General features: G+C 71.6%; 35 protein-coding genes and 1 tRNA gene. 12 read left to right on the top strand and 24 right to left on the bottom strand.

Translation table 11 applies throughout. The features are described from left to right. Nucleotides 1-297: 297 nt before the first annotated feature. A complete protein-coding gene (locus DEI98_RS17390; RefSeq protein ID WP_110864480.1) occupies nt 298-1248 on the bottom strand; it encodes a hypothetical protein in 951 nt (316 codons plus the stop codon). A 125-nt stretch (nt 1249-1373) separates the two neighbouring features. Between DEI98_RS17390 and DEI98_RS17385 the strand changes: the two genes are divergently transcribed. Both DEI98_RS17385 and DEI98_RS17380 read left to right on the top strand, forming a co-directional pair. Continuing rightward, the gene (locus tag DEI98_RS17385) at nt 1374-1796 is read left to right on the top strand and encodes a DUF3054 domain-containing protein (protein WP_258367055.1); all 423 of its coding nucleotides are present in this window, start codon (nt 1374-1376) and stop codon (nt 1794-1796) included. Further along, nucleotides 1793-2806, top strand: coding sequence for a LacI family DNA-binding transcriptional regulator (locus DEI98_RS17380; protein WP_111101458.1), 1014 nt, complete (start codon nt 1793-1795; stop codon nt 2804-2806). Before DEI98_RS17385 ends, DEI98_RS17380 begins: the two co-directional genes overlap by 4 nt. A gap of 326 nt (nt 2807-3132) precedes the next feature. Here DEI98_RS17380 and DEI98_RS17375 read toward each other — a convergent pair whose 3' ends face one another. Next, nucleotides 3133-3786 (bottom strand): hypothetical protein, encoded by a 654-nt coding sequence (locus DEI98_RS17375; protein WP_017886998.1) that lies wholly within the window; start codon nt 3784-3786, stop codon nt 3133-3135. A 70-nt stretch (nt 3787-3856) separates the two neighbouring features. Next, nucleotides 3857-4825 (bottom strand): DUF3097 domain-containing protein, encoded by a 969-nt coding sequence (locus tag DEI98_RS17370; protein ID WP_111101457.1) that lies wholly within the window; start codon nt 4823-4825, stop codon nt 3857-3859. Between the two features lie 80 nt (nt 4826-4905). Between DEI98_RS17370 and DEI98_RS17365 the strand changes: the two genes are divergently transcribed. Beyond that, entirely contained in the window at nt 4906-5955 is a 1050-nt protein-coding gene (locus DEI98_RS17365) for a zinc-dependent alcohol dehydrogenase family protein (protein ID WP_111101456.1), read from the top strand. Between the two features lie 108 nt (nt 5956-6063). Here DEI98_RS17365 and DEI98_RS17360 read toward each other — a convergent pair whose 3' ends face one another. The 9 genes from DEI98_RS17360 to mnmA all read right to left on the bottom strand — a co-directional run bounded on the left by DEI98_RS17360 (nt 6064) and on the right by mnmA (nt 19281). Then, nucleotides 6064-6786, bottom strand: coding sequence for a methyltransferase domain-containing protein (locus tag DEI98_RS17360; protein ID WP_111101455.1), 723 nt, complete (start codon nt 6784-6786; stop codon nt 6064-6066). After that, complete coding sequence (locus tag DEI98_RS17355; protein WP_111101454.1) at nt 6783-7970, bottom strand: type III polyketide synthase; 1188 nt, start codon at nt 7968-7970, stop codon at nt 6783-6785. Before DEI98_RS17355 ends, DEI98_RS17360 begins: the two co-directional genes overlap by 4 nt. 109 nt (nt 7971-8079) lie before the next feature. After that, nucleotides 8080-9585 (bottom strand): Asp-tRNA(Asn)/Glu-tRNA(Gln) amidotransferase subunit GatB, encoded by a 1506-nt coding sequence (gene gatB / locus DEI98_RS17350; RefSeq protein ID WP_035807593.1) that lies wholly within the window; start codon nt 9583-9585, stop codon nt 8080-8082. Continuing rightward, nucleotides 9585-11132, bottom strand: coding sequence for an Asp-tRNA(Asn)/Glu-tRNA(Gln) amidotransferase subunit GatA (gene gatA, locus DEI98_RS17345; protein WP_111022649.1), 1548 nt, complete (start codon nt 11130-11132; stop codon nt 9585-9587). The genes gatB and gatA overlap by 1 nt, the downstream gene beginning before the upstream one ends. 11 nt (nt 11133-11143) lie before the next feature. Then, on the bottom strand, nt 11144-11443 hold the full coding sequence (gene gatC, locus DEI98_RS17340) for an Asp-tRNA(Asn)/Glu-tRNA(Gln) amidotransferase subunit GatC (protein WP_017887005.1): 300 nt from the start codon (nt 11441-11443) through the stop codon (nt 11144-11146). Nucleotides 11444-11581: 138 nt separating this feature from the next. Continuing rightward, complete coding sequence (locus DEI98_RS17335; protein ID WP_111101453.1) at nt 11582-13906, bottom strand: transglycosylase domain-containing protein; 2325 nt, start codon at nt 13904-13906, stop codon at nt 11582-11584. A gap of 260 nt (nt 13907-14166) precedes the next feature. Then, the gene (locus tag DEI98_RS17330) at nt 14167-15591 is read right to left on the bottom strand and encodes an alpha/beta hydrolase (RefSeq protein WP_111101452.1); all 1425 of its coding nucleotides are present in this window, start codon (nt 15589-15591) and stop codon (nt 14167-14169) included. Between the two features lie 186 nt (nt 15592-15777). Then, a complete protein-coding gene (gene ligA / locus DEI98_RS17325) occupies nt 15778-18108 on the bottom strand; it encodes an NAD-dependent DNA ligase LigA (RefSeq protein WP_111101451.1) in 2331 nt (776 codons plus the stop codon). A 66-nt stretch (nt 18109-18174) separates the two neighbouring features. Further along, on the bottom strand, nt 18175-19281 hold the full coding sequence (gene mnmA, locus DEI98_RS17320) for a tRNA 2-thiouridine(34) synthase MnmA (protein ID WP_031259645.1): 1107 nt from the start codon (nt 19279-19281) through the stop codon (nt 18175-18177). Nucleotides 19282-19337: 56 nt separating this feature from the next. Between mnmA and DEI98_RS17315 the strand changes: the two genes are divergently transcribed. The 3 genes from DEI98_RS17315 (at nt 19338) to DEI98_RS17305 (ending at nt 21770) form a co-directional block, all read left to right on the top strand. Beyond that, the gene (locus tag DEI98_RS17315) at nt 19338-20645 is read left to right on the top strand and encodes an MFS transporter (RefSeq protein ID WP_071405133.1); all 1308 of its coding nucleotides are present in this window, start codon (nt 19338-19340) and stop codon (nt 20643-20645) included. A gap of 192 nt (nt 20646-20837) precedes the next feature. Then, nucleotides 20838-20918: transfer RNA gene (locus DEI98_RS17310), tRNA-Leu, on the top strand. Between the two features lie 144 nt (nt 20919-21062). After that, the gene (locus DEI98_RS17305; protein ID WP_027464603.1) at nt 21063-21770 is read left to right on the top strand and encodes a DedA family protein; all 708 of its coding nucleotides are present in this window, start codon (nt 21063-21065) and stop codon (nt 21768-21770) included. An 88-nt stretch (nt 21771-21858) separates the two neighbouring features. Here DEI98_RS17305 and rdgB read toward each other — a convergent pair whose 3' ends face one another. From rdgB to murI, 3 genes are read right to left on the bottom strand one after another with little or no spacing between them, the layout of a single operon-like run. Beyond that, complete coding sequence (gene rdgB / locus DEI98_RS17300) at nt 21859-22452, bottom strand: RdgB/HAM1 family non-canonical purine NTP pyrophosphatase (RefSeq protein ID WP_027464602.1); 594 nt, start codon at nt 22450-22452, stop codon at nt 21859-21861. Continuing rightward, nucleotides 22449-23186: a ribonuclease PH gene (gene rph, locus DEI98_RS17295; protein ID WP_027464601.1), complete on the bottom strand. Its 738-nt coding sequence runs from the start codon at nt 23184-23186 to the stop codon at nt 22449-22451. Before rph ends, rdgB begins: the two co-directional genes overlap by 4 nt. After that, nucleotides 23183-24028: a glutamate racemase gene (murI, locus tag DEI98_RS17290; RefSeq protein WP_027464600.1), complete on the bottom strand. Its 846-nt coding sequence runs from the start codon at nt 24026-24028 to the stop codon at nt 23183-23185. The genes rph and murI overlap by 4 nt, the downstream gene beginning before the upstream one ends. A 115-nt stretch (nt 24029-24143) precedes the next feature. Between murI and DEI98_RS17285 the strand changes: the two genes are divergently transcribed. Continuing rightward, a complete protein-coding gene (locus DEI98_RS17285; protein ID WP_111101450.1) occupies nt 24144-25433 on the top strand; it encodes a nicotinate phosphoribosyltransferase in 1290 nt (429 codons plus the stop codon). Between the two features lie 169 nt (nt 25434-25602). On the opposite strand, the gene DEI98_RS17280 is transcribed toward DEI98_RS17285, so the two are convergent. From DEI98_RS17280 to DEI98_RS17270, 3 genes are all read right to left on the bottom strand, one after another. Next, complete coding sequence (locus tag DEI98_RS17280; protein ID WP_099051947.1) at nt 25603-25863, bottom strand: DUF3039 domain-containing protein; 261 nt, start codon at nt 25861-25863, stop codon at nt 25603-25605. A gap of 112 nt (nt 25864-25975) precedes the next feature. Continuing rightward, on the bottom strand, nt 25976-27547 hold the full coding sequence (locus tag DEI98_RS17275) for an ABC transporter permease (protein ID WP_111101449.1): 1572 nt from the start codon (nt 27545-27547) through the stop codon (nt 25976-25978). Beyond that, on the bottom strand, nt 27523-28812 hold the full coding sequence (locus DEI98_RS17270; RefSeq protein ID WP_258370931.1) for an ABC transporter ATP-binding protein: 1290 nt from the start codon (nt 28810-28812) through the stop codon (nt 27523-27525). Before DEI98_RS17270 ends, DEI98_RS17275 begins: the two co-directional genes overlap by 25 nt. A 297-nt stretch (nt 28813-29109) precedes the next feature. Between DEI98_RS17270 and DEI98_RS17265 the strand changes: the two genes are divergently transcribed. The 4 genes from DEI98_RS17265 (at nt 29110) to DEI98_RS17250 (ending at nt 31863) form a co-directional block, all read left to right on the top strand. Then, nucleotides 29110-29805, top strand: a complete 696-nt coding sequence (locus DEI98_RS17265) for an NTP transferase domain-containing protein (RefSeq protein WP_110862735.1) — start codon at nt 29110-29112, stop codon at nt 29803-29805. Nucleotides 29806-29849: 44 nt separating this feature from the next. Further along, a complete protein-coding gene (locus tag DEI98_RS17260) occupies nt 29850-30674 on the top strand; it encodes an ABC transporter permease (RefSeq protein ID WP_084741093.1) in 825 nt (274 codons plus the stop codon). Beyond that, a complete protein-coding gene (locus DEI98_RS17255; protein ID WP_071405446.1) occupies nt 30674-31444 on the top strand; it encodes an ABC transporter ATP-binding protein in 771 nt (256 codons plus the stop codon). The genes DEI98_RS17260 and DEI98_RS17255 overlap by 1 nt, the downstream gene beginning before the upstream one ends. A gap of 116 nt (nt 31445-31560) precedes the next feature. Next, on the top strand, nt 31561-31863 hold the full coding sequence (locus DEI98_RS17250) for a hypothetical protein (protein WP_071405447.1): 303 nt from the start codon (nt 31561-31563) through the stop codon (nt 31861-31863). Nucleotides 31864-31910: 47 nt separating this feature from the next. Here DEI98_RS17250 and DEI98_RS17245 read toward each other — a convergent pair whose 3' ends face one another. The 5 genes from DEI98_RS17245 to DEI98_RS17225 all read right to left on the bottom strand — a co-directional run bounded on the left by DEI98_RS17245 (nt 31911) and on the right by DEI98_RS17225 (nt 38140). After that, a complete protein-coding gene (locus tag DEI98_RS17245; protein WP_111101448.1) occupies nt 31911-33143 on the bottom strand; it encodes a CDP-glycerol glycerophosphotransferase family protein in 1233 nt (410 codons plus the stop codon). Nucleotides 33144-33185: 42 nt separating this feature from the next. Further along, on the bottom strand, nt 33186-34061 hold the full coding sequence (locus DEI98_RS17240) for a glycosyltransferase family 2 protein (protein WP_110864506.1): 876 nt from the start codon (nt 34059-34061) through the stop codon (nt 33186-33188). Nucleotides 34062-34105: 44 nt separating this feature from the next. After that, nucleotides 34106-34927, bottom strand: a complete 822-nt coding sequence (locus DEI98_RS17235; protein WP_110864465.1) for a CDP-alcohol phosphatidyltransferase family protein — start codon at nt 34925-34927, stop codon at nt 34106-34108. A gap of 4 nt (nt 34928-34931) precedes the next feature. Further along, nucleotides 34932-35975, bottom strand: a complete 1044-nt coding sequence (locus DEI98_RS17230; RefSeq protein WP_111101447.1) for a glycosyltransferase family 2 protein — start codon at nt 35973-35975, stop codon at nt 34932-34934. Nucleotides 35976-36157: 182 nt separating this feature from the next. Further along, nucleotides 36158-38140, bottom strand: coding sequence for a S1C family serine protease (locus DEI98_RS17225; RefSeq protein ID WP_258370930.1), 1983 nt, complete (start codon nt 38138-38140; stop codon nt 36158-36160). A 191-nt stretch (nt 38141-38331) separates the two neighbouring features. On the opposite strand from DEI98_RS17225, the gene DEI98_RS17220 reads away from it, so the two are divergent. After that, a complete protein-coding gene (locus DEI98_RS17220) occupies nt 38332-39540 on the top strand; it encodes an aminotransferase class I/II-fold pyridoxal phosphate-dependent enzyme (protein ID WP_111101446.1) in 1209 nt (402 codons plus the stop codon). 32 nt (nt 39541-39572) lie between these two features. On the opposite strand, the gene DEI98_RS17215 is transcribed toward DEI98_RS17220, so the two are convergent. Next, nucleotides 39573-40412 (bottom strand): carbon-nitrogen hydrolase family protein, encoded by an 840-nt coding sequence (locus tag DEI98_RS17215; protein WP_111101445.1) that lies wholly within the window; start codon nt 40410-40412, stop codon nt 39573-39575. Nucleotides 40413-40462: the final 50 nt, after the last annotated feature.

Below are 40462 nucleotides of genomic sequence, written 5' to 3'. Positions count from 1 at the left end.
AGATGTGTATAAGAGACAGGGGCGGCGGGCGCGGGCGCGGTGCTGCGCGTCCGATGCGGTGACGGCGCACGGTGCGAGTTCCGCCGCCCCGTGCGAGGTTGACCGCTTCGTGCCCGGTTACAACCCTGCACGGAGCGGGCTGCTCGCCCCCGACCGGCGAAGGATGCACGGTGCGCGGCCCCGTTCGCTGCCGACGACCCCGCACCGAGCAGCCAGGTCGACGGTGGGCGACGAACCGCGCACCGTGCGCACCGGCAAGAGGCCGAACAAACTCGCACGGTGCGTGGCTGACACTCCTCAGCGCGACATGCGGACTCCGGCCTGGCGGAGCTTCGCGCGGAAGACCCACTCGTTGCGCAGGTCCGACCAGGTGAGCCGCACCACGGTTCGTACCTCGGGGAACGTGCGGAGTCGGTCTTCTCGGATCTTCTCGTCGAACAGCGCTTCCTCCGGCGTCCGTCCCCGCAGGTACGCACTGCTCCGGTACTTCACGGCTCCGTCGAACTCGACCACGACCCCGGCGTCCGGGAACCAGAAGTCCACGACGATGTCCGGCTCGCCGGGCGCTCGGAAGCGGTGCTGGAGGACCGGCGGTGGTGTCCCGAACTGGTCGAACCGCGCTCGTGCGTACGACTCCCCCGGTGAGTCCGATGCGGCATCGGCGAACCCGATCGCCCGGAGCGCGCGACGTCGTCCCTTCTGCCCGCGCCGCTCGATCGCCGACCGGACGTCTTCGCGCTCGACCTCGCGACGGAGGAGCGCATCGAGGGACACGACTGCGTCGGTGAACGGCAGTGTGAGTGCGAGGTCGGTCGCCAGCCGATCGAGTCCGCACAACAGCAACCCGTCGGGCGTGGCGACCGGACGCTCGTTCCGTTCGGCGTCGAGGTCGGCGTGCACCACGAAGGTCGCGTTCGTGGTGCGCCGGTCGGCACCGCGTGAGGTCACGTGGATCCGTGTCGGTGGTGGGGTGAGCAGGGGCACACCGAAGACGACGGCGGCGGAGACGTGTGAGATCAGGTCTCCGGGGCGGATCCGGTCGGCGAACGAGCGCAGCCGGACGTGGTGCTGCTCACTTGGGCGGAGCGCGGCCCATCCCGCAGACTCCGCGTACAGTCCGCGTGCTACCCGTGTGAGCTCGCCCGCAGCGGCCCGACGTCTGATGACATCGGACTCGTCGGGGCGCTGGGCGGAGGTTCGGAACGTGAGGACTTCGGGGACCGGTGCGAGCTTGAGGTTCATCGACATACTCGTGATGCTCCGGATCCTCCGCCTTCAGAGCAGCACCGCATGGGAGTGCTGTGGAGGACCAGCCCCGTCGACCACCTTGTGGAGGAATGAGCGAGCAGCCCGGGGCCTGCGAGAATGAGCGGGTGAACGCACGCACCTGGGGTTGGCTCGCAGCCGTCATCGACGTCGTCCTCATCGTCGTCTTCGCGCTCATCGGGCGCTCGTCGCACGGTGAGGCCAACACGGCGCTGGCGCTCTGGACCACCGCCTACCCGTTCCTGGCCGGTTGGGCGATCGGGTACGTGACGAGCGGTGCCTGGGCTCGACCGCTGCGCTTCTGGCCGACCGGTGTCGTGGTCTGGGTCCTCACGGTCTTCGTCGGTCTGGCCATCCGCGTCGCCACCGGGCAGGGGGACGTCGACGGCAACCCGCTGCCGATCTCGTTCGTCATCGTCGCGACCATCGTGCTCGGGGTGTTCCTGCTCGGCTGGCGCGCGATCGCCCGCGGTGTGCTCCGGTTCACCGCGTCGCGGTCGCGACGGGACGCCGCAGCGTCCGACGCGTGAACGGCAGCCGCGGTTCCCAACCGACGATCCTCGACGTCGCCGCACGTGCGGGGGTCTCGAAGTCGGCGGTGAGCCGGGTGCTCTCCGGGACCGGACGGTTCTCGGACGAGACCCGCGAGCGCGTCGAACGCGCGGCAGCCGAGCTCGGGTACGTCGCGAACGCGATGGCTCGCGGGCTGGTCAGCGGGCGGACGAACACGATCGGGATGCTCGTCCGGGATGCATCGTCGATGGTCTACACCGCACTGCACGCCGTGATGGAGCGCCGCGCATCGGAGCTCGGCTACCGCGTCGTCACCACGACGGGCGTCGGTCGGGTCGAGGACGAGAAGTCCGCCCTCGCCGCACTCGTGTCCATGCGCGTCGACGGGCTCGTCGTGTGCAGCGGCCTGATGCCGTCCGCCGACATCGCCGAGTTCGCGCCCCGCATCGCCACCGTCGTCGCGGGTCGGCCCGAGCTGCACCCGGCGCTCTCGAGCGTCTACTGCGACGAGGTCGACGGTGGGGCTTCCATCGCGGACGCCGTCGCCGATGCCGGCCACACCACGGCCGTGGTGTTCACCGTCCCGCTCGACAACGCGATCACGCAGCACGCGCGATCGTCGGCGATGCTCGAGCGGCTCCGAGCACGAGGCGTCCGGGTGATCGACATCGACGCGAGCTTCGTGCGGCCACCCGACGACCTCGCCGCCGACCTGGTGGACGCCGTGCAGGAGTCGGGCGTGACCGCGGTGATGTGCCCGACCGACCGGCTCATGCTCGACGTGTGCGAGGCGCTCGCCCGCCGCGGTGTCGAGGTCCCGCACGACCTCTCAGTCACCGGGTTCGACGGCGTCTACCCGCTGGCGAGCGACTGGATCGGCTTCACGACACTCGAGCAACCGATCGAGCGCATCGGCCGCGAGGCCATCGACCTCGTCATCGGCCGCATCGACGACCCCACGCGCCCGGTCGAGCACCGCTCACTGCGCGGCACCGTGATCCCCGGCCGCACCCTGCTCCCCCGCTGACGCCGATCCCCTGACCCGCCGACCCGCCGACCTCGCACGGTGCGCGTCGACTCAACCCGTGCAGGCTCCGGGCCTGGCGCACGGTGCGAGGTCGCTCAAACCGCGCACGATTCGTGATGCCGTGCGAGGCTCGAGAAGCACGCACGGTGCGAGGTCCGTCGAGCGGTGCCACCGTGGTGGCTCGGAGCGGCGCTACAAGCGTGCACCAAGCGGTCAACCTCGCACGGGCCGACACAGACAGCACCGTGCGGCTTCGACCCACGGCCGCAGCCACAACCGCACCCACAACCGCACACGCGCACCCGCACCCGCGCAGCTGCCCGCGCCTAGAACAACCCGCTGCGCGGCCCGTCCTCGGGCCCGTCGAACCCGCGGAACATGTCCGACACCAGCGCCTCGATCTGCGGCTCCACCAGGCGTTCGACCGCCTCGGCGATCCGCGGCCGGTGGTCGATGAGCGCCAGGCACACCGCGGTACCGGTCGACCGCGCACACTCGTCGGACAGCGCGATCTCGTGCCGGAGCGCAGCCTTCGCCTCGTCGGACAGCGGCTCGCGCGGCGTCTGCTCCCCCGCACCGGTGCCGGCCAGCTCGCCGAGGGTGAACAGGAACGGCGACCCCGGCGACGGCTCGGGGTCCACGTCGAGGCCCTGGAACTCCGGCGACAACCCCTCGGCCGGCTGGTACCCCGCGTGCCGCTTCCGGGCCGCCGCCCGCTCCAGTTCGCGCTGCAGCAGCGGCAGGTTCTTCGCCGTGTAGTCGTCGACGGCGTCCTCGACGATGGTCGAGATCCGCCCGATCAGCGCGTGCTGGACGGCGTGCGGCACGTCGGGTCCGAACCCCGCGGCCGCGGCGATCGGGGACCCGGTGCACTTCCGGCAGATGCGCGTGCGCGGGCGGGCGGTCCCGATCTGCCAGCGCGGCAGCCAGCGCAGCCACAGGTCGACCGCGCCCCGCACGCGACCGTCGATGCCGTCCATCCCTCAACAGTAGGCCTGGAGGCGCGGATCACCCCCGGCACACCGCGCCGGTCGGGCAATCCGCCGGTTCTCAGGCCTGTGGTTCCGTCACGAAGTCGATCAGCTCCTCGACACGGCCGAGCAGCTCCGGCTCGAGGTCGGCGAAGGTGCGCACCTGCCCGAGGATCCGCTGCCATGCCCTGGCGATGTCTGCCTGCTCGGCGTGCGGCCAGCCGAGCGCCTGGCAGATGCCCGCCTTCCACTCGATCGAGCGCGGGATCGTCGGCCACGCCCGCAGCCCGACCCGAGCAGGCTTCACCGACTGCCAGACGTCGACGAACGGGTGCCCGACGACGAGCACGTGCGCGCCCCACTTGCCACGCATCACGGCGTCGGCGAAGCGGGACTCCTTCGACCCGGGCACCAGGTGGTCGACCAGGACCCCGACCCGGCGCTCCCGCGTCGGCTGGAACTCGTCGAGCACGGCGGCCAGGTTGTCGACGCCGGAGAGTTCCTCGACCACGACGCCCTCGACGCGCAGGTCGGCGCCCCAGACCTTCTCGACGAGTTCCGCGTCGTGCTTGCCCTCGACCATGATGCGGCTGGGGAGCGCCACCCGAGCACGCTGCGACTCCACGGCGAACGATCCGGACGCGGTGCGGAGGCGACCGCCGTCGGACGCCTGCCGCACGGCGGGCGCGCCCCCGGGCCTCCAGTCCGCATGGACGGAACCGACGGAACCAGCGGTACCCGCACGGCCAGCGGAACCAGCAGCACCAGCGCCCCCGGCCGACCGCCCGACCGGCGCCGACGGCCGCCCCAGCGTCACCAGCTCACCCTCGAGCAGGAACTGCCCGGTGAAGGGGAAGGAGCGCGTGCGGCCCTTCCAGTCCTCGAGCGCGATGTTGCCCGCCTCGAGCCCCACCACGGCACCGGCCCACCCGGAGTCCGGGTCCTCGAGCACCATGTCCCGTTCGAGCGGCACCTGCCGCACCTTCTTCACCCCGCGCGAGCGCCAGTCCCCCGAGAGCACATCGCCGCCGTACCGGTCGTCGTCCACCCGCACGAGGGTACTGTCGACGACGGCCCGGACGACGTCGACCGCGCCGGTTCCCCATCATCTCGACGGAAGGCCCGCCCGTGCGCGCAGCGATCATCCACGCCCCGAACGACATCCGCGTCGAGGAGCGCGACCGACCCGGGCTCCTGTCCGGCAAGGACGTCGTCGTCAAGGTCCTCGCGGCCTGTGTCTGCGGATCGGACCTCTGGCCCTACCGCGGCGTCACCGAGACGAAGCAGCCCCGGCCGATCGGGCACGAGCTCGTCGGCGAGGTCGTCGCCGTCGGTGACGACGTCACCGGCCTGCACGAAGGCGACTTCGTCATCTCCCCCTTCACCATGAACGACGGCACCTGCCAGGCCTGCCGCAACGGCATGACCACCGGCTGCGACCACCTGTCCGGGTTCGGCAGCACGGACGCGTACGGCGACCCCGTCGGCGGCGCACAGGCCGAGTACGTGCGGATCCCGGACGCCGACGCCACGCTCGTCGCGGTCCCCGGCCCGGTCGACCCGACCCTGGTGCCGTCGCTGCTCACCCTGTCCGACGTCTTCTCGACCGGCCACCACGCCGCCGTGTCGGCAGCGGTCGGCCCCGGCAAGACCGTCGTCGTGGTCGGCGACGGCGCGGTCGGCCTGTCCGCCGTGCTCGCCTCGAAGCGGCTCGGTGCGGACCGCATCATCGCGATGAGCCGGCACGCCGACCGTCAGGCGCTCGCTCGCGAGTTCGGTGCCACCGACATCGTGGCGGAGCGCGGCGACGAGGGAGTCGCGGCGGTCCGCGCGCTGCTCGGCGGCGACCTGGCCGACTGCGCCGTGGAGGCCGTCGGCACCGAGGAGAGCATGGACCAGGCGCTGCACTCGGTCCGCCCCGGCGGCAACGTCGGTTTCGTCGGGGTCCCGCACGGGGTGCCGACCATCGGCACGCGCTACCTGTTCGACACGAACATCGCCATCGCGGGCGGCATGGCCCCGGCCCGGAAGTACATCCCCGAGCTGCTCCCCGACGTGCTGTCCGGCGCGATCGACCCCGGTCGCGTCTTCGACCTCGAACTGCCGCTCGACGAGGCCGCCGAGGCCTACCGCGCGATGGACGAGCGCCGGGCCATCAAGGTGCTGCTGCGCCCGTAGCGGCGCGCGTCGTGGACGCACCGGCAGACGGACGGGAGGCCCGTGGCGGCGTCGCCACGGGCCTCCCGTCCGTCGTCTGGTCGAGTCGACAACCGGCGGCCCGCCCGCTCACGCGTCGCGGATCGCCAACACCCGGTGCGGCGCGGCCGCCTCGGCCCGCCACCCGCCGGGCAGCACGTCGCGGAGTTCGGGCACCGTGAAGCTCCGGCGGATCGACCGCAGGCCGTCGACGCGGATGAACGTCCCCGCCGCCACGAGCGGTGACGCCAGCGCGTACGCCCGGTAGGCCGCCGGCGACCGACGGATGTCCGAGTGCAGGCTGCGCCCGCTCGCGAGCAGTTCGGAGTCAGCCAGGAACCCCCGCCGTTCCTCGTCGCCCAGGTGGTGCAGCACGTGGTTCGACACGACGACGTCGAACCGCTCACCCGCCGCGACGAGGTCACGGCTCGACTGCTGCCGGAACGTCACGCCGGTCGGGGACGACCGCCGTGCCGCGGCGATGGCACGTTCGTCCGGGTCGACCCCGACGACCTCGAGGTCGAATCCGTCGCTCGCCGCCCAGCGCACCAGCGAGCGGGCCAGGTCGCCGCCGCCGCACCCCAGGTCGAGCACCCGGCCGCGGCCGCTGGCAGGCAGGGCCGGCACGACGTGGGACCGCCAGGCCGCGCGCCAGCCGCTCACGAGCGCATTCACGACGGCGAAGCGCCGGAAGGTGCGCGCGAGCGCACGCGGGTCGCAGTCCGGGTCGTCCATCAGTTCGGTCAGGTCGAGCGCGCGGGTGCGCAGGTCGACGGCCGGGAGGCCCGTGGTGCCGCCGCCCTGACGGCTCACGCCGCGCCCGTGGTCGCGACGGGCACGCGGGCGGGTGCGACAGTGGGTTCTGCCGCGGGTTCCGCCGCGGGCGACTTCGCGGGTTCTGCCGCGGGCGACGCCTCGGTCTGCACCGCGGTGAGCCGCGCGCTCTCGACGGTGAGGCCGGGGCCGAAGGCGAGCGCGACGACGGCGCTGCCGTCCTCGAGGCCGGCGTCGACGGCGTCCCGCAGCACGAAGAGCACGGTGGCGCTCGACATGTTCCCGTGTTCGCGCAGCACCCGCCGGCTCGACTCCATGGCGCTGTCGGGCAGGCCGAGCGACTCCTGCGTGCGGTCGAGGATGGCCCGGCCGCCCGGGTGCACCGCCCACACCGGCACGTCCGACGCCGGCCCGCCGTCGAGAAGCGGTTGCACGGCGCTCGGGACGTGCAGGCCGACGAGCTTCGGCACGGCGGTGGACAGGACCATCTCGAAGCCCTCGTCCCCGATGTTCCACGCCATCTCGGACGCCCCTTCGGGCACCACGGCCGTCGTGAAGTCGTCGAAGCGCAGACCGGCTCCGTCGCGGGCGACCACCGCGGCGGCCGCACCGTCGCCGAAGACGCTGTTCGCGACGATCTGGTCGGGGTCGTTCGAGGCGCGGACGTGCAGGGTGCAGAGTTCGCCGCAGACCACGAGCACGACGGCGTCCGGGTCCTGGTCGACGAACGCCGCGGCGATCCGGAGCGCGGGGAACGCGGCGCAGCACCCCATGAAGCCGATGTGGTGCCGGAAGACGCCACCGGGGAGCCCGAGCTGCTCGACGACGTCGATGTCGGGCCCGGGCTGCGTGAACCCGGTGCACGACACGGTCACCAGGTGTGTGACGGCCTCCGGCGCGATGCCGGCACGTTCCACGGCGTCGCGGGCGGCGGCGACGAACAGCGGCGGTGCGAGTTCGCGGTACCGGTCGTTGCGCGAACCGGTGGACGGCGAGCGCAGGGTGCCGTCGTCGTCACGGAACGCACCACCGGCACGCGCGGAGTCGAGTTCCTCGAGGACGGTGTGCCGCTGGTCGACCGCAGACCCGTCGAACGCGGCGGGGACGAGCCGTTTGCCGAGCCGCCCGAGGTCGGGTTGGGCGGAGAACAGGTCACGCACCCGGGGCTGGTCGAGGGTCGTCTCGGGGACGGCGGTTCCGATGGCGCGGATCGTTGCGGACACGACTCATCCTGTCACCCGATCGCTGACGTGTCCCCAGGATGCCCACGGCGACCGGGACCCACGGAGGGCACGGCACCGACCGGTGCCGTGCCCTCCGTGGTGGGACTGCCTACGACTGCTGTGCGCGCTCCAGCACGAGTTCCCGCACGCGGGCGGCGTCGGCCTGGCCCTTCATGGCTTTCATGACCGCACCGATGATCGCGCCGGCTGCCTGGACCTTGCCGTCCTGGATCTTCGCCAGCACGTCGGGCTGCGCCGCGAGTGCTTCGTCGACCGCGGCCGTCAGGGCGGAGTCGTCCGAGACGACCTTGAGCCCACGGGCCTCGACGACCTGCGCCGGCGAGCCCTCGCCCGCGATGACACCCTCGAGCACCTGGCGTGCCAGGCGGTCGGTCAGGTCGCCGGACTCGACGAGCGCGATGACCTCGGCGACGTGCTTCGGCGACACCAGGTCACCGGGGGCGGCGTCCTGCGCGTTGGCGACGCGGCTGATCTCGCCGGTCCACCACTTGCGGGCAGCCTGGGGTGCGGCGCCGGCGGCGACGGTGCCCTCGACCTCGTCGAGCAGCCCGCCGTTCACGACGTCCTGGAACTCCAGGTCGGCGAAGCCCCAGTCACCCTTCAGGCGACGGCGGCGTGCGACGGGGGCCTCGGGCAGCGAGGCACGGAGCTCCGCGATGACGGCGGGGTCCGGCACGACGGGCAGCAGGTCGGGCTCCGGGAAGTACCGGTAGTCGTCGGCGTCCGACTTCGGTCGACCGGCCGACGTACGACCGGTGTCCTCGTGCCAGTGGCGGGTCTCCTGCGTGATCGTGCCACCGGCGGCGAGGATCGCGGCCTGACGCTGGATCTCGTAGCGGATCGCACGCTCGACGGCGCGGAACGAGTTGACGTTCTTGGTCTCGGTGCGGGTGCCGAGCTTCTCCTGCCCGCGAGGGCGCAGCGAGATGTTCGCGTCGCACCGCAGGTTGCCGCGCTCCATGCGGGCTTCGGAGACACCGAGCGCCCGGACGAGGTCGCGGATGACCTGCACGTAGGCGGCTCCGAGCTCGGGGGCACGGTGCTCAGCGCCGAAGATCGGCTTCGTGACGATCTCGACCAGGGGCACACCGGCGCGGTTGTAGTCGACGAGCGAGTACTCGGCGCCCTGGATCCGGCCGGTGGCACCACCGACGTGCGTCAGCTTGCCGGCGTCCTCTTCCATGTGGGCGCGCTCGATCGGGATGTTGTAGATCGTCCCGTCGGCGAGCTCGACCTCGACCTCGCCCTCGTAGGCGATGGGCTCGTCGTACTGCGAGACCTGGTAGTTCTTCGGGTTGTCCGGGTAGAAGTAGTTCTTCCGGGCGAACCGCGAGGACTCGGCGATCGAGCAGCCGAGCGCGAGCCCGAGCTGGATCGAGTACCGCACGGCCTGTGCGTTCACGACCGGCAGCGACCCGGGCAGCCCGAGGTCGACCGGGGTGACGTTCGTGTTGGGTTCGCCGCCGAAGAAGTTCGGGGCGTCCGAGAACATCTTGGTCTTCGTCGCGAGTTCGACGTGGACCTCGAAGCCGAGCACCGGCTCGTAGCGCTCGAGCGCCTCGTCGAAGTCCATCAGCGCGTCCTTCTGCGCCATCAGATCACACCTTCCTGCGCAGCGGACTGCTGACTCTGGTCGAGGTCCGGGACGGACGCGATGAGCGGCGCGCCCCACTGCTGTTCGAGCAGACGCTCGAGGGCGGCACCGTAGCGGTACAGCCGGGCGTCCTCACGCTGGGGCGCCATCAGCTGCACACCGACGGGCAGGCCGTCCTCGGGCGCGAGGCCGTTCGGGATGCTCATGCCGGGAACGCCGGCGAGGTTCGCCGGGATCGTGGTGAGGTCGTTGAGGTACATCGCCAGCGGGTCGTCGATGCGCTCACCGATCGGGAACGCGGTCGTCGGGGCCGACGGGCTGACGAGCAGGTCGACCTGCTCGAAGGCGGCCTGGAAGTCCCGCTGCACGAGCGTGCGGACCTTCTGCGCCGAGCCGTAGTAGGCGTCGTAGTAGCCGGCGCTCAGGGCGTAGGTGCCGAGGATGATGCGCCGCTTGACCTCGGGCCCGAAGCCGGCTTCACGCGTGGCGGCCATGACGTCCTCGACGGTGGCACCGTTCTCGGGTGTGACCCGGAGGCCGAAGCGCACCGAGTCGAACTTGGCGAGGTTCGACGATGCCTCGGCCGGGAGGATCAGGTAGTACGCGCTGATCGCGTACGCGAACGACGGGGCGTCGATCTCGACGACGACCGCGCCGGCCGACTCGAGCAGCGCGACCGTCTCCTGGAAGCGCTGGGTGACCCCGGCCTGGAACCCGTCGCCCCCGGCGAGTTCCTTCACCACGCCGACGCGCAGGCCGCGGAGGGTGTCCGCCTGCAGCCCTTCGCGTGCGGCGGCGGCCATCGAGGGCCAGGCGTCCGGGATGGACGTGGAGTCCTTCGGGTCGTGCCCGCCGATGACGTCGTGCAGGAGCGCGGCGTCGAGGACGGTGCGGGACACCGGGCCGATCTGGTCGAGGCTGGACGCCAGGGCGATGGCGCCGTAGCGGCTCACCCCGCCGTAGGTCGGCTTCACACCGACCGTGCCCGTCACCGCACCCGGCTGACGGATGGAGCCACCCGTGTCCGAACCGAGGGCGAAGGGTGCTTCGTGCGCGGCGACCGCAGCGGCCGAACCACCGCCGGACCCGCCGGGGATCCGGTCGAGGTCCCACGGGTTGCGAGTCGGCCCGTAGGCCGAGAACTCGGTGGTCGAGCCCATCGCGAACTCGTCCATGTTGGTCTTGCCGAGCGGCACGAGGCCGGCGGCGCGGAGCTTCGCGACGGGGGTGGCGTCGTACGGCGGCACCCAGCCCTCGAGGATCTTGGACCCGGCGGTCGTGGGCATGTCCTGCGTGCACAGGACGTCCTTGACGGCGATCGGCACACCGGCGAGCGGTCCGAGGTCGTCGCCCGCGGCGCGGCGGGAGTCGATCGACTTCGCCACGGCCAGGGCGTTCTGGTTGACGTGCAGGAACGCGTGCACGTCGCCGTCGACGGCGGCGATCCGGTCGAGGTGGGCCTGGGTGGCCTCGACGCTCGAGACGTCGCGCGCCACGAGGGCGTCGGCGAGCGCCGCGGCGCTCAGCTTCGTGATGTCGTCAGTCACTGTTCTTCGCCCTACTGTTCTTCGCCGAGGATGGCGGTCACGCGGAACCGTTCGCCGTCGGAGTCGGGCGCCCCGGAGAGCGCCTGCTCCTGCGTCAGCGTCGTGCCGACCACGTCGGGTCGGGTGACGTTGCCGAGCGGCACGGGGTGGCTCGTCGCCGGGACGTCGTCGGTCGCGACCTCGGCGACCTTGGCGACGCTCTCGACGATGTGCGACAGCTCCCCGGTCAGCTTCTCGATCTCGTCGGGCGTGAGTGCGATACGTGCGAGGTTCGCCAGGTGTGCGACCTGCTCGCTCGTGATGTCAGGCATGGTGCTCCGTCGATCGGTTCGTGGAATGCCCCACAGTCTATTGGCTGCGTCGAGCGCGCAGGCGCGGCTGTGGACAACCCCTTGGAGGCCCGGTGCCGGTCCGCCGGACCGGCACCGGGCCTCCAGGGGGTCAGACGGTCACTTCCCGTTCTGGTCCCCCGCCGCCGGTGCCGCCGGGGCCACCGTGGCGGCGGGCGCCGGCGCAGCCGGGGCAGCGGGTGCAGCCGGAGCAGCCGTCGGCGTCGTCTGGTCGTCCTGCGCAGTCCCCTGCCCGGACGAAGTCCCCGACGACGACGACGAAGACGAAGACGACGATGACGACGACTTGCTCGCCTGCCCGATCATCGCCTGGCTCGGCGCCGGCAGCGCTCCCCCGCCGACGGTCTGGTCGAGGTACGCCATCATCGACTTCCCGACCCCGAACTTCGCGCTGTACCCGGTGGTGCCCTGCAGGAACGGCCAGTTCGCCAGGCTCACGCTCCCCTGCACGTTGCCGACCCAGGTGGCGTTCGTGTACTTCGTCGACGACGCGACCAGCCAGTTCTGCACGTCGCCGTCGGTGGTGCCGGTCTTCGCGAACTTCGCCACGCTGTCCCCAGGGTTCGCGCTCGCGGCCGTCCCCGACCCGGACAGCACGCCCTGCAGCGCGTAGTCGACCGTGCCCGCGACGTCCGCCGAGACGCCCTGCGTGCAGGACGACGGCGTCGGGGTGATCTTCGTGCCGTCCGCCTCGGTCACCGAGTCGATCGCGGTGGGCGTGCACACGATGCCGCCGTTGGCGAAGCCCGCGTAGGCCTCGGCCAGGTCGATCGGCGACAGCTCGTTCACGCCGAGGATCGACGACGGCGTCTGCGTCAGGTCACCGCCGTCGGCGCGGTGGATGCCCATCGACTGCGCGAGCTGGGCGATCTTGCACAGGTCGAGCTGCTTGCCCATCTGGGCGTACGCCGTGTTGATCGACTCGACCGTCGCCGCCTCGACCGACATCGACGACGGCACGCTCTCGGCGTTGGCGACGTTCCAGGTGCCACCCGCGACGTTCTGGCAGCTGTTGGTGAACTCGGCGTTCGCGAACTGGTGCTCCGAGGTGGTGACCGAGTCGGACAGGGTGTGCCCGCTGGCGAGCCACTCAGCCAGGGTGAACACCTTGTAGGTCGAGCCGGTCTGGAACCCACCGGAGTTGCCGTACGCGGAGTCGGCGCTGTAGTTCACCGCCGTGGCCCCGGCCGCGGCGTTGTCCCCCTGCGTGTACGTGGTGTTCTGGACCATCGACATGATCCGGCCGGTGCCGGGCTCCACGGTGACGTTCGAGCCACCGACGTCCACGCCGGCCATCGTGGCCGGCACGTAGGTGGACAGGGCGGACTGTGCCTGGCCCTGCAGGTCGAGGTCGAGCGAGGTGTGGATCTGCAGGCCCTTGGTGTCGAGTGTGGCGATGCGTGCCGCCGCGGTCTTGCCGAACGCGGGGTCCTGCAGCACCTGGTCGCGGACGTAGTCGCAGAAGTACCCGGCGTCGTAGTGCGTCGCGGCGGTCGAGCACCCGTTGGCGGTCTCGGTGATCTTCGGCGTGACCGGCGTCGCGATCGCCTTCGTCATCTGTGCCTTCGTGATCGACCCGTGCGCCTGCATCCGGCGGAGCACGTAGTCGCGGCGCTCCTTCGTCAGCTCGTACCCGTTGGCCTTGCCGTTGTCCTTGTCGCTCGGCACGTCGATGCGCAGGTTCGACGGGTTGTTGAGGATCGCGACGAGCGTGGCCGACTGCACGAGCGACAGGTCCTTCGCGTGCACGCCGAAGTAGTACTCGGCCCCGGCCTCGGCCCCGTAGACCCGCCCGCCGAGCCCGACGATGTTGAGGTACCCGGTCAGGATCTCGTCCTTCGAGTACTTCTTGTTCACCGCGATCGCGTACCGCATCTCCTGCAGCTTGCGCTGCGGCGTGACGCCGGCCGCGTCCTCGTAGCAGGCTTCGACCTTCTTCTCGGTGGCGGCCTGGTCCTTGCCCGTGAGCTCCTCGCACTGCTGCACCAGGACGTTCTTGACGTACTGCTGCGTGATGCTCGAGCCGCCCTGCACGTCCCCGCCGACGACGGTCGCGGCGACCCCGCGGAGCGTTCCGAGCACGTCGATGCCGCCCTCGTCGTAGTAGCGCGGGTCCTCGGTGTCGATCGCCGCCTGCTTGAGCGAGTCCGCCATCTGGTCGGCCGTCACGTTCGTGCGGTTCTCGGCGTAGAACGAGGCGATCTTGACCTGCTTCCCGCCCTGCTCCGCGTACACGGACGACACCTGCTGCGGGGTCTGCACGTCGAGGTAGGTCGGCAGGTCCTCGAAGAACGAGACCGCCCCGGACGTCCCCTCACCCGCGACGGCGACCGCCGGGGTCACCGCGACGGCGACGAGCATGCCGGCGAGCACGGACATCACCACGAACATCAGGAGAGCACCAGGCCATCGCACCACACGCATGACGGCACCGTAGGCAGCAGGGCTGTACTGGTTCTGCCCTGGAACGAGTGCAGGCTGCGGTCGCGCTCAGGTTGCCACCCAGGCGGTTCCGAGGACGCGTCGCGATCCGCGCGGGCGCACCGATCCGGCCGGGAGGCCCGCAACGACTCCGCCACGTCGGACGCCGGTCACGATCGGGTCACGTCCACCGCGTCGCCACGACCGGTGGGTCCGCCGGGTCGGTCAGGGCCGGCCGCCCACCGTCCGTCGGTCACGGCCGGTCAGTCACGGGGCTGCAGGTCCTGCGGGCGCACGAGGTACATGTCCGGCGAGGCGCCGACGATGCCGTCACCACCCGACTTGCCGCGTCGGACCTGCTCGCGCACCAGGTCGCCGCGGCCGATGCCGATCAGGGCGACGTCGTGCAGCGATGCCGTGCCCGGCTTGAGGTAGTCGTTGTGGCCCACGGGGCGGCGGAACACGTCACCGGCCGACAGCGCATCGGCGCCCCCGGCCAGGTCGAGCACGGTCGACCCGAACGACGCCCCGCCCGGGTCGGTGCCGAAGTACCCGGAGCCCGCGATGGGGTCGCTGTGCGCACCGCCGACGAAGACCTGCCCGGTGGCGACGGCGAGGTCGTCCGCCGTCCGGACGTCGCTGCCCGGCGACCCGAGCACGGTCAGGGTGTCGGCGGTCATCCGCCCCGACGCCAGGGCCGTCATCGCCGTGGTCGACCCGTACGAGTGCGCGACGATGTTCACGCGCGGTTGGTCGCCCGCCCGGATCACGCGAAGCCCTGCGACGGTCCGTTCGAGCCGCTCGGCCCCGGTCCGTGCGAGCCCGAGCGACAGGATGTTGGACAGGTCCGGCGTGCGGTACCCCATCCACGCGACGACGGCGGCTCCCGACCCGTTGCCCGCGGCGGCGAGCGGCGCCAGGGTGGCCTGCTCACGGGACAGGTCGTTGGCGGTGTTCGTGAAGTCGGTCATCTGCCCGGTGACCGTGAAGAACATGCCCGGCACCACGACGGTGACGTCGGCCGCGGTGTCGAGGTCGCCGATGCTGATCGCGGCACGGCCCGACCCCCGGGTGTCGAGCGCCACCAGGAAGCGCCGCGGGTCGCCGGGTTGCTGCACCAGGGAGTCCCGGACCTGCCCGAGCATCGCGGCCCGGGCTGCTCCGAGGTCGGCGTCGGCGAGGGCGGACGTCAGCGTCGCGCGGTTGGCCTGGTCACGGACCGCGTACGGCACGCCCTCGAGGTTCCCGACCAGGGCGGGCGCGTGCACGAGGAGGCGGTCCTGCTCGTCGGCGGGCAGGTGCGACCACCACTGCGCGACGGTCTGCGCGGGCGGCGGGTCGTCCTGCACCGTCGCCACGACGCCGCGGTCGGTGGCCGCGCTCCGCAGGTCTGCGGCACCGAGCGCACCGAGGTCCTCGACGAAGGCGCGTCCGTGCGCGGCGGCGAGGTCGTCGACCCGCACCGCTGTCGTGGACGACGTCGCTGCAGCCAGCGGTGCCGCCACGGGAGCCGACGCCGACGCCGACGCCGACGCCGACGCCGACGAGAGCACGTCGTCGACCGGGACGATGCGGGTCGTGGCGGTGCTGGCGACCGTGACCTGGTGCGCCGGGGGCATGCCTGGGGCCTCGATCACTCCGAGCGAGTGCACCGAGGCGGTGAGCAGAGCCGCAGCGATGAGCAGCATTCGGGTCTCCCCCGGGAAGGCCGTCCCGACGTCCCCCTGCAGACGACGGGTGATGCTCGGTCGAGTCTATGGAGATGTCCGCGGATCATCCATGCGCGATGCAACTTGTCCCCCGAACTGGGCGCGTTCGACGGCGCGCCGCGCTCAGCGGATGCGACCGGGCGTGCTGTGTGCCCCGGTCGGTCCTCAGTCCTCGGTCGTGGGCGCTTCCGGTTCGGCGAGCGCCGCGGGCCCCTCGGTCACGAGCAGGTGGAACTGCTCGGCGTCGATGATCCGGACGCCCAGCTGCTCGGCCTTCGTGAGCTTCGAACCGGCACCCGGACCGGCCGCCACGAAGTCGGTCTTCTTGCTCACGCTCGAGGCAGCCTTGCCACCGGCGGTGATGATCGCCTCCAGCGCACCTTCGCGCGTGTAGCCCTCGAGTGACCCGGTCGCGACGACGGTGACGCCGCTCAGCACGCCGCCCTCGACGTCGGCGCTGCCCGGGCCGGGGTGGCCCGGGGTGGTGAACTGCACGCCGGCCGTGGTCCAGCGGTCGATGATCTCGCGGTGCCAGTCGACATCGAACCAGGCGAGCAGGGCGTCGGCGATGATCCCGCCGACCCCGTCGACGGCGGCGAGGTCCTCGCGCGATGCCGACCGGATCGCGTCGAGGGACCCGAAGTGGTTCGCCAGGGCCCGGGCGGCGACGGGTCCGACGTGGCGGATGCTCAGGCCGACCAGGATCCGCCACAGGGGCTTCGACTTCGCCGCGTCGATGTTCGCGAGCATCTCGAACGCGTTCTTCGACGGGTAGCGGCTCGGCTCACCGGTGTAGTCGGCGCCGCGTGCCTCGGGGTCGAACGGCGGGTCGGTCTTCTTGCGCGCCCGACTGAACGGCGTGACGCGCTTCGGGGTGCCGTCGTCGTCGACCTTCTCCATGCCGGTCTCGGCGTCGCGGACGATGACCTCGATCGGGACGATGTCCTGCATCGTCAGGTCGAACAGTCCGGCCTCGGTGACGAGCGGCGGGGTCTCCGGGCGACGGGGCTGCGTGAGCGCCGCGGCCGCGACCTCGCCGAGCCCCTCGATGTCGAGCGACCCGCGCGAAGCGATGTGCTCGACCCGACCGCGCACCTGCGCCGGGCAGCTCTTCGCGTTCGGGCAGCGCAGGTCGATGTCGCCTTCCTTCGCGGGGGCGAGCTCGGTGCCGCACTCGGGGCAGTTGGTCGGCATCACGAACTCGCGCTCGGAGCCGTCACGGAGCTCGACCACCGGGCCGAGCACCTCGGGGATGACGTCGCCGGCCTTCCGCAGCACGACCGTGTCGCCGATCAGCACGCCCTTCGCCTTGACGACCTGCTGGTTGTGCAGCGTGGCCTGGCGGACGACGGACCCGGCGACCTCGGCCGGGGCCATCACCGCGAACGGGGTGGCACGGCCCGTGCGGCCGACGCTGACCACGATGTCGGTGAGCGTCGTGTGCACTTCTTCGGGCGGGTACTTGTAGGCGATCGCCCACCGCGGCGCCCGTGACGTCGACCCGAGTTCCTCGTGCAGGGCGAGGTCGTCGACCTTCACGACGACGCCGTCGATCTGGTGTTCGACCGACGAACGGCGCTCCCCCGTGGTCCGGACGAAGCCGTTGACCTCGTCGATGGTGTCGAACACCCGGTAGTGGCTGCTCGTCGGGAGGCCCCAGGTCTGCAGCAGCTCGTACACCTCGGACTGGCTGCGGACGTCGGTGCCCTGCTCGAGTTCACGGACGGGCCACGCCCCGATGCCGTGCACGAGCATCCGCAGACGCCGCAGCCGGTCGACCATCAGTGCCCGCTTCGCCTCGGACTTGCCCTCTTCCTTCTGGCGGAGGGACCCGGCGGCGGCGTTGCGCGGGTTGGCGAACACGCGCTCCCCCGCCTCGCGCTGGTTGGCGTTGAGCTCGTCGAACTCGGCGACCGGGAAGAAGATCTCGCCCCGGACCTCGACCAGGGGCGGGTGACCGGTGCCGGACAGGCGGTCCGGGATCGTGCCCATCGTGCGGACGTTGCCGGTGACGTCCTCGCCGACCACGCCGTCACCGCGGGTGGCGGCGGAGACGAGCCGACCGTGCTCGTACCGCAGGTTGATGGCCAGGCCGTCGATCTTCAGCTCGGTCAGGAACCGCACCCGCTCGGCACCGGCGTCCCGCTGCACCTTGAGGGCCCACTCGGTGAGCTCGTCGGGGCTGAAGACGTTGTCGAGCGAGAGCATGCGCTCGGCGTGCTCGACCGGTGCGAACTGCGTCGTCTGCGCCTGCCCGCCCACGGTCTGCGTGGGGCTGTCGGGCGTCAGGAGTTCCGGGAACCGCCGCTCGATCGCGTCGAGGCGGTGCACCAGGGCGTCGTAGTCGGCGTCCGACAGGGGCGAGGCGTTGCCCTCGTAGTAGTCATGCCGTAGCTCGGTGACGCGGGCGCGCAACCGGTCGACCTCGCGCGCGGCCTGGGCGGCGTCGAGCCCGTCGGGGTCGATGGTCTCGAACGTCGCGTCGGTCTCGCTCATGGCATCAGTTCTACCGTGCACCACCGACGCGGCGTGCAGCGAGCGTGTGCCCCGGGAGCGGCGGGGTCAGGCGTCGACGGGGACGGCGCTGACCGTGGTGTCGATCGTGCACTGGCCGAGCACCCGTGTGCCGACGTAGACCACAGCCGTCTGCCCGGGAGCGACCCCGTGCAGCGGCTCGTCGACGTCGATCACGAGCACGTCGTCCTGCACCCGGGCCGTCGCGGGCACCGGGTCGGCGTGCGCGCGGATCTGCACGTCGCAGGCGAACGGCGTCGCGGGGTCGGCCGGGGCCGTGCCCGCCCAGGTGAACCGTGAGCCGGACATCGAGGTGACGGCGAGGGCCTCCTTCGGGCCGACGACGACGGTGTTGTCCTTCGGGCGGATCTCGAGCACGAACCGGGGCTTGCCGTCCGGTGCCGGGCGACCGAGGGCCAGGCCGCGGCGCTGTCCGACGGTGTAGCCGGTGGCGCCCTCGTGCGAGCCGACGACCGTGCCGTCACGCTCGACGACCTCGCCGGGGGCGGTGCCGACGCGGTCCGCCAGCCAGCCGCGGGTGTCGCCGTCCGGGATGAAGCAGATGTCGTACGAGTCCGGCTTCTGGGCGACCGTCAGCCCGCGCTCGGCGGCCTCGGCCCGGACCTCGTCCTTCGACGGCGTCGCGCCGAGCGGGAACATCGCGTGCTGCAGCTGCTCGGCGGTCAGGACCCCGAGCACGTACGACTGGTCCTTCGCCCACGCGGCCGACCGGTGCAGCTCGCGGGAGCCGTCCGGACCGGTGACGATCGAGGCGTAGTGCCCGGTCGCGACGGCGTCGAACCCCAGGGCGAGTGCCTTCTCGAGCAGCGCCGCGAACTTGATCCGCTCGTTGCAGCGCATGCAGGGGTTCGGGGTGCGGCCGGCCTGGTACTCGGCCACGAAGTCGTCGACGACGTCCTCCTTGAACCGGGCCGAGAAGTCCCACACGTAGTACGGGATCCCGAGGGCCGACGCGGCGCGCTGGGCGTCCATCGAGTCCTCGATGGTGCAGCACCCACGGCTGCCGGTGCGCAGGGTGCCGGGCATCCGGCTCAGGGCCAGGTGCACACCCACCACGTCGTGGCCGGCGTCGACCGCCCGGGCTGCGGCCACCGCCGAGTCGACACCACCGCTCATCGCCGCAAGAACACGCATGCGTCCAGGGTAACCCGCCGACGAAGCGGTACCGCTGGCGTACCGTTGGTCGGGCGATGGCCACGACGGGGAACGACTCATTCGACTTCCGGTCCGTCCTGCTGTCCGGGTTCCTGCCCGCTGCGCTCTTCGCGATCGGCGAGGGCGCGATCATCCCGATCATCCCGATCGCGGCCGACTCGCTCGGTGCCAGCCTGGCCTTCGCGGGCTTCGTCGCCTCGCTCATCCTGGTCGGCGAGCTCATCGGCGACGTGCCGTCCGGCATCGTCGTCGCCCGCATCGGCGAGCGGAACGCCATGATCGGCGCTGCGCTCGTGTCGGTGGTCGGGCTCGTGGTCGCCACGACGGCCGCGAACGCCTGGGTCCTGGCGCTCGGGGTGTTCCTGGTCGGTGTCTCCACCGCGGTGTTCGCCCTCGCCCGGCACGCCTACATGACCACCGCGATCCCCCTGCGGATCCGGGCCCGGGCACTGTCGAGCCTCGGCGGCGTCTTCCGCTTCGGCTACTTCGTCGGCCCGTTCATCGCCGCCGGCGTCATCCACCTGACCGGCACCACCAGCAGCGCCTTCTGGATCCACGTCGTCTGCTGCCTGGCGGCGGCGACCGTGCTCCTGGTGCTGCGCGACCCCGCGACGGGCACACGCGGCCTGCGGTTGCCGCCACGGGCCTCCCGGCCGTCGGCCGACCACGCGACGGACGCGAGCGACCACGCGACCGAACCGCCCGCCGACACCGGCGCGCAGTTCGTCCAGCAGGAGGCGCAGGGCCTCTTCCGCACCATCCGCGCGAACGCGGCGGTCCTGCTGCGGCTCGGCAGCGGCGCCGGCCTGATCGGTGCGATGCGCGCCGGACGGCAGGTGATCCTGCCGCTCTGGGCGGTGAGCGTCGGTCTCGACGACTCGACCGCGGCCCTCGTGATCGGCATCGCCGGAGCCGTCGACTTCGCGCTGTTCTACACGAGCGGGCAGATCATGGACCGGTGGGGACGGCTCGCGAGCGCCCTGCCCTGCATGCTCGGCCTGAGCATCAGCTACTTCCTCCTCGCCTGGAGCGGCCACCTGGACGCCCGGGTCGGCTGGTTCGTCGCGATCGCGATGGGCATGTCCCTGGCGAACGGGGTCGGTTCCGGCATCCTCATGACGCTCGGCGCGGACCTCGCACCGCGCGACGCCCCGGCACCGTTCCTGGGGGCGTGGCGGTTCACCGGCGACTTCGGGTCGGCGGCCGCGCCGCTCCTCATCTCCGGCGTGACCGCCGTCGCGTCCATCGCCGTCGCGAGCGGGGTGATGGGCGTGCTCGGCCTGGTCGGCGCGGGCATCCTGCTCCGGTACGTGCCCCGGTACCTGCCGCGCCCGCTGCGCTGACGCGCTGCCGCGCTGGCGCACCGTGCGCGCTCCTCCGCTCCGTGCGCGGTTGACCGCACCGTGCACACCCACAGCGCCGCACCCAGCCGCCGAGCTCGCACCGGGTCACGTCCCGCGCACGGTGCGTCCCACGGCCTGGAGGCCCGGCGCACGTCCGCCCCGCACGCCGCGCTCGGTAGACTGCCGCTGCTCGCGGGAGTGGTGGAATCGGTAGACACGCAGGATTTAGGTTCCTGTGCCCCAGGCGTGAGGGTTCGAGTCCCTCCTTCCGCACCGAGTCCCCCCAGGCGCACCGTTGCGGTCATCCGCACGCCTCGTGCAGGTCAACCCTGCGAGGGATGGCCCGGTCACTTCCGGGCGGTACCCTCATCCCGCGGGAGTCCTCCCCGTGACTCCCGCTCCACGACCGGAAGAACCATGCACTCCGTCGCACTCGCCCTGATCCCGTGGCTCGATCCGCAGTACATCCTCGACCACTTCGGGGCCATCGCCGTGCTCGTGGTCTGCGCGATCGTGTTCGCCGAGACCGGTCTGCTCATCGGCTTCATCTTCCCGGGCGACAGCCTGCTGGTCATTACCGGCCTGTTCGCCTTCGACCGCGGTGGCGAGATCGGCGGCATCCCGATCTGGGTCGCGGCGCTGATGATCGGCGCCGCCGCGTTCCTCGGCGGCGAGCTCGGGTACTACATCGGCAAGAAGGCCGGGCCCCCGATCTTCGAGCGGAAGGACAGCGGGCTCTTCTCGAAGGCGAACGTCGAGCGCACCAACGCGTTCTTCCACCGCTTCGGCCCGCTCGCCGTGATCCTGGCGCGCTTCGTGCCGGTCGTCCGCACCTTCGCCCCGATCGCCGCGGGCGTCGGCCGGATGGACTACAAGAAGTACTCGCTCTACAACGCGATCGGTGCCGTGGTCTGGGGCGTCGGCGTGACGTTCCTCGGGTACTTCATCGGGCACATCCCGTTCGTGGCGCACATCGTCCGCGAGTACATCGACATCATCCTGCTCGCCGCGGTCGTCGTGACCGTCGTGCCGATGGCGCTGACGTACCTGCGCAACGCCCGCAAGGCGAAGCACACGAACGAGGCCGAGGCCACCACGGCCCCGACCGTCGACCCGACGCTCTAGCGCCCTGCACGACCGAAGTCGCCCCGAACCACGTGATCACGTGGTTCGGGGCGACTTCGGTCGTGCGGGACGGAACGAGCGCGGGCGCTCAGACGCCGAAGTGCTCCCGCACGATCGGCGCGATGCCCCGGAACGCCTTGCTGCGGTGCGACAGGGCGTTCTTCTCATCGCGGGTGAGCTCCGCCGACGAGCGGTCGGCGTCGTCCGGCCGGAACACCGGGTCGTAGCCGTGGCCGCCGTCACCGACGGGTTCGGTCAGCACCTCGCCGTTCCAGACCGCCTCGACGACGTGCTCCTGACCGTCGGGCGTCACGAAGGCGGCAGCGCACACGAACGCGGCGGTCCGCTCGACGACACCCTGCAGGTTCGTGAGCAGCAGCGCGATGTTGTCCGCGTCCGAGCGGGTACCGGCGTAGCGGGCCGAGTGGATGCCCGGTGCCCCGCCGAGGGCGTCGACGGCGATCCCGGAGTCGTCGGCGAGCGCCGGCAGCCCCGTGTGCGCGACGGCGGCACGCGCCTTGATCAGGGCGTTCGCGGCGTAGCTGTCGCCGTCCTCGACCGGCTCGGGGCCGTCGTACCCGACGAGTTCGACACCCTCGCCCAGCGCCGACCCGAGGATCTCGCGCAGCTCGACGACCTTGCCCTGGTTGTGGGTGGCCAGCACCACCTCGCGGGACGTCACGCCAGACCCAGGACCGAACGCTGGATCGCCGCGAGCGACTGGTTGCCGGCCAGGCCGAGGTCGAGCAGGACGTTCAGCTCGTCCCGGTCGAACGGCGCGTGCTCGGCGGTGCCCTGCACCTCGATGAACTTGCCCGACCCCGTCGTGACGATGTTCATGTCGGTGTCCGCAGCGGAGTCCTCGGTGTAGGCGAGGTCGAGCATCGGCTCCCCTTTGACGATGCCGACCGAGATCGCCTGCACGCTGTCGGTGAGCGGGGTGGCCTTCTTCGCGATGAAGCCCTTGGCACGGCCCCACTCGATCGCGTCGGCCATCGCCACGTACGCGCCGGTGATCGACGCCGTGCGGGTGCCGCCGTCGGCCTGCAGCACGTCGCAGTCGATGACCAGGGTGTTCTCACCCAGGGCCTTCGTGTCGACGACCGCGCGGAGCGAACGGCCGATGAGGCGGGAGATCTCGTGGGTGCGGCCGCCGACCTTGCCCTTGATGGACTCGCGCTGCATGCGCTCGTTCGTCGACCGCGGCAGCATCGAGTACTCGGCGGTGACCCAGCCGGTGCCCTTGCCGGCGAGCCAGCGGGGCACGCCGTTGGTGAAGGACGCGGTGCAGAGCACCTTGGTGTTGCCGAAGGAGATGAGCGCGCTGCCCTCGGCCTGCGTGCTCCACCCCCGCTCGATGGTGACGGGACGGTGGTCGGTGGCGGTGCGGCCGTCGACGCGGAGGTTGTCGGTCATGGGGTCCTTTCGGTGCGGGGCAGCGTGATGGCCCCCGTCTGGAGGTGGCCGACGCTCGAGACCTCGGGACCGAGGAAGCGCCGGGCGAGCCGGATGAAGCCGTTCTTGTCGTCGCCCGTCGCCTCGAACGAGTAGGTCGGGGCGGTGGTCGCGGTGCGCTCGAGCCCGTGCTCCACGAGCCGGCGGTAGACGTCGTTCGCGGTCTCCTCGGCGCTGGAGACGAGCGTGACCTCCGGACCCATGACGAACTGGATCGCGGCGGACATGAGCGGGTAGTGGGTGCAGCCGAGCACGAGGGTGTCGACGTCGGCGGCACGGATCGGGTCGAGGTAGCCGGCCGCGATCTCGCGCAGCGACGGCGACGAGGTGTCCCCGGCCTCGACGAACTCGACGAACCGGGGGCACGCGGCGGTGGTCAGCGTGACGTCGGCGGCGACCGCGAAGGCGTCCTCGTAGGCGCGCGACGCGATGGTGCCGACGGTGCCGATGACCCCGATGCGGCCGGTGCGGGTCTGCTTGACGGCGGCGCGGGCCGCGGGCTGGATGACCTCGACCACGGGGATGCCGTACGCCTGCTCGTACCGTTCGCGGGCGTCACGGAGCACGGCGGACGAGGCGGTGTTGCACGCGATCACCAGGGCCTTCACGCCCTGCTCGACCAGGTCGTCCATGACCTCGAGCGCGTAACGGCGGACGTCGGCGATGGGCTTCGGGCCGTAGGGCGAGTGCACGGTGTCGCCGACGTACCGGATGCTCTCGCGCGGGAGCTGGTCGATGATGGCGCGGGCCACGGTGAGGCCGCCGACCCCGCTGTCGAAGACTCCGATCGGTGCATCCGTCACGGCACCAGCGTACCGACGCCCGCCGACGAGCACCGACGCGACCACGCGCGCCACGCAGGCCGGGCGCCCGGGGGGATCCGCGCCTCCCGAGGGTCACGTCACTAGTGTCGGAGACGTGACCAGCGCGCTCCTCACCGACCAGTACGAGCTCACCATGGTGGACGCCGCCCTGAAGGACGGGACCGCCGACCGCCGATGCGTCTTCGAGGTGTTCGCCCGGCGGCTGCCGGACGGCCGCCGCTACGGCGTCGCGGCCGGGCTCGGACGCTTCCTCACCGCCCTCGGGGACTTCCGCTTCGGCGACGAGGAGATCGGGTTCCTGCGCGACCGCGGAGTCATCGACGCCGGCACCGCCGCGTGGCTCGCCGACTACCGGTTCAGCGGTGACGTCCGCGCCTACCGGGAGGGCGAGGTCTACTTCCCGAACTCCCCCATCCTGCAGATCGAGGGCACCTTCGCCGAGGCCGTCGTGCTCGAGACCCTCGCCCTGAGCACCTTCAACGCGGACTCCGCGATCGCCTCGGCCGCCGCCCGCATGGTGTCCGCCGCCGACGGCCGCCCGCTCGCCGAGATGGGCTCCCGCCGCACCGGTGAGTGGAACGCCGTCGCCGCCGCCCGTGCCGCCTACATCGCCGGCTTCGGTGCGACGAGCAACCTCGAGGCCGGGCGCACCTGGGGCATCCCCACGATGGGCACCGCCGCGCACGCCTTCACGCTGCTGCACGACTCCGAGGAACAGGCGTTCCGGTCACAGCTCGACGCGCTCGGCAACGGCACGACCCTGCTCGTCGACACCTACGACATCGAGGCCGCGGTCGAGACGGCCGTCCGGCTCACCGACGGCAAGCTCGGCGGCGTCCGGATCGACAGCGGCGACCTGCCGTCCGTCGTCGCCGCCGTGCGTGCGCAGCTCGACCGCCTTGGCGCGACGGGCACGAAGATCACGGTGACGAACGACCTCGACGAGTACACGATCGCCGCGCTCCGGGCCGCCCCGGTCGACTCGTACGGCGTCGGCACCTCGGTCGTCTCCGGCTCCGGGCACCCGGCCGCCGGCATGGTGTTCAAGCTCGTCGCGCACCGGGACGCGGACGGCGGCGACTGGGTCCCCGTCGCCAAGAAGTCGGCCGACAAGGCGTCGATCGGCGGCCGGAAGGAAGCGGGCCGACGACTCCGCAACGGCGTCGCCACCGCCGAGATCGTGCTCACGGGTGCGCAGGTCGGGCCGGACGAGCGGCCACTGCTGGTCCCCGTGGTCACCGGCGGCGAGGTCGACCCGGCGTTCCTCGGCACGCAGGGTGTCGAGGCCGCACGCGCGCACCACAAGCGCGCGAAGGCGGAGCTGCCCGCCGACGCGTCGCGCATCGGGCGCGGCGACCCCGCCATCCCCACCCTGGTGATCTAGGGCACGCGCGCGTCGCGCGCGCGTCGCGTCGCGCGACGCCGCTTCGTGAGCAGCAATGGTCGGGTCTGCGTGACGGACCCGACCATTGCTGCTCACGAAGCGACCGACAGGCGGACGGGAGGCCCGTGGCGGCGTCGCCACGGGCCTCCCGTCCGTCTGTTGGTCGCGTCTACTCGGCCTTCATCTTCTCGTAGATGGCCTTGCAGTCCGGGCAGACCGGGAACTTCTCCGGGTCGCGACCCGGGATCCACTTCTTGCCACACAGGGCCTTGACCGGCTTGCCGGACAGGGCCGACTGCAGGATCTTGTCCTTCTTCACGTAGTGCGAGAACCGCTCGTGGTCACCGGGTTCGATCGCTTCGTCTTCGAGGAGCTTCTCGAGCTCCCGGTCCATCACGTCGAGGCCGCCGCCTGGTTCCGTCATGCTCATGGGTCCAGGGTACGACGGTCCGCCCTCGGGCGCGCCGCTCGTCCGCGCTGGGCGATAGTCGCGCGGATTCGCTCGGTGCTCGATGCGCTGCGCCGCTCGTTGCGCTGTGTCGCTAGTTGCGCTGTGCCGCGGCGAGCAGGTCGGGTCCGCGGCGGTCGAACAGGCGCCCGCCGGCGGAGACACCGATCACGAGCACGACGGCACCGACCCCGATGCCCACCAGGAGCGTCAGCACCGACCAGGGCTCCGGACCCTGCACGACGGCCAGCACCGCGAGGCAGGCTGCGGGGACCGTGCAGAGCACGATGCCGATCACCATGGACGCCTGCGCGACCGTGGCGGTGACGCCGGCGGCCTGGGGCTGCTGGAAGGGGTGGTCGCCCGGCCGCACCGTCGGGTAGGGCATGAGCACGGACAGGACGCTCGACAACCCGAGCCCGGACAACAGCGCGCTCGCACTCACGCCGATGAGCAGCGGGAACGCCGCCCAGTCTCCGAACAGCCGGGCGGACAGCGCGGCCCCGGCGACGATCGCGGGCGCCCCCACGACCAGCACGGGCACGACACGACCGAGCCGGTCGCTCCACCCGGGCGCACCCGAGGCGACGTGCAGCCACACGGCGGTGTTGTCGTACGAGACGTCGTTGTGCGGCAGGAACCCGGCGATCAGGGCCATCAGCGGCAGCGGCACGAGCGCGGTCCACTGCCACGGCACCCCGGCGACACCGAGCGGGATGACGACGATCGGCACGAGCAGGATGATCAGGTACGACGTGCGGTACCGCGGGTCGCGCACCCAGTAGGTGAGCGCCCGGGCAGCGACGGCCGACACCGGGGCCGAACCGAACCGGTCGAACCAGCCCAGGCCCTGGTAGCGGCGGGTGCGGGCGCGGTCGTCGACGGTCTCGAGCGCACGGCCGACGAGTGCCCACCACGCCCAGGCGAGGAGCGCGACGACGGCGACCGCGACGAGGAGCTTCAGGACACCGGCGCCGACGTGGCCGCTCGCGACCTCGGCGGGCACGGCCCACGCGGCACCCCACGGGGTCCACCCGGCGACGTCCGCGACGCGCTGCATCTCGGCGCCCTGCGGGTCGAGCCAGTCGACGCGCAGCAGCAGCGCCACCGTCGGGATCGAGAGCGCGATGATGACCAGGGCCACCAGCCACCCGGCGTCGCGGGAGCGGTCCGGCCCGATCAGCCGGGAGCCGACGGTGCAGCAGACCCGGATGAGGAGCGCGCACGTGGCGACGCCGAGCAGCCCGCCGAGCACCGCGAGCAGCCCGAGACCGGGGTCGCGAGCCCAGGCGACGACCTGGCCGACCGCGACGACGACCACACCGATCACCGGGATGCCGACGAGGCCGGCGACGACGAGTCCGATCGCCAGGCGACGGCGCTCGATGCCGAAGACCGCGAAGCGCCGCGGGTGGAGCTGGTCGCTCCGGCCGACGACGAGCGGCACGACCGTGAACCCGAAGGTGATCAGGGTGCCGACGGGCACGAGGACCGCACGCGCGACGTCCGGGTCGGCGTCACCGAGGGCGATGGTCTGCGACGCGACGAACACGGCGGCGAGGAGCCCGACGAGGCTGGCGAGCACGACGGCGACGGACCGGCGGGCGGTGCCGCGGACCTCGCCCGCGAGCAGGTCCGCCCTCAGCCGGAGAAGCTGTGCAACCATTCCATGCTCTCCGCGACGACACGACCGCCGGCGAGTTCGACGAACTTGTCCTCGAGGCTCTTGCGCCCGCGGACCTGGGCCATGGTGCCGGACGCCAGGACCTTGCCGCCGACGATGATGGCGACCGAGTCACAGGTGCGCTGCACGAGCTCCATCGAGTGGCTGGACAGCACGACCGTGCCGCCACCCCGGGTGTACCGGCGCAGGATGTCCGTGATCGTCGCCGCACTCACCGGGTCGACCGACTCGAACGGTTCGTCGAGCACGAGCACCCGCGGCGAGTGGATCAGGGTCGCGGCCAGGGCGATCTTCTTCGCCATGCCGACGGAGTAGTCGGCGACCTGGCGGCCGAGCGCCTCGCCCAGCCCGAAGGCCTCGGCGAGGTCGGCGCTGCGCTTCCGGGCGGTGGCACCGTCGAGCCCACGGAGTGTGGCCGAGTAGTAGAGGAGCTGCGCGCCGGTCAGCCGGTCGAACAGGCGGAGCCGGTCCGGCAGCACACCGAGACTGCGCTTCGCCGCCGTCGGGTCGGCCCAGACGTCGTGGTCGAGCACCGTCACCGAGCCGGCGTCGGGGCGCAGCAGTCCGGTGATCATGGAGAGGGTCGTCGTCTTGCCGGCGCCGTTCGGGCCGACCACGCCGAAGATGGAGCCCTGCCGGATCTCGAGGTCGACCTCGTCGACGGCCAGGGTCTGCCCGTACCGCTTGACCAGGCCGCTCGCTGCGAGAACCACGGGCTGGAGCGTCTGCGGCTGCTTCGGGGCGGCGGTGCGGGGCGCACGCTTCTTCGCCGCGGGCGCGGCGGTGCTCGCCCGGTCGGCGACGTCCGTCGCGTCGTCCGCGTCGGTCGGGACGGGAGGCGCGGCGTCGGTCCGCGGGGCGGCCTTCGCCGGGCGCTTGGTGCGTCCCTTGCCGTTGCGCGCCTTCGCGGGGCGGGGCGCTGCGGCCGTCGCGTCGTCGGTGCGGTTGTCCGTCGTCGTGTCGTCGGTGCGGGTCTCGGTCGTCGCGTCGGTGCCGGTCGTCGCGTCGGTGCCGGTCGTCGCGTCGTCCGGGTGGTTCTCCGTCGTCGCGTCGGTGCGGACCGCCGTCCCGTCGGTCATCGCGTCATCAGTGGCGGCGTCGTCCGCATCAGTGTCCCCCGTGTCGTCGTCGGCTGCGTCGTCCTCAGCAGCCGCGGCGGTGTCCGCGTCGTCGGCGTCCCCCGCCTCGGTCATCCAGGCAGCGTCGGCCGTGGCGTACACGTCCTCATTCTCTGCTCGCGCTGGCATCGACCCACCGTACCAACGCTCTCCGACCGTCGGGAACCGTCGCGGCCAGGGTCACGAATTGAGTACGAAGCACGCAGACCCGTACCCCACGAGGGGGTGTTTCCGTATCATTCACCAGGGCACGAAGGAGTGTTCACCACTTGGAAACCTGCTCCAGCAGGCGATCCCGGCAGCCTCCTCGCTGCGACGACCACGTCGACGCGACCGGTTCTCGGGCAACTCGGACGTTGGAAGCGCAGACTCGACGAGGCCCGCCCGTACCCCAGGGTGCGCGGGCGGACACCAGAAGGGACCAGCATGACCACGCAGATCGTGATCCTCGCAGCGGGGATGGGCAGCCGTCTCGGCCGCAGCCTGCCGAAGCCGCTCACGGAGCTCAGTGACGGCCGCACCATCATGCAGCAGCAGTTCGACAACATCCGCGCCGCGTTCGGTTCGAGCGCCCGCGTGACGATCGTCGTCGGCTACAAGTCGGAGCACATCGTCGAGGCGTTCCCCGACGCGAACTTCGTCTACAACGAGTCCTACGACTCCACCAACACCTCGAAGAGCCTGCTGCGTGCCCTCAAGGCCACCGGCAAGAGCGGTGTCCTCTGGATGAACGGCGACGTGGTCTTCGACCCGATGGCGCTCGTCCGTGCGGCCGACATGATCGACGAGGGCCGTTCCTTCGTCAGCGTCAACACCGACAAGGTCTCCGACGAAGAGGTCAAGTACACCGTCGACGCCGAGGGCTTCATCCACAAGCTCTCGAAGCAGGTCGTCGGGGGTCTCGGCGAAGCCGTCGGCATCAACTACGTCTCCGCCGCCGACAAGCAGGCCCTCATCCGCCAGCTCGGGCGCGTCGACGACCAGGAGTACTTCGAGGGCGGCATCGAGGCTGCCATCGCCGAGGACGGGCTACGCTGGACGCCGATCGACATCTCCGACCTGTACGCGGTCGAGATCGACTTCGCCGAGGACCTCGAGCGCGCGAACAACCTGTTCGCCTGAACCACCGTCAGGACCCCCTCGGCGGTTCCGCCCGGAGGGAAACCGTGACGACAGCGAGTGCGCCGACCGCGCCCGTGGCTCCCGCACCCGCGAAGGCCCGGAGCGCCGGTCGGCGCTATCGTCAGGCCCTGTGGTTGCTGACCGTCCGCGACCTCCGGGTCCGCTACTCGACGTCGGCGCTCGGCTACGTGTGGTCGATCCTCGACCCGCTCGTGATGTCGGGGATCTACTGGTTCGTCTTCACGCAGGTGTTCCACCGCGGCTCGGTCGGTGAGGATCCGTACATCGTGTTCCTGCTGTCCGCGCTGCTGCCGTGGATGTGGTTCACCGGCGGCGTCTCCGACTCCACCCGGGCGTTCATCAAGGAATCGAAGCTCATCCGCTCGACCACCATCCCCCGCACCATCTGGGTGGCACGGATCATCGCGTCGAAGGGCATCGAGTTCCTGCTGAGCCTGCCGGTCCTGGCGGCCTTCGCGATCGCGACGGGTGCCCACCTGCACTGGCAGGTCGTGTTCTTCCCGCTGGCGATCGTGCTGCAGTGCGCGCTGGTCTACGGTCTGGGCCTCATCGTCGCCCCGCTGGTGGTCTTCTTCCGTGACCTCGAGCGCGCCACCAAGCTCGTGCTGCGGTTCCTGTTCTACGCGTCCCCGATCATCTACGGCACGCACGCGCTGCCCTCCGCCCTGCGCGACATCGCCGCGATCAACCCGCTCACCGGCATCTTCGGCATGTACCGCGCGGCGTTCTTCCCCGGCCAGCTCGACTGGCTCGAGGTCGGCGCCTCGGTGGTCGTGACCGGCATCGTCCTGGTGATCGGCTTCGCGGTGTTCCGCCGCAGCGAGCACCGCGTGCTGAAGGAGCTGTGATGACCGCGACCGACCAGACCCGTCGCACCGAGACCGTCGCACCGGTCATCTCGGTGCGCGACGCCGGCATCTGCTTCAAGCGCAACCGCCGCGCGAGCCGGAACTTCAAGGACCTGTTCGCCGGACGCGGGCGCCGCAAGCGTGCCGATGAGTTCTGGGCGCTCCGCAACGTTTCGTTCGACGTCCGCCCGGGCGAGGCGATCGGCGTCGTGGGACGGAACGGCCAGGGCAAGTCGACCCTGCTGAAGCTCGTGGCCCAGGTCATGCTGCCCGACGAGGGCCGCGTCGACGTGGGTGCCGGCGTCGCCCCGCTCATCGAGATCACCGGTGGCTTCGTCGGGGACCTCACGGTGCGCGACAACGTGTACCTGACGGCGGGTCTGCACGGCATGTCGCGGGCCGAGATCCGCGACGCCTTCGACGAGATCATCGACTTCGCCGAGATCGCCGACTTCGTGGACACCCCCTACAAGCACCTGTCGAGCGGCATGAAGGTCCGTATCGCGTTCGCGGTGATCTCGCGGCTCGACGAACCGGTCATCCTGGTCGACGAGGTGCTGGCGGTGGGCGACAAGGCCTTCCGCGAGAAGTGCTACAAGCGGATCGAGCAGCTCCTGGCCGGCGGCCGGACACTGTTCTTCGTGTCCCACAGCGACAAGGACCTCCGCCGCTTCTGTGACCGGGGGCTGTACCTCGACAAGGGTCGTCTGCAGCTCGACGGCACCATCGAGGCCGCGCTGGCCCGGTACGCGGCCGACTACGGCTCCTGACCGGCCGGGGTACTCCCCCTGCACCAACACCGGTATCGCCGGCTCACTCCACAGCCCCGGCCCTCGTGAGCGCCCCCGGGGTCCCGCCGTCGGACCCTCCCCCTAGCGTTCCACCCATGCACCACCCACCAACCGCGTACGCCGTCCCGTTCGCCGTCGACCGATCGCACGCACCGCGTCGGTACGACCTCGTCAACACCGGCCCCGAGCCGGTCGACGGGCTCTCCCTCACCCATCTGGGCAACGGCTACTGCCCGCCGCTCGCGGTGCGCCGCCTCGACCCGGGCAGGTCGTTGTCGCTGGCGGTGTTCGGCGCCGACCCCGAGGACACGGGGGTCGTCATCGTGCGGTGGCGCCGGCCCGACCGGTCCGAGTACCTCTGGCGGATGTCACTCGTCGGGCCGGGGCTCCAGCCGTGACCCTGCGCCGACCTGCTCCACGGACCACCCGGGGTGACGACCGGCCGTCAGCGCCCGTCGCGTTCGGCCGCGACGGTCCGCCACCGCTCGAGCAGCCACTCCACGGCCTCGTGGAACCGCTCCGTGGCGGCACCCGGGGTCGTGTCGCCGAAGTACCGCGCGACCCAGTGCTGCAGGCGCGCGAGCTCCTCGGCGTCGCTCGCGGCCGCGTCGACACGGGCGAGCACCGACGGAGCATCGGCCGCGGTCAGCCAGTTCGCGTCGCTCAGGTAGCCCCGCTCGTCGACGTCGGCCTCCGGCGAGACCGGTCGCGTGACGATGAGCGGCTTGCCGACCGCCAGCCGGTCGTAGATCATCGCGCTGATGTCCGTGATCGCCACGTCGGCGTCCGCCAGCTGCCAGCCGAGGTCACCGCCGTCGTCGTACAGGTGGTGCGCGGCGGGGTCGGCGGCGTTGGCCGCACTGATCGCCGCCACGATCCGCTCGTGCGCCGCGCGGTACGCCGGTTCGAGCACACCACTGCGCGGGTGCGGGCGGTAGACCAGACGGTGGCGGGGCGACGCCAGCACCCGCTCGGCGATGACCGTGCCGTGCGACGCGATCGACCCGTACGCTGCGGCACCGCGGTCGCCCTCCCACGTCGGGGCGTAGAGCACGACGGTCCGGTCGTCGTCCGGGTACGGGGCCGCTCCGGCGAAGTGGTCGGCCTGCGGGCGTCCGATCGCGATGGTCCGGGCGTCCAGGTCGTAGTCCCACAGCGCCTCGGCCAGACGATCGCGTGCTGCGTCCCCCGCGATGAGGGCGTAGTCGTACGCCTTGAACTGGTTCGTGGTCATGTACATCTTGTCGCTCTCGCCGTGGTTGACGAAGACGTGCCACATCCGCCCGTACCGCATCATCTGGAAGTTGCGGGCGTTCTGGTTGACGTACAGCACCACCTTCGGCGCCTGGGTGTCGACGAAGTGCTCGAGGTCGACCACCTGCCGGGCGTAGACCGCGGGCACGGGCGACTCGTCGAGCAGGGTCAGCATGGTGCCCGGACTCCGCGAGACGATCGCCACCGGGTGCGTCTTCGCGAGTTCGGCCAGCGGCGCGTACCACTGGCGCACCTGGTACATGTTGACCGGACCGTCGGCGAAGTACACGGCGATCTCGACCGAACCGGGCGTCGGCTTCGGCGCGGACGGCAGTCGCTGTGCGAGCTGCCGCCGGCTCCGGCGCGACGTCAGGAGTCGCTCGACGAGCCGCAGTGCGGTCCGCAGGTCGCTGATGATCGACATGGTCCTTCTCCGGGTCTGCTCGGGCGGTACGGGGCGGGCGGGTCAGACGACCGGCGGCCGCCCTGCGATGGTCATCCGTGCGACTGTGAGCCAGCCCATCGGGCGGACCGGACCGCAGTCGGTCGTCCATCCTTCACGGATCCCACCGAACCAGGTGGCCAGTCGGCGGGGGTGACGCCACCAGCGCGCGATCTGGATCGCGGCCCACGACCCCACGTACAGCGGTCGCAGCACCGCCGGCAGGTTGCGCCGAGCGAGCCACACCCGGTTCCGGGCGTTCAACCGGTAGTACTCGGTGTGCCGCGCCGGGTCGATCGCGGGGTGGTGCGCGACGAGGTCCCCGGCGTACCAGGTCCGACGGCCGGCGTCCCAGACGCGCCAGGCGAGCTCGATGCCCTCGTGGGCGTAGAAGTACTCGGCACCCCAGCCACCGACCGCCCGGTACACGTCCATCGGCAGCACGACGGCGCCTTCCCAGACCGAGAAGACCGGCGACGAGTGGTCCGGCTCGCCCTTCCGGATCCGCGGCACCCACCGGCGGGGGTTCGCGGCGCCAGTGGGGTCGACGACCCGCGGCTGCACGAGGCCGAGCGACGGATCGTGCTCGAACACCGCGATCGCGTCGCGCAGGAACGTCGGCGACGGCACCGACGCATCGTCGTCGAGGAAGAACACGTAGTCGCCGTCGACGACCTCGGCCCCGGCGTTGCGCCCGGCCGGGATCCCGACGTTCTCGGGCAGGGCCAGCGCCCGAACGCCGTCCGGCAGCCCGGTCGGCGCCCAGCCGTTGCCGACGCAGACGACGTCGAGCTCGACGTCCTGCTGCGCGAGCACGCTGTCCAGCCCGCGGCGCAGGTCGTCCGGCCGGGTGCCCTGCGACAGGCTCACGACGGCGACGCGCGGTCGTCCGCGGTGCACCACCGCGTGGCGGCGCAGCGTTCCGGGCACCGTCGTGTCGTCGGTCACGCCTTGACCCGCTTCGAGGCGATGATCGCCAGGAAGTGCCCGACCGTCGCGAGCACCGCGAGCGGCAACAGCGCACCGACCAGGATCCGGCTGGCGAGCGGGTCGCCGATCACCAGGGCGAGCAGGGCGAAGACGAACGCGAGCATGCTCAGCTCGACCGAGTGGTACAGGCGGTGGAACGGCAGGAACTTCGCCAGACGGCGGAGCGAGGCGAGCTTCCGACCCGACGGCGCGGTGGAGGCGTCCCGTCGGTCGACGAGCTTGTCGAGCCCGGCGTTCGCGCGGGCCACGTGCACCATGTCGTTGAGGGCCTTGTTCAGCACGATGACCAGGCCGAGTGCGCAGCCGATCGTGGTCCACATCCAGTCGGCGTCGTGGATCGGCCAGGTGGCTGCCCGGATGCCGAGCGCGACCGGGATCAGGCCCTCGGTCGTGTAGTGCCCCACCTTGTCGAGGAACACCCCGGCGGGCGACTTGGTGCCGCGCCACCGGGCGACCTCGCCGTCGGAGCAGTCGACGAGCATCTGCAGCTGGCCGAGCACGAGCGCCAGCGCGGCGCCCCAGATGCCGGGGATGAGCAGGGCGGCGGCGACGCTCCAGCCCACCAGGATCATCAGGCCGGTGACCTGGTTCGCGCTGACGCGGGTCTTCAGGAGCACCCAGGTCAGGTACGGCGAGACGTCGCGCAGGTACAGCGAGGCCGTCCAGTGCTCGGCGTTGGCGCGGGCACGGACCTCGTCCGGCTGGGCGACGGCCCGGAGCTCGGCGATCGAGGTCGGCCGTGCGGATCCGCGGCCGGTCGTGGGCTGGTCGGTCATTCGGTCACCGTCCCGTGTGGGTGGTCAGCTCGGACGTGCGGGTCAGGAACCCGATGATGAACCCGAGCCCCCAGGCCACGTGGATGCAGGGCAGCACGACGAGCAGCCAGAGGAGCGTCGGCAGCCCGGAGCGGCGCGCCACGGCGATCGACCCCAGGACGACGAAGAGCAGGTAGACGACGGGCACCACGAACCCGAGCAGCGCCCAGGCGAGCGGGGTACCGAGCACGGCGCCGACGATGCCGACGAGCCCGGCGACGATGCCCAGCGCCATCGCCGCCACCATGGCCGGCGGCACGAAGTAGCGCAGGCCGTTGTTCGCCGGGAACCGACGGGCGAGCTCGCCGCGCCACAGCCCGGTGGCGACGAACTGCCGCACCAGGCGCTTCAGGCTCGGCCGCGGGCGGTACGTGACGACGAGTTCGGGCGTGAACCAGACGGTCCCACCGGTCTGGCGCAGCCGCCGGTTGAGTTCCCAGTCCTGTCCGCGCTTGATGCCCTCGTCGAAGAGTCCGACGTCGAACAGCCGCTCGCGTCGGAACACGCCGAGGTAGGCGGTCTCGGCCGGGCCCGCGGTGCCGCCGACGTGGTGCGGCGTGCCACCGAGCCCGACACGGCTGCCGTAGGCCAGGGCGACGGCCCGCTCGAAGGGGGTGCGGCCCTCGGCGCGCATGATGCCGCCGACGTTGTCTGCACCGGACTCGAGGAGCGTGTGCACCGCGATGCGCGTGTAGTCGGTGGGCAGGACCGAGTGCGCGTCGACCCGGATGACGACGGGGTGCACGGACGCACGGATCGCGACGTTCAGCCCGGCGGGCGTCGACCCGACCGGGTTGTCGATCGCGCGGATCCGGGGGTCGGCAGCGCTCATCTCGGCGACGAGCTCGTTCGTGCCGTCGATCGACGGCCCGAGCGCGAGGATGACCTCGAACGGGCCGGTGTAGTCCTGGTCGAGCAGGCTGCCGACGGCGGCCCGGACCTCGGTGACCTCGTTGAGCACGGGCATCACGTACGAGACGCCCGGCAGGGGCTGTCCGTCTGACTGCATGCGTACCTCGGGGTGCTGGCTGGCGGCACGGGACGCACCGGGGCGGTGCCGCCCCGCAGAGCGACCATGAGCCTATCAAGAGGCCGAACCGCCCACCTGCGTCGACGCGGGACGCGCCCCGTGACGGACTGGAGGCCCGGCGCACGTCGTGCCCCGGGCCTCCTGTCCGTCGTGTGGTGGCGTCAGCCCTTGCTGTCGAACGTCCCCAGCTTCACGTCGGCCTGGCGGGTCTGGCCGTCGCGGACGAAGCTGATCGTCGTCGAGGCGCCACCCGCGAAGAAGCGCACCTGCGCGGTCAGGTCGGTGGCGTCGGAGACCGACGCCGAACCGATCTTCGTGACGACGTCGCCCTTCTGCAGACCGGCCTTCGCCGCGGCACCGCCGTTGGACACCGACTTGATGAGGGCGCCGACCTGGGTGGCGCTGGCGTCCTCGGTGGCGTCGCCGACCGTTGCGCCGAGGAGACCGTGGGTCGCCGAGCCGTTGTCCTTGATCTCGTTCGCGACCCTCTTGACCAGGTTGGCCGGGATCGAGAAGCCGACGCCGATGCTGCCGGCGGCCGACTCCGACGACGACGAGCTGCCGGCCGAGGCGATCGCCACGTTGATGCCGATCAGTCGGCCCTTCGAGTCGAGCAGCGCACCGCCGGAGTTGCCCGGGTTGATCGATGCGTCGGTCTGGATGACCGGGAGCGAGACGGTGGTGTTCGCGGACGAGCTGCTGCCGTTGTCCCCGTTGCCCCAGAAGTCGAAGGGACCCGAGCCGCCGTTGCCACCCTCGTTCGAGTCGCCACCCTCGCTGGGGGCGCTCGAGGTGACCTGGATGCTGCGGTTCAGCGTCGAGACGATGCCGTCGGTGACGGTGTTCGACAGGCCCAGGGGCGCGCCGATCGCGACCGCGGTGTCGCCCACGTTGAGCTTGGACGAGTCCGCGAACTCCATCGGCTTGAGGTCCGTCGCATCGATCTTGATGACCGCGAGGTCGACCGTCGGGTCGGTACCGATCAGCTTGCCCGCGTAGATCTTGCCGTTCGAGGTCGTGACGGTGATCCGGCCGTTCGAGCTGTCGCCGTCGAGGGTGACCACGTGGGTGTTCGTGACGATGTAGCCGTCCTTGCTCATCACCACGCCGGAACCGGTGCCGGCCTCGTTGCTCGCGGACACGTTGATCGTGACGACGGACGGGGTCGCCTGTGCCGCGACGGCCGTGACCACGGTGGCGGAGTCGTAGTCGTTGACGGTCAGGTTGCCGCCCTGCGACGAACCGGAGGACACCACGCTGCCACCGTCGTTGCCCGAGGAGACGGCCCAACCGGCACCGCCGCCGACCAGACCACCGGCGATGGCCGCGGCGATGACCGGCAGGAGCAGCTTGCTGCGGCCCGAGCGGTCCTTGGTCGTCGTGGTCGCCGCGGCGCCCGAGGCGTCGTCGCTGAAGTAGTGACCGTTGCGCTGGTTCGCGCCGTCGACGTCACCGAAGCCGCTCGTGGCCGACTGCGGAGCCTGCGCGGACGCGTTCGCGTACTCGGAGGACGAGCTCGGAGCGGTCGAGGACGTCGGCTGGGCGTACTCGCCGTAGCGGGGGCGTTCGCCGCCCGGCTGGCCGTACTGGGACTGCTGGCCGTACGGGTTCTGGGGCTGCTGGCCGTACTGGCTCTGCTGCCCGTAGGGGTTCTGGGACTGCTGGCCGTACTGGCTCTGCTGGCCGTACGGGTTCTGGGCCTGCGGCGTCTGCTGGCCGTACTGCGACTGCTGGCCGTACGGGTTCTGGGCCTGCGGCGTCTGCTGGCCGTACTGCGACTGCTGGCCGTACGGGTTCTGGCTCTGCTGGGACTGCTGGCCGTACGGCGACGTCTGCTGGCCGTAGCCGCCCTGCTGCGCACCCGAGGAGTCGCCGGAGACGGCGGGGTACGGCGCGGTGTAGCGGTCGGTCGGGTGGTCCGTCGACGACGGGATCACGTCCGTGTGGTCCGGGGTCGTCTCGTCGTTCTGGTTCTGGTTCTGGTTCTGGTTCGGGCGAGGGGTCTCGTCCGGCTGGTCGGAGTCGTTCGGCATCGACGTGTTCCCTCTCGTGGCCGCTGCTGCGGCGTCCTCACTGGCGGCAGGCGGAGCCGCATCGTCCGGACGGCGGTCGTCGCCCTGCCCGCTGGGCGTGGTGTCGGTCATGCTGGACGTGCTCCTTTCAAGCTCGTGCAGTCTGTCGCAAGCACCTGAGCGGTCCTTCTGGCGAGGCTGCGAGCCACCCCTGGCGATCTTATGCGTGCGCTGTACACGGTGGCCCGGTCCGCCGCGGGACGGACAGCTAGGTTGGGGTCCGTTCAGCGCGACACGTCGTCGCCCGCACGGGAGGGAACCACATGCGCCAGGCAGGACCGTGGCTGCGAGCCGCCGACGGAGCGATGCTGCTGGGACCGGACGGGGTCCCCGCACCGACGGTGTTCGCCGAGATGAGCGCCCTCGCCGCCAGCACCGGCGCGGTCAACCTGGGGCAGGGCTTCCCCGACGAGGACGGGCCGGCCGAGGTGCTCGAGGCCGCGGTGCAGGCGATCCGCGACGGCGTGAACCAGTACCCGCCGGGCCGGGGCACCCCTGACCTGCGGTCGGCGATCGCCGAGCACCAGCAGCGGTGGTACGGGCTCGAGGTGGACCCCGACCGCGAGGTCCTCGTCACCGCCGGCGCCACCGAGGGGCTGGCCGCCACGATCCTCGCGCTGGTCGAACCCGGTGACGAGGTGATCACCTTCGAGCCGTTCTACGACGCCTACGGCGCGCTCATCCGGCTGGCCGGCGGGGTGCACGTCACGGTCCCGCTCACCGCGCCCGACTTCCTGCCCGACGAGCGCACGCTCCGCGCGGCCTTCACCGACCGCACCCGCGCCGTGCTCGTGAACACCCCGCACAACCCGACCGGCCGGGTCCTGCCCACCGAGGTGCTGCAGACGATCGTCGACCTGGCCACCGAGCGCGACGCGGTGATCATCACGGACGAGGTCTACGAACACCTGACGTTCGACGTCCCGCACACGCCCATCGCGACCCTGCCCGGCGCTGCCGAGCGGACGGTGTCGGTGTCGAGCGCCGGCAAGACCTTCAACACGACCGGGTGGAAGGTCGGCTGGCTCACCGCTCCCCCGGCGCTCGTCGACGCGATCACGACGGTGAAGCAGTACCTGACGTTCGTGAACGGCGCGCCCTTCCAACCGGCCGTCGCCGTGGGACTCCGCCTGCCCGACGCGGTCTTCACCGGCATCGCCGCCGACCTGCGCGCGAAGCACGAACTGCTCGCCGACGGACTGACGGCGGCGGGCTTCGACGTGATGCGACCCGACGGCGGGTACTTCGTGCTCGCCGACGCCGCGCCGCTCGGGTACGACGACGCCCGTGCGTTCTGCCTCGAACTGCCCGCGTTGGCCGGTGTCGCGGGCGTGCCGGTCTCGGCGTTCGTCCGCCCGGACCGGGTCTCCGGCTACCGGTCCCTGGTGCGCTTCGCGTTCTGCAAGCGCCGGAGTGTCCTGGAGGACGCCGCCGCACGCCTGGCGACCCTCGGAGCGCGCCCCGGCGCCTGAGACGCGACCGCGTCGGGGACGCGACCGACGCGTCAGGGCTGCCCCGGGCCTCCCGGCAGGGTGCGCAGTGCGACGTCGTAGCGCCGCAGCGACAGCGACGGGTTCACCCGTCGGACGGCGTCGGTGACGGTGGTGTCGATCGTGGCGGTGAGCGTGGTCGGCGAAGCGCCGGCCGAGGCGACCGCCACGCCCGACGGGTCGAGGACGACCGAGCCGCCGATCCCGATCGGCGGTGTCTGCCCGACCCCGACGACCCAGACGGTGTTCTCGATCGCGCGGGCGGTGAGGAGCGTGCGCCAGTGGTGCTCCTTGCCGGGGCCGCGCACCCACTCCGCCGGGAGGACGACGACGTCGGCCGCGCCGGTCTCGGGAGCGGCGAGGCGCCGGGTGACCTCGGGGAAGCGCAGGTCGTAGCAGGTCTCGAGCCCGACGCGGACTCCGCCGAGCTCGAAGACCGGCAGCTGCTCCGGGTCGCCGGACTCGATGCGGTCCGACTCCCGCGAGCCGAAGGCGTCGTAGAGGTGGACCTTCCGGTACGTCGCCGCCAGGTCGCCCGACGGGAGCACCGCGACCAGGGTGTTCCGGAAGCGCTCCGGCGTGTCCGCCGACTCGGCGACCCCGACGATCAGGGCGATGCCCGTCTCGCGGGCGATTTCACGCAGGCCGGAGACGAACGGACCGTCCAGGGGCTGCGCGGCCGCCACGAACCGATCGTCGATGTCGGCGGCGAAGTACGAGGTGTACTCCGGCGTGATGAGGAGATCGGCGCCACGGGCCGCCGCGTCGACGGCGGCGGTGCGCACGGTGTCGAGGTTGGCGACGGGGTCGTCCACGGGGGCGAACTGCGCCGCCGCGATCGTGAGGGTGGCCATGGGGTGAGCGTACCCGGGGGTCTGCGGCGGCGCAGTTCGCCCCCGTGGAC

The sequence above is a fragment of the Curtobacterium sp. MCLR17_034 genome, assembly GCF_003234485.1.
Taxonomy (GTDB): domain Bacteria; phylum Actinomycetota; class Actinomycetes; order Actinomycetales; family Microbacteriaceae; genus Curtobacterium; species Curtobacterium flaccumfaciens.
Note: the sequence above shows the minus strand (reverse complement) of the source record. Positions and strands in the feature narration are given on the sequence as shown.

Bases quoted from the DNA above. Each gene is read 5' to 3' on its own strand.
- DEI98_RS17390 (WP_110864480.1), bottom strand. From the start codon at position 1,248: ATGTCGATGAACCTCAAGCTCGCACCGGTCCCCGAAGTCCTCACGTTC.
- DEI98_RS17375 (WP_017886998.1), bottom strand. From the start codon at position 3,786: ATGGACGGCATCGACGGTCGCGTGCGGGGCGCGGTCGACCTGTGGCTG.
- gatB (WP_035807593.1), bottom strand. From the start codon at position 9,585: ATGGCGCAGAAGGACGCGCTGATGGACTTCGACGAGGCGCTCGAGCGC.
- gatC (WP_017887005.1), bottom strand. From the start codon at position 11,443: ATGCCTGACATCACGAGCGAGCAGGTCGCACACCTGGCGAACCTCGCA.
- DEI98_RS17335 (WP_111101453.1), bottom strand. From the start codon at position 13,906: ATGCGTGTGGTGCGATGGCCTGGTGCTCTCCTGATGTTCGTGGTGATG.
- DEI98_RS17330 (WP_111101452.1), bottom strand. From the start codon at position 15,591: ATGCTGCTCATCGCTGCGGCTCTGCTCACCGCCTCGGTGCACTCGCTC.
- ligA (WP_111101451.1), bottom strand. From the start codon at position 18,108: ATGAGCGAGACCGACGCGACGTTCGAGACCATCGACCCCGACGGGCTC.
- mnmA (WP_031259645.1), bottom strand. From the start codon at position 19,281: ATGCGTGTTCTTGCGGCGATGAGCGGTGGTGTCGACTCGGCGGTGGCC.
- DEI98_RS17315 (WP_071405133.1), top strand. From the start codon at position 19,338: ATGGCCACGACGGGGAACGACTCATTCGACTTCCGGTCCGTCCTGCTG.
- DEI98_RS17305 (WP_027464603.1), top strand. From the start codon at position 21,063: ATGCACTCCGTCGCACTCGCCCTGATCCCGTGGCTCGATCCGCAGTAC.
- rph (WP_027464601.1), bottom strand. From the start codon at position 23,186: ATGACCGACAACCTCCGCGTCGACGGCCGCACCGCCACCGACCACCGT.
- DEI98_RS17280 (WP_099051947.1), bottom strand. From the start codon at position 25,863: ATGAGCATGACGGAACCAGGCGGCGGCCTCGACGTGATGGACCGGGAG.
- DEI98_RS17275 (WP_111101449.1), bottom strand. From the start codon at position 27,547: ATGGTTGCACAGCTTCTCCGGCTGAGGGCGGACCTGCTCGCGGGCGAG.
- DEI98_RS17270 (WP_258370931.1), bottom strand. From the start codon at position 28,812: ATGCCAGCGCGAGCAGAGAATGAGGACGTGTACGCCACGGCCGACGCT.
- DEI98_RS17265 (WP_110862735.1), top strand. From the start codon at position 29,110: ATGACCACGCAGATCGTGATCCTCGCAGCGGGGATGGGCAGCCGTCTC.
- DEI98_RS17255 (WP_071405446.1), top strand. From the start codon at position 30,674: ATGACCGCGACCGACCAGACCCGTCGCACCGAGACCGTCGCACCGGTC.
- DEI98_RS17250 (WP_071405447.1), top strand. From the start codon at position 31,561: ATGCACCACCCACCAACCGCGTACGCCGTCCCGTTCGCCGTCGACCGA.
- DEI98_RS17245 (WP_111101448.1), bottom strand. From the start codon at position 33,143: ATGTCGATCATCAGCGACCTGCGGACCGCACTGCGGCTCGTCGAGCGA.
- DEI98_RS17235 (WP_110864465.1), bottom strand. From the start codon at position 34,927: ATGACCGACCAGCCCACGACCGGCCGCGGATCCGCACGGCCGACCTCG.
- DEI98_RS17230 (WP_111101447.1), bottom strand. From the start codon at position 35,975: ATGCAGTCAGACGGACAGCCCCTGCCGGGCGTCTCGTACGTGATGCCC.
- DEI98_RS17225 (WP_258370930.1), bottom strand. From the start codon at position 38,140: ATGACCGACACCACGCCCAGCGGGCAGGGCGACGACCGCCGTCCGGAC.
- DEI98_RS17220 (WP_111101446.1), top strand. From the start codon at position 38,332: ATGCGCCAGGCAGGACCGTGGCTGCGAGCCGCCGACGGAGCGATGCTG.
- DEI98_RS17215 (WP_111101445.1), bottom strand. From the start codon at position 40,412: ATGGCCACCCTCACGATCGCGGCGGCGCAGTTCGCCCCCGTGGACGAC.